We start from the raw sequence: 57,074 nt of genomic DNA, 5'->3' as shown, positions 1-57,074 counted from the left end.
ATAGCCTGCCGACGCTATCCGGCCTCGTCATCATCGTCGTGACGCTCTTTCTGTTTCAAGGCGTGCTGGAGCTCCTGCGCTCGATGCTGCTCGTGCGCGTCGGCATGTCGCTTGACGAGCGCCTGAACAGAAAGGTCTTCAGCTCGCTCTTGTTCCTGCCGACCAAAAAGCGGACATCGGATGATGGCCTGCAATCGGTCCGCGACCTCGAGCAGATCCGCTCCTTTCTGTCCGGCAGCGGCTCGACGGCTCTTTTCGATCTGCCCTGGGTGCCTTTCTATCTGTTCCTCTGTTTCTTGTTTCATGTCTGGATCGGCTTCACGGCACTATGCGGCGCCTTGTTGCTGGTCGGCATTACCGTGCTCGCCGAAATGCTGTCGCGGCGACCGGCTCTGGAGGCGGCCAGGTCTTCGGCCGTGCGTCTCGGCTTCGCCCAGGCGGCGCGGCGCAACTGGGAGGCCGCCGTCGCCATGGGGTTTGCCGGCCGTCTCACCGAAAGGTGGGCAGCGATGAACGATGATTATCTCCGGCATCAGATGCGGGCGAGCACCATCGTCGGCGCATTGACCATAGCCGCCAGGATAGCGCGCATGATGCTTCAATCCGGCGTTCTGGCCGTCGGGGCAATTCTCGTCATTCGTCAGGAGGCGACCGGAGGCATCATCATCGCCAGTTCTATCCTGGTGACGCGGGCGCTGGCGCCTGTCGAGCTGGCGATCGGACAGTGGAAAGGCTTCATCGCCGCGCGTCAGGGCTGGTCGCGACTTGCCGCACTCCTTGATGCCGCTCCGCCGCAGCGGCAGCCCTTCGCCCTGCCGCCGCCGTCGCGGGAACTCGGTGTCGAGAACATCAGCGTTACTCCGCCCGGCAGCCGCGATCTCATTCTGCGCAATGTCTCGTTCAAGATACCGGCCGGCACGGTGCTCGGCGTCGTCGGCCCGAGCGCATCGGGCAAATCGTCTCTGGCACGGGCGATTGCCGGCCTGTGGCCGGTCGCCGTCGGCACCGTGAGGCTCGATCGCGCCGCGCTGTCGCAATGGGATAGCGACGAACTCGGGCGGCATATCGGCTATCTGCCGCAGGACGTGGATCTTTTCGACGGCTCGATCGCCGAGAATATCTCACGCTTCGCGGTGGGCATGCGCACGGAGCCGGTCATCGCCGCGGCGAGGGCAGCGGGCGTCTACGACATGATCGTCAAGTTTCCGGACGGCTTCGACACCAGGATAGGAGAAGGCGGATCGCGCCTTTCGGCCGGCCAGAGGCAGCGTATCGCCTTGGCAAGGGCGCTGTACGATGATCCGTTCATGGTCGTTCTGGACGAGCCGAATTCGAACCTTGACGCGGAAGGCGAGGCGGCGCTGACGGTCGCTCTCGAAGGCGTGCGGGACCGCGGCGGCATTGCGATCGTCGTCGCCCACAGGCCGAGCGCTCTGGCGGCAGCCGATACGGTGATGATCGTTGCCGGCGGCCGAATTCAGGCGTTCGGCCCGAAGAAAGACATTCTCGGGCCGTCGCCCAAGCAACTTGGAACGGCGCATTTCGCAGCCGCCGGCGGGGAGACGCGCGGATGATCCAGAGGACCCGGCCATCGACCGAACGTGCGATCCGCCGCCTGTCCCTGCTGGTGGTGGCAGCCATTCTGCTGTTGTTCGGCGTCATGGGCGGTCTTGCGGCGGCCACCAGGATTTCCGGGGCGGTGATTGCCTCGGGCAGCCTCGTGGTGGACAGCTACGTGAAACCGGTGAAGCATCTGAAAGGCGGCATCGCCCGCGCCATCCTTGTGAAGAACGGCGATCACGTTGCCGCCGGCCAGGTGCTGGTCCGGCTCGACGACACGCAGGTCAGGGCCAATCTTTCCATCATCCGCAAGCGGCTCAACGAACTTTCGGCCCGTACGGCGCGCCTGTCGTCGGAGCGTGACGGCAGGACGGACATCGCCTTTCCGGACGATCTGCTTTCGTCCGCCGGAAATGCCGATGTCGCCGCCATTCTGGCCGGCGAACGGCAACTCTTTCGCGATCGGCAGGCATCGCGCGAAGGACAGAAGTCGCAATTGCACGAGCGTATTTTACAGTTGAGGCAGGAGATCGACGGGCTCGTGGCGCAGGAGCAGGGCAAGAGGCGTGAGATCGCGCTGATCGGCAAGGAACTCGGCAGCCTTGAAGGCCTGCTTAGCCAAGGCATCATTTCGGCGACGAAAGTCTACTCCCTGCAACGCGAAAGCGCTTCGCTGAACGGCGATCTCGGCAACCTGGTCTCGTCCATCGCCCAGACCAGGGGCAAGATTGCGGAAACCGAATTGCAGGTCTTGCAGGTCGATGCCGATCGCAGCTCCGAGGTCTCGGATCAGTTGCGCCAGGCGGAAAGCGATAGCGGCCAGTTTTCCGAGCGTTTGATCGCGGCCGAGGACGATCTGAAGCGCATCGACATCAAGGCGCCGCAGGCGGGCATCGTCGATCAGTTGAGCATTCACGCCGAAGGTGCTGTCATCTCGCCGGCCGAACCGATCCTGCAAATCGTTCCGGACAAGGACGCGCTCGTGGCGGAGTTGAAACTGGCGCCGCAGGATATCGACCAGATCGCCGTCGGGCAGGCTGTGTCGTTGCGCTTTCCTGCCTTCGATCAGCGGATCACACCCGAACTGAACGGGCATGTCGACACCGTCTCGGCCGATCTGGCGACGGACCAGCGTTCCGGCCAGAGCTATTATGTGGTGCGGGCAAAGGTGGAAAAGCAGGAATGGCAGAGGCTCGGGCAGCTGACGCCGCTGCCCGGCATGCCGGTGGAAGCCTTCCTGCAGACGGGCGAGAGAAGCGTCCTGGCCTACCTGACAAAGCCCATGACCGATCAGATCAGGCGCGCATTCAAGGAGGATTAGGATCATTTCGCCAGCACTCGCGAAGAGTCCTCGGCGGCATGCGGCAGCCATGACCAAGGCAGGCCGCTTCGCGGACTGCCTTGGTCATGGCGCATTCCTTGGCCTGTTCAGATATGCCAGTCCGTCGTATGGGCGGATTGGGCCGAAGCGGCGAGCTGGGCGGCATGCTCGTCCAGGGAGTAAGCCTTGATATAGTCGATCTTCATCTCCGACCCGTTCGCAAGGCCATCCGCCGGCTCGCCTGCCTGCCCGCCGACGGCAAGATCGACCAGCATGTACATCGGCCCATGCATGTCGGACGGCGTATCGGCATGGGCGACGGCGACGTCGTCGAAATACCAGACGATCTGATCCTTGTCCCAGAGCACGCCGTAATTGTGAAAGCCGTCGGTGCTCGGCACCTCGACGGGAATGGAGTTCATCGTGTGCTGACCGGTGGCATTCGAATGCACCGTGACATTGACGGTATTGGGATTTTGCCCCCGCATCTCCACCACGTCGAGTTCCGGCGGCCAGGAGCCATCCTCCGGCAGCAGCCAGAAAGCCGGCCAGACGCCCTGGTCATGCGGCATTTCCGCCCGCATTTCGAAATAGCCGTAAGTCTGCGAGAAACTGGAATGGGTGGTCAGGATGCCTGACGTGTAGTCGTGGTTTTCGACGATCGATTTCAAGGCGTCCGGGGTTTGTTTGGCCGTAATGGTCAATACGCCGTCGGAGATGGAGAACGGGTTTGCGGATGCCGTCGGCGCATAGGATGGATTGACGTACCATTGCAGCTCGTCGTTCAGGCTGCTGCCTTTCTCCGGTGCCCAGGAATATTTCGCATCCCATGTGCCCTGGGTGCCCTCGTGCAGGGAAAGCGCATTGAAATCGTCGGAAAAGGTCTGCGTCAGAGACGATCTGTCGAGTCCCAGCTGGAACTGGTCTTCGTGCAGGTCGGAGACTGTCTTGTTGGCGAAGACCAGGCTTTCGCCATTGCCGAGATCGAGCCGGACATCGGCTCCCTCCTGCGTGGAATGGCTGACGACCTGATCGAAAGACGTCAGGCCATATTGATTGAGCCGGATCTTGTCGTCGTCGCCGAAGTCGGTGATGAGGTCGCTGCCGTTGCCCTTGGTGACGATGAAGGTATCGGCCCCGCCGCCGCCGGTCAGCACATCGTTGCCGGCGCCGCCGTCGATGGTCTGGCTGCCGCTGCCGCCCGTGATGATGTTGTCGCCATCGTTGCCGTAGGCATGACGGTTGTCGCCGGTAACGGTCAGGTTTTCGAAATTGGCCGGCAGCGTGTAGTCCATCCAGGTGTTGATGGTATCGATGCCGCCATTCGGCGCTTCGTAGGCGTGGTTGATGCTGGAGTAGAGATAATAGATATCGTCGCCGGCGCCGCCCGTCATCGTCACGTTCACGGAGGCGTCGCCCCACATGGAGTCGTTGCCGGCCGTGCCGTAGAGCACAGGCCCCGAGCCGGTGGCGGAGAAGAATCCTGTCGACGTGCCGCTATAGTAAAGTGGTTGTCCAAGGGCATTCAAAACTGAACTGGTCATGAGAAACCTCTTCCTTCGTGCCGGACGACCTCCTCCGTCGCGCTAATATGTCTCCTCGCTCATATGCGTCAGATAGCGTGCTTTGTTTTTCTGCCCAGTCCTTGCGGCAAGTTTTTTCGCTGTAGTGCTCAAGGCGGGCGCCGCCGGCACGGCATGGGGCTGGAGACGCGGCTGCCGGCCGCGTCTCCCGGCTCGGAGTTTAAAGGGAAGCCTTCACCTTTGCGGCAACGTCCGGGCTCACCCAGGTCGTCCAGATGTCCTCATGGGTCTTCAGGAAAAACCTGGCGGCGTCGTCATTGGTGCCCTGGTTGTCGGTCTGCCAGGCAAGCACGCTGTTCACCACGTCGTTCGACCACTTCCGCTTCTTCAGATAATCCATCGCCACTCCGGCCTTTTCGGCGAATTTCTTGGTGACGACGGTAAAGACTTCCGAAACGGGATAGGAATTGACCTTGGGGTTGGCGCAATCGAGGACGGACGTACAGGCATCCCACTCGGCCTTGTCGTGCGGCACGCCGAAGGAAAGACGCACCATCGGGTACTTACCGAGGATTGCCGTCGGCGACCAGTAGTAGCCGAGCCAGCCGGTCTTTTTCTCGAAGGCGTTGGCGATCGTGCCGTCAAGGGCGGCGGCGGAGCCCGTCTCGACGATTTCGAACCCCTTCTTCTCGCCATCGAGAGCCTTGAAGAGATTGCCGAGCGATGCCTGGCATTGCCAGCCGGGCGGGCAATTGTAGATGACGCCCTTTTTCGGATCGTCCGGCGAGGGAAACAGCTCCGGGTGTTCCAACGCCTGCTGGACGGTCTTGATCTCGGGATGGGCGTCCGCGAGGAATTTCGGAATCCACCAGCCGTCCTGGCCGCCCTCGGAGAGGATGCCGGCCGCGATGACCAACCGTCCTTCGGAAACAGCCTGGTCCAGCGGCGTGCGCACCGCATTGATCCAGAGCTCGGGAGCGACGTCGGGCTGGCCTTTTTCGTTCATGGAGGTGAAGGTCGGCAAGGTGTCGCCCGTAACGAGTTCGACCGAGCAGCCATAGCCTTCCTGGAGGATGATCTTGTCGACGTTTGCCGCGACGCCGGCCGATGCCCAGTTCATTTCGGCGATCGAGACCGAGCCGCAATCGGCGTGAGCGCCGCCGGCGACGGTGTAGAGTGCTGCCGCGAAGAGGGCGGCAGCAATGTGCTTCTTCATTTAAGACCTCCAGGTCCTGGATGTTGCTGTTCCGGAAGGGTGTCGCGGGATAAACCCATCGCCTGTTCTCCTTCGTTCTTGCGATCCCCAGTTACGCGAGGGTTGTGCCGGGTCATTCCGATCGGCTATCGCCGCCGGGATGCGGGGGCGATTAATGCCATAGTCGCCCCACCGTCCTATGCCGGTCGAAGCAAGGATTTGGGTTTTCCCACAGGAAATGGCCCGCAGCGGTTGGGCCACATGCGTCTCAAGCCTGAGAGACGAGGGGCGTGGCGGCGAATGAATCCGCCATCGCTGACCCGTGGGGGCTAAAGCGATTGATTGTGACTAACTTTGCCAGAATCGGCTACGCTGCGCGCGATATGAATGGCGCGTGAGCAGGAAGAGATTTCGCCGCCTGTGAGGATTCATCCGTTCGAAGCTCATCTCGTCGTCTACCGGATCGAAGAGAGCGGAGCCATTTTCGTGGTCCGCATACGCCACGGCCATGAAAACTGAGCTTGCGACCCCGTTTAGACCGCGCCGATCGAACGAATGAGGGTAGCGTGGACAGCGCGGCCCGGAGCGCATGGATTTGCGCTCCGCTTTGAACGGCGGGTGCCGATGCGGGTCGGGGGCCGTGCTCCGTCAATCATCCATGATCGCCACGGCTCTGGTCCATCCCGCGGATGCCTTTTCGATCTTTACGGGAAAGCAGGAGACCGTGAATCCGGTCGAGGGCAACGCTTCGAGATTGTGGAGCTTCTCGATATGGCAATAGCCGCGATGACGCCCCGCCTTATGCCCTTCCCAGATCAGCGATGCATCCTTGGTCGCGGCATATTTCCTTGCCGTATGCACAAAGGGCGCATCCCAGCTCCACCCGTCGGTGCCGGTCACTTTTACGCCGCGCTCCAGAAGATACATCGTGGCCTCGTATCCCATGCCGCATCCGCTCGCGACATAATTGTCCTGGCCGAAGCGGGCGCCGGCGGCCGTGTTGACGACGACGATGTCGAGCGGGCGCAGTACATGGCCAATGCGATCGAGCTCGGCTTCGACATCCTTTGCCGTGACGAGATAGCCATCCTCGAAGTGTCGGAAATCGAGTTTGACGCCGGCTTGAAAGCACCATTCCAGCGGAATTTCGTCGATCCTCAGCGAAGGGACGCCATGGTCCATGGTCGAGTGATAATGATAGGGGGCATCGAGATGCGTGCCATTATGCGTCGATAGCGTTATGCGCTCGACGGCCCAGCCCTCGCCATCCGGGAGGTCCTCGGCCTGCAATCCCGGAAAGAACGGCAGCAGCTGAGGAACGCTCTGTTTGTGATCGATATATTCGATATGGGGAATCTGGATCGGCGGATCGGCCGGAATGTCATTGGCAATCGGCACCGAGAGATCGATTATGCGTCGTGTCATGGGTTGTTTCCTCCTCCTCGCCGGCTATCAGTCCTGCCGGACGACCTTGTTCTTCAGAACGCCGATTTTTTCGAATTCGAGCTCGATCGTGTCGCCGTCCGACAGGTAGCGGCCATGCTCCAGTCCGCAGCCGTTGCCGATCGTTCCCGATCCGACGAACTCGCCGGCGAAGACGGTTTCGTCCTGCGACATATGCGCAAGGATTTCCTCAAAGCTGAACAGCATGCCTTCCGTCGTGCCGCTGGACCAAAGCTCGCCGTTGACCCGTGCTTCGGCCTTGAGCGAATAGGGGTCGCCGATCTCGTCGGGCGTGACGATCCACGGGCCCATGACGTTGGCGCCGTCGAAACTCTTGCCTTTCGCAGGCCCGAGCCAACCGGGCATTTCCCTGGCCTGCTGATCGCGGGCGGAAAAATCGTTGAAAATCGTAAAGCCAAAAATATGTTCGTGCGCTTTTTCGGCCTTGATGTTGGCGGCCGTATTCATGGTGACGATGCCGAATTCAAGCTCGTAGTCCATCACCCGGCTGTAGCGGGGCCAGACCACCGTCGAGCCGGGTCCGCGCACGATCATGCGATTGGTGATGTAGTAGATCGGCAGCTCGCGGTAGACCGCGGGAAGCTCGGCAAGCGGTTCGGCATCGATCGCGGCAAGCAAAGCGGGATCGCCGGAAGCCATCAGGCGGCGCATGCCGACCGGGGACTGGCGAATATGAAGCGGGAAGCTCATGCCGTCCCGCATCTGTCGTGGCAGGGGAAGGGGCGCTTCCAGACCGACCGCTTCAAGAGGCACGGACAGATCCTCCTCCTTCGACCGGTCCGCAAATAGCCGGGCTGCCCGTTCGAGGCCTAGCTGTCCCGCATCGATCAGGGACAGCATCGAGGAAAACGTGCCGATGTCGGCTCCTGCCCGAAGGCTTGCGGCCGTCAGGTCGAACAACAGGCGGTCGTCGTCATGGACAAGTGCGATGTGCTCTTCGCCGCTTCCGTTTCTAAAGGTCGCTAACTTCATGAGATGGCCCCATTGAAAATATATATATTTTGTGTCTATATCGATAAACGAAATTTTTCTATATGAAAAGATGAATCTTGGGAGGAATGAGATGAGGACTTTGATCACGCTCGCCGGTGCGGGCTTGCTGTTGTCGGCTGCGCTCTCGACTGCGGCGATGGCGGCCGATACGGCGATTTCCGTCGGCTGCACGGCGACCACCGACTGCGCCAATGCCGCCATCGCCGTCGAAGACGGTATCTTCAAGAAGAACGGAATAGACGTTCAGTTGACTCTGATCGGCCTGAATTCGAATATTCCGGCCGCGTTGCTGTCGAATTCGGTTCAAATCGGCGGGCCGACCCCATCGGTCTTCCTGCAGGCCGTCGACGGCGGGCTTGATCTGGTCGCGGTCGATGGCGCCTCGTCGACGGCAAAGTCCACCTCGGATTCGGTCGGCGTCGTGGTTCCCGCCGGCAGTTCCATCAAGACGGCCAAGGACTTCATCGGCAAAAAAGTCGGTGCGCCCGGCATTGGCGCTTTCCTGCAGGTGCTCTTCGTCAAATGGCTGATGGATAACGGTGTCGACCCCAAGCAGGTCAACTTCGTGGAGGTTACGTTCCCGACGATGAACGACGTGCTGAAATCCGGCGCCGTCGATGCCGTGGTTTCCGCCGATCCCATCATGTCGCGCATCACGTCCAGCGGCACGGGGACGGTCGTTGCGCATTTCCTCGATTCCCTGCCGGAAAAGCGCCCGCAGATCCTTTATGCCGCTTCGCGGGACTGGGCCGAAGCGCATCCCGATGCGGTGACGGCCTTCCGTAAATCCATCGAAGAGGCATCCACCATCGTCAACAGCCAGCCGGACAAGGCAAAGGCGGCAATTTCCCGCTTCACCAAGATCTCGCTCGATGTCCTGTCGTCGATGAAAGTCTCGATTGCCGATCCCAAGCTGACCAGCGAAGAACTTGAATGGTGGGTCGATGTGATGGACAAGCAGAACATGCTGCAATCCAAACCAGACGTAGACAAGTTGATCTTGAAATGACCGAAACGAAAGCACGCGAGACGAAGACGCAGGATCAGGAGGAGAGCCTGGGGACAGACACGCTCAGCGAGCGTGCCGCGGGGCTGGTCGAGCAGGATATTCTGTCCGGTCTCTGGAAGCCGGAGACTCGGCTCGGTATCCATGCCTTGTCGGCCCATTATGGCATCGGCGCGACTCCGTTGCGCGAGGGGCTTACCCGGCTTGCCGCCAAGGGGCTCATCTCGATCGTCGGCCAGCGCGGCTTTCGGGTCGCCAGCGTCTCGCGTGCCGATCTTGAGGATATTACCAACGTGCGCAAGCTGGTCGAGGCGGAAGCGCTGCGACTATCCATGCGCTTGGGCGACGATGCATGGGAGGCCGGCATATTGGCGGCCTTGCATCGCCTCCGTCGCAACGTGCAGACCAATCCCGAGCAGATGCGGGACGGCAATCCGGAATTCGATATCCTTCACAAGGCTTTTCACAAGGCATTGATTGCGGCTTGCGGGTCCGAGCGCATGCTGGCGCTCCACGACAGCCTTTACCTGCAGGCCTATCGCTATCGCCGGGCAATGATGCGCACGATGCGGGAGCCCGCCTGGTTCATCCATCAGCATCAGGAGCTTGCCGAGCTTGCGATCGCCCGCGACGGGGAAACAGCCGTTTCCCGTCTCTGCCAGCATCTCCATCACACGCTCGACATCGTCTATGATTCCGCCGAGCCAAGGACAATAGAATGACCCCATCTTTGGCAACGCGTCGCCCTGCCATCGCCTTCGAAAACGTTTCGCTTGCCTATGGAAACCGCGCGGTGATCTCGGAGCTGAGCTTTTCGGTCGCAAGCGGCGAGATTGCATGCGTCATCGGCCCGTCCGGCTGCGGCAAGACGACGGCGCTCAGAATGGCCGCCGGACTGGTTCGGCCGGCCAGTGGAAATGTCGCGGTTCTGGGTAAAAGCCTTGCCGGCCCGCGGCGCGATGTCGCCATTGTCTTTCAGGACTATGGCAAGGCGCTTCTTCCCTGGCGAACGGCCCGCGGCAATGTTTCCCTGGCGCTGGAGGCCATCGGTATTCCTGCCCGGGAGCGCGGCGACATGATCGATCCGCTGCTTGCCAAGGTCGGGCTTGCCAGCCATGCCGACAAATATCCTACCGAAATGTCGGGCGGCATGCAGCAGCGTCTGCAGATCGCCCGCTGTCTTGCACAAAAGCCCGACGTGATTTTGATGGACGAACCGTTCGGCGCGCTTGATGCGATGACCAGGCAGGGCCTTCAGGACGAAATGCTGTCGATCGTCGCCGAAACCGGCACCACCGTCTTCTTCGTTACCCACGACATCGAGGAGGCGATCTATCTTGGCGACAAGGTCATCGGACTACTGCCCAATCCGGGTCGGATCGGGCAGGTTTTCGATATCGGACTGCCACGCCCGCGGAATCAGTTGACCACGCGGGAAATGCCGGAATTCCTGGCCTTGCGCCGTGCTTTGTTCGACTTCATCGAGAAGGCTGAGCAATGACGAAGACGGTCAAAGCGCTTGTGGTGCCTTTTTTCCTGCTGCTTCTCGCAGAGCTTGCCGCACATCTTTCGCCCACGACCAGCGATGCGCTGTCTCCCCCGAGCGCCGTCGTTCTGGCGCTTGTCCGCGCTTTTGGAGACGGTTCGCTTCTGGTGGCAACCGGAGACACGCTGATCGCAGCGCTGGGTGGCCTGTTCATCGGGGCTGCGATCGGTCTGCTGCTCGGGATATTCCTCGGCCTCGTGCCCCTGCTTGGCAAGGCCACCTATCTGAGCATCGAAGTGCTGCGGCCCATCCCATCGGTTGCGCTACTGCCGATCGCGATGCTGGTCTTCGGCTTCGGCTACCGGATGGAAATCGCGATCGTCGCCTTTTCGTGCCTCTGGCCAATGCTGATTTTGACGCGCGCGGCGTTCTTCGGCGTGGAGCCGCGTTTGCTGGAGGTTTCCAGAGCCCTGGGGCTGAACGTGCTGGCCCGCGTCTGGAAGATCATTCTTCCGGCATCGCTGCCGCGGATTATCGTCGCCTTCCGGCTTGCCGCCGGCATCGCGCTCGTCGTTGCCGTGACGGTCGAGATTGCCGTCAATCCGCTCGGCCTCGGCTATGGCATCCTCGTTGCGCAACAGGCGCTTCGCCCGGATCTCATGCTGGCCTATCTGCTATGGGTCGGCATCGTCGGCTACGCGTTCAACGGATGCCTTTCCTATCTGCAGCGCCATCTTGGCCGGGCCGCCTTGCCGGGGACGACGCTGCGATGATGGCCCGGCTTTTTTCTCTTGTCTGCGGTCTTTTGCTTGCTGCGGCTCTCGTCGGTCTTTGGCAATGGGTCGCCGATCACCGCCTTGTTTCCCCTGTGTTCCTGCCGGGTCCCGATCGCGCCTGGGCGGCGCTGATCAAGGGATTTTCGACGGGAGACCTTATGGGGAAGCTGCTGGCAACCATCGAGCGGATGTTCTGGGGCTGGCTTGTCGCGTCGCTGGTCGGCATCGTGCTCGGCGCGGCGATCGGCATTTCCGCGAGCTTGCGCTACTTTCTGGGGCCGACGCTGGAATTTCTGCGCCCATTGCCCGCCTCGGCAATCATTCCGGTTGCGATCGCATTGCTCGGCCTCAGCGACGGCATGGTTCTTTCGGTCATCGTGTTTGGCGCCCTTTGGCCCGTGCTGTTGTCGACCATCCATGGTTTTGCCAGTGTCGAGCCGACCCTTTACGAAGTCGGCCGGGCGCTCGGCCTGTCGCGCGGTGCTACTATCGTCAAGATCGCCCTGCCTTCGGCAAGTCCCGACATTCTGGGCGGTATGCGGCTGGGCCTGACCGTCGCCCTCATCGTTGCCATCGTTTGCGAGATGCTCGCCGGCCGCGACGGCCTTGGTAACTGGATCCTTTTGGCGGCGCGCGCATTTCGAGCGCCGGACCTCTACGCGGGTGTCATCCTGCTCGCGGCCCTGGGATGCCTCACCTCCTTCGCCTTGGCGGGCGTGGAGGCGCGATTGCTGCGCTGGCATCGTCGGCGGAGGTAACTGCCGAGCCCCGACTTGCTGCCGCCGGCCCGGCCTTCGCTGCTCATCGGAAGAGGTGCAGCGGTGTCCAGACGACGGATATTGGCGGAGCCCCCGCCAAGCGCGGTCGCCTGCCGTTCACAATCCCTCTTCCCGCGCATAGGTCGCGAGCACATCGGGAAGATCGTTCTCGGAGCTGCCTTTCAGCAAGGCGCGCGTGGTAATGGCATCGATATGATGCCGCATGAGGGCGCATGCCTTTTCCCGTTCATTGCTGTCGAGGGCCGCGATCAGCTCGCGATGCTCCGACACAGCACAATCGGGCGAATGTGGGCGTCCATAAAGGGAGAGGATGAGCGACGAGCGCGAAACCAGTTCGGTGACATAGCGGAGAAGCACGTCGTTTTCCGTCAGTTTCGCCAGGAGAACGTGAAATTCCCCGGCGAGCTGGATGGACGACGACGCATTGCTGGCGCGGGCCATATCTTCCGCCTCGACATGAGCCTCTAGCTGACGGATCTGCTGCTGCGTCAGCTTGCCGATCAGCGTGTCGACGACCAGGGTTTCGAGCGCTTGGCGAACCGCGAAAATATGGTGCGCCTCTTCGAGGCTGGGCTGCGCGACACAGGCGCCTTTGTGCGGGCGCAGCTCGATCAGACCCTCGCCGCTCAGCCGCGCCAATGCCTGCCTGACGATCGTCCGGCTCACGCCCAGCCGTTCGCCGATCGAGTCCTCCGGCAATTTCGCGCCAGCGGCCAAAGCCTGATCGAGAATGGCACGCTTCAACGCGCGATAGACGGCATCGGATTTGGATATCGCCGATTTCTTGTTCCGAAGTGTCGGTACCATTGGTTGTCCAGAATTATGACTTGAGCGCGGGGCGGCATAGAGACAGCTCGGCCCCGGAGATCGGGAACGGTATCATCGCGCCGCCAAGCGCGTAAAGGCGTAGAACAGCGGGACTGCTTCTGCTCGTCCTGATGTGAGTCCGGTGTTTTCATGACGTGGGACGCCGAGCCTGCGCAACGCGAAAGTCCGACGATGCGGCCGGGCGAGGCGGCCTCTGCGGGCCTTTGGTTCTCCTTGCGGCGCAGGAATGGGTCGCGTCATCCTTGAGCGACCGAAGGCGTTGCCGCCGGTCCGGGAGCTATCCGATATGCTGCGGTCCGCCGCAGAGCATGCCGTCGCGCGCGACCACCTGTCCGCGCCGGATGACGGTCCGCTTCTGCGGGGTTAGCGCAACGGCCTCGGCCAAAGTTCGGGCGGGAACAAGCACAAGATCTCCCCGGCAGCCTTCTAAGAGGCCGTAATGCGTCAGACCGATGCCTTCAGCGCCGCCAAAGGTGCAAATGCCGGCCGTTTCCTTGAGATCTGCGTCATTGGTCATGCCGTTGCGCTGCGCGAGATATTTGGCACGTTCCAGCATGTCGCCGTTGCCCCAAGGTTCCCAGGTGCCCTGAATGCCGTCGGAGCCGGATGCCATGACGACACCGGACTGGAGCAGGACGCGCAGCGGCAGCGCCGGCGCGGAGGGGCTGCCGACCGTCATTACCGCAATCCGCTCGGCTGCGAGCGCGTCGATAAGCGAACGCTGCCGCTGGGGATCGAGCATGCCGAGGCAATAGGCATGGCTCACCATGACCTTTCCTTGCAGCGAAAGCGCGCGCGTCCGCTCCAGGATCAGCTCCAGGCAAAATGCGCCCAAATCTCCCGGCTCGTGCAGATGAATGTCGATTGGCTTTTGATAGCGGTCGGCAAGGGAAAAGATCGCATCGAGATGCCGCACGGGGTCGCGGTCGATGCTTGCGGGGTCGATCCCTCCGACAATATCCGCGCCAGCCTTGATCGCTTCCTCCATCAGGGCCAATGTGCCTTCGCGAACCAGCATGCCGCTCTGGGGAAAGGCGACGATCTGCACGTCGACCAGGTCCTTGACCTTGTCGCGCGTTTCGACGACGCCTTCGATGTTGGCGATGCCGATTTCCGTATCGACGTCGACATGGCTTCGAACATGCATCACCCCGAACGCCAGCGTCTGCATGATCTGTCGCATGGACTGGCGCCGCGCATCGATCCCCAGTTCCCGCTTCGCCCGCCGGTCGGCCAGAATCCGTTCGTTGCGTGTGGGGCCGACACGATTCTCGAACCAGTCCATGCCGACCAATGTCTTGTCGAGATGCGTGTGCGCCTCGACAAGTCCGGGAAGGGCGATCTGGCCGCCTCCGTCGATTTCGACCGCGGCCTTCTGCCGGCCGCGTTCGGCAAACCAGCCGTCACGAATGTAGAGATCGGACAATTGCCCGCCGAAGGGTCTAACATTGCGGATCAAAATATCTGCCGTCATGGACGTCTCCCTTGTTCTGCTTGCGATTGCTGCCGGTGTCGTCATCGGGCGAGCTCGGCCCGCTTCACCATCGTTCCGAAGGCTCTTTCGGCACGATCGAGGATTGCGTCCTCGTCGTGGTGGACGAGCTTGCGGGCGCGCATCAGAACGCGGCCGCCCACGATCGTCGTATCCACGTCGGCGCCGTTTGCAAACCGCGCGAGCCTCTGCAATGGATTTGCCGGCGGCCAGAGATGCGGCTGGCGCATATTGACCAGGATGATGTCGGCGCGCTTGCCCGGTTCGAGCGATCCGATTTCGCTTTCCATCGACAATGCGCGTGCGCCCTCGATCGTGGCCATTTCCAGCAATTGCTCCGGCGGCATGACGCGGTCGTCCCTGAAATGCCGCGCATGATACCGATGCGCTTGAAACATGTTCCTGAACATGTCGAACGGCCGGTCGGGCGCGGCCGCGTCCGTCCCCAGCGATACGGTAATCCCCTGCTCGGCAAGCTCCGGCGCCGGGCAGCGGCCGGATACCGACATCAAGGCGCTCGGATTGTGCGCCACTTTTGCACCGGTGCGCTTGAGGGCCGCCATATCGTCGTTCGTGAGATCGATGCAATGCGCGAGAAGCGAACGATCGTCGAAGAGGTCGAACGCGGCATTGGCGGCAATCGAGCCGTCGCGGTGCCCATCCTGGATGAGCAGCAGTTTCCCTTCCCGTGCGAGACTTCTCAACTGGCAGAGTAGATTGTATACAGTCTCACTCTGCAACTCAGCCATGTCGAACACCGGAAGCGACAAGGCGATGCGGATACGGTCGTCACGGTTTGTCCACTCTTCGGCGAGCTCTTTGCATGCGGCAAGCTGCTCGCCGGGCAAGACTTCGCGCTCGATGAACGTGTCCTGGTCGTATGTGCGGTAGACATGCCGTCCCGGCCGGTTCGGACCTACCGCCAGAACCTCGCGCACGCCCATGTCGAGCACCGCGGCAAGATGAGCCCGGGCGGCTGCCGGCGTCTCCGTGCGCATGATATCCGGGCCGCCGCCAAACAGCAGGGCCGCCGTGGTCGTGCCGCACTTGATCCGCTCCAGGGCCGATAATGCCGCCTCGGCAGCCCAGAATTCGGTATCCGTCGCCTGCGCATAGATACGTCCGGTGATGTCCATCCATTGGTCCGAACCGTCCCCCAGTCCTTTCGTCAGCGTGTGGCCCGCATGGGCGTGCGTGTCGATGAGACCCGGCATGACGGCCATGTCAGATGCGTCGATGCGTTCGACGTCCGCGGGCACGTCCAATGCCATGTCCGACACGGTGGAAATGCGCCCGTTCTCGATGAGGACATGGCCCTTTTCCAGAATGCGGCGGTCCGCATCCATGGTGATGACGACACCGTTTTCAATCAATAACGCCTTCGCCATGGCAGCTCCTCCTCGGGCAATTTGCAGGCATATTGTACACAATCTCGCAAATTCGAAACTGAATGCTTGCTATTGTGCACATCATATGTACACTAATTCGCGGGAACAATTGTATTCAATAAAACCGAAAATATGTATACAAAAAACGGGAGACCGATGTGAAAAACTACCTGAAAGCCCTTTTGGCCGGGCTTGTGATCCTCGTTCCGCTGGCAACCCCGTCGCTTGCGAAGACGCTTCGCTGGTCTTCGGCAGGCGACGTCATCTCTTATGATCCAAACGCGCAGGTCGACAGCTTCACGCAGAGCGTGCAGAATATGGTCTATGATGGGCTGGTGCGCCGCAACAAGGATCTCGCGATCGAGCCGGCGCTCGCGACCTCTTGGGAAGTGATCGAACCGACGCGGTGGCGCTTCCATCTCCGCCAGGGCGTGAAGTTCCACGAGGGACAGCCATTCAACGCCGACGATGTCGTCGCCACCATCCAGCGGCAGATCGATCCAGGCGCGCGCAATCGCGAAAACCTCTCGGCCGTCATCGGCGTCGAGAAGGTGGACGAATACACCGTCGATCTGATCCTGCGTGGCCCTTATCCGCTTCTGCTGAACGATCTCACGGCAATCTACATGATGAGCAAGCCGTGGATGGCGGAGCACGATGCGCTCAAGCCCGGCAACGCGTCTACCGGCGTGACGACCTATGCCAGCAATCATGCCAACGGCACCGGCGCATTCAAGCTGGTGAGCTACGAGCCGGATTCCCGCTCGGTCTTCGCCGTCAACGAGAACTGGTGGGACAAGCCGCAGCATAACCTCACCGGCGTCGAGTTTCGCCCGATCGCATCCGATGCCACGCGCGTCGCAGCGCTGCTCTCCGGCGAGCTTGACATGATCGCGCCGGTTCCGCTGCAGGATATCGACCGGATCAGCAACACGCCAGGGCTGAAGGTTGTCGAGAATCCGTCGCTGCGGGAGATCTTTCTCGGCTTGAACTTTCGGCCGGAACTCCATGCCGCCCCCGGCAAGCCCAATCCTCTGCTCAACGTGAAGGTCCGTCAGGCTCTCTGGCATGCGATTGATCTCAATTCGATCCAGAAGCGCCTGATGCGCGGGAAGTCGCGTGTATCCGGCATGCTCGTCGCTCCGGAGGTGACCGGCTACGACAAGTCGATCGATGTGCCCTTGGCCTATGATGTCAAGGAAGCGAAGTCGCTGCTGGCGGACGCCGGATATCCGAACGGCTTCAAGGTCGGTCTGGCATGCCCCAACGACCGCTATATCGCCGACGAGCAGATTTGCCTGGCGATTGCCTCCATGTGGGCCAAGGCGGGCGTACAGACGGACGTCAGCGTCGAAAGCAAGACGACCTATTTCCCGCGCATGGATAAAGGCGATCTCGACATCTACATGCTCGGCTGGGCGTCGCTGCCGCCCATGGATGGCTACAGCGTCCTGCAGGCGCTCCTGGCGACCAATGACGGAAACTTCGGTGGCAGCAATCCCAACGGTCTCTCCGATCCGAAGATCGATGCGCTGGCGCGTTCCGCCTCGGTCGAACTCGACGAGGGCAAGCGTGTCGCCATGCTGAAGGACGCCTTCAAGATCGCTCACGACGAGGCACTCTATCTGCCGCTGCATCAGCAGCCGGTTGCCTGGGCGATGAGCGACAAGGTGGATATGCCGCAGTTTCCCGACGAGTATGTGCGTCCCTGGTTCGCGCAGATGAAATAAGGCAACTCCTGCTACGATCTTGAGAAATGGTGGGGTCTCGAGATTGGCTGCCTGCACCGGGCGACAGCCCCGGTGCAGGCAGATAGGGGCGAAGCGGAATGCCGCTCGTCATGCCGGTTCGGTCCGTTCCGCATTCCGATGAGGGAATGGAATACGCAAAGCAGCACAGGCTCCGCCTTTCATCGGCCGGGCGTGCTCCCTGCAAGGTATTTTCGGATGATCAGAATTCTATCGGTGAGGCTGCTTCAGGCCATCCTGGTAATGGTCGCGGTCACGGCCATCGCCTTCGTCATGTTCCGTTTTGTCGGCGATCCTGTCGCCGCAATGGTCCGGGAGGGCGCAACGCAGTCGGAGAAGGATGCGCTTCGCGCCGCCCTCGGACTGGACAAACCGCTCGTCGTCCAATTCCTGGAATTTGTCGGCCGGGTGCTTCAAGGCAACTTCGGCACGAGCTTTCGCTATCAGCAGCCGGTTGCCGTTCTTCTGCTGAGCAGGCTTCCCGCGACGATGGAACTCGTGTTCGTTGCGACGGTCATGTCGCTTGCCGTCGGCATTCCGCTCGGCGTCGTTTGCGCGCTAAAGCCGAACGGCTTCTTCTCGCGGTTGACCCAATCCGCGACCCTGGTCGGCATCTCCATGCCTACCTTTGTCACCGGATTGCTGCTGATCCTGATCTTCGCCGTCAATCTGCGGTGGCTGCCGTCCTCCGGGCGAGGCGAGGTCGTGGATCTCGGCTTCTGGCAGACCGGCTTCCTGACCATATCGGGCCTGAAGTCGCTGATCCTGCCGTCAATCACGCTGGCTCTGTTCCAGCTGACGCTGATCATGCGCCTGGTTCGTTCGGAAATGATCGATGTGCTGTCCTCCGACTATATTCGTTTTGCTTTTGCGCGAGGGCTTCCCCGGTCGTATATCTATGGGCGTCTCGCACTTCGCAACGCATTGATGCCTGTGGTCACGGTCACGGGTCTGCAGATCGGCCAGCTGATCGCCTTCGCGATCGTCACGGAGACGGTGTTCCAGTGGCCCGGCATGGGCCTGCTCTTCACGAACGCGGTCGGATATCCGGACATACCCGTCCTCTCGGCCTACCTTCTCTTCGTCGGCTTCCTGTTCGTTCTGATCAACATGATCGTCGATATTCTCTACACCTTCATCGATCCCCGCTTGAGGACAAGGTAATGGCCACGCAAGCTCGTATATTGAAGAGGCTTCCCCCGGTTTCGGTGATGATTGCCGGCCTTGTTCTGGCGATCATGCTGGTGCTTGTGATCTTCGCGCCGATGATCGCTTTTCGGATTGCGGATATCCGTCCTCATCGGTGTCGGGGCAGTGGTGTTCGCAGCGGCCGTCGGCGTCGCCCTCGGCCTGATTGCAGGCTTCTTCGGGGGTATCGTCGACAGCATCGTCATGCGTATCGCCGATATTCTCGTCAGCTTCCCGACCATCCTCGTCGCGCTGCTGATCAGCGGCATTGCCCGCGCGCAGCTCGATGCCGATACCATTCTTGTGTGGGCCCCCGTTCATCCTGATCTTCGCGATAGCGGTCAACGAATGGGTGCAGTACGCCCGCACGGTGCGCGCCTCCAGCATGGTCGAGATATCGCGGGACTATGTCCGGGCGGCAAAGGTGATCGGGCTGCCGCCATCGCGCATCATGCTGCGTCACATCCTGCCCAACGTCATAAGTTCGGTCATGGTCATTGCGACCATCAATCTGGCCGGCGCCATCCTGACCGAGGCGACACTGTCGTTCCTCGGCGCGGGCATGCCGCCAACCTATCCGTCGCTCGGCACGCTTATTCGGATCGGCAACCAGTTTCTGTTTTCCGGCCTTTGGTGGATCGCGGTCATGCCGGCCAGCGTGCTCGTCATCCTTGTTCTGGCGGTCAACATAATCGGTGACTACCTGCGCGATCGATTCAATCCCAAGCTGATGGCACACTGATGAAAAAGACAACGCCACCCATCCTGGAAATCAGGAACCTTCGGGTTGAATATCCACTCGCCAACGGGGAGATCCTGGCCGCCGTCGACAACGTCGACCTCACGATTGCGCCCGGCGAGATCCATGCCCTGGTCGGCGAGTCCGGCGCAGGCAAGACGACGGTCGGAAACGCGCTGATGGGTCTTCTGCAGACTCCCGGCCGGATCGCATCGGGCACGATCGAGATCGCCGGCAAGTCGGTCGACGTGCGCACCGGCCGCACCCGGGGCATTGTCCCGGGCCGCGATGTCGGGGCGATCTTTCAGGACCCGATGACGAGCCTCAATCCGCTTTTCACAGTGGAAAACCAGCTGTGCGAAGGCATGCTCACGCACCTGAAAATCAGTCGGCGCGAAGCGCGCGCAAAGGCTCTCGAACTCATGAAGGCTGTCGGTATTCCCGAGCCGGAACGCCGGCTCGGCAGCTATCCGCACCAGCTGTCGGGCGGACAGCGCCAGCGTGTCGTCATCGCGACGGCGCTGGCATGCGAACCGCAACTGATCGTAGCGGACGAGCCGACGACCGCGCTCGACGTCTCCGTGCAGGCGCAGATCCTCAGACTGATCCGCGATCTTGCCGACGCCCGTCAGGTGGGCATTCTTCTGGTCACGCACAACATGGGCGTCGTCGCCGAGATTGCCGACCGCGTCACGATCATGCAGAACGGACGCGTGGTGGAAAGCGGACCCGCGCGCGACGTGCTTACCTCGCCAAAGGCGCCGTATGCCCGTACGCTGATATCGGCCGTTCCGCCGATCGACACGCGGCTGGAGCGTCTGCCGGTTCCGAGCGAGGCGACCGAAACCACGCTCAGCGCCCGCGAGGCCGTTCGCACGAAGAGTGCCGGTCGCGGCGGAGCCGGGCAAAACGATGTCGTTCTCGATGTTCGCGACCTCTGCGTCGATTATGGCAGCCGCTCGTTCATACCGGGCAGCAAGCTCTCGGTGTTTCGAGCGGTGAAGAATGTCTCGTTCGACGTTCGGCGCGGCGAAATCTTCGGCCTCGTCGGCGAATCCGGCTGCGGCAAGACCACTGTCGCGAACACGATTGCCGGTCTTGTCAAACAGACGACGGGAAAGATCGGGTTCCAGGGCAGCGATCTGGCCGCGCGGCGCGACAGGCAGATATCCCAATCCCTGCAGATGGTGTTTCAGGACCCGTATTCCGCACTCAATCCGCGGCTGCGCATCAACTCGGCGATAGCCGAGCCGATCCTGTTCTATAAACTCGCCTCGACGATGGCCGAGGCGAGGGCCGATGCAAGGACATTGCTCGAGGCCGTCGGTTTGCCTGCCGATGCCGGCGCCCGGTTTCCGCATGCCTTTTCCGGAGGCCAGCGGCAGCGTGTGGCGATCGCGCGGGCGCTGGGGCCGCTGCCATCCATGCTCGTCTGCGACGAGCCGACCTCTGCGCTCGACGTCTCGGTTCAGGCGCAGATCCTCAATCTCCTCAAGGATTTGCGCGATCTGGCCGGCCTTTCGATGCTGTTCATCAGCCATGATCTCGCCGTGATACGCCAGATGTGCGACCGCGTCGCCGTCATGAAGGCAGGGGAGATTGTCGAGCTGGCCGATACCGAAACCTTGTTCTCGGCGCCACAGCATGATTATACGCGCGAACTTTTGCGCCTGGCTCCCTCGCTCGATCGTATTCTCTCCAGAGAGAATGCCGGCGCCAACTTGTGAGAATTTGAAGCAATGGCAGACATCCTGATTAGAAACGGCACCGTGATTGCCATCGACGACGAGCGGCGGATCATTCCCGATGGCGCGGTTGCCGTCGAGGGCGACCGGATCGTCGCCGTCGGCCCCACCGAGGAGGTGGCAAGGAACCATCCGTCCCGCGAAACCATCGATGCCAGCGGCATGGTCATCATGCCCGGTTTGGTCGACAGCCATGCCCACGCCGGCCATGGCCTCATCAAGACGATGGGAGGTGGCCGAGGCGATCTCTGGTATCGCGCCTGCCAGGGCGCCTACACTGTCGGTTCGACGCCGGAGTTCTGGTATGCCGAGGCGCAGCTTGCGGCGCTGGAACGCCTCCGCTTCGGCGTAACGACAGGGGTTTCCCTGCTGGGTGGCGGCGATTCCATCATGCGTACGGACGAGGCCGCCTATGGCGACGCCCATATGGAAGGCGTCCTCGGCATCGGTACGCGATCGGTTGTTGCCGTTGGCACGACGCGCCCTCCGCATCCTTTGACCTATGCGCGGTGGGAAGGCTCCGTGCGGTCGGACTATGCCGTCTCTTTCGAACAGCAGCTCGCGACGTGCCGGAGCCTCGTCGATCGCTGGCATCGCAGCCACGAGGATCGTCTCCATGTCGCCCTGCTGACGCCGACGCTGCATCGGGAACAGCTCGATTCACCCGGCGCGGAGGAAGCGATTGCGCAATCGCGCACGGTCAAGCGCCTGGCCGACGAGCGAGGCCTGCTCTTCACCCAGGACGGCCATACGAAAGGCAGCGTCCGCATCGCAAGGGACATCGGCATTCTCGGTCCGCGCACGCTGCTTTCGCATGCCACCGGTCTCGATCAGGATGAAATCGCGATCTGTGCGGAAACGGCGACACGTATCGTTCACAATCCAAGCGCCATTGCCGCCATTCTCGCGCGCTGCCCGGTGCCGGAGCTTCTGGATGCGGGCGTCGTCGTTGCGATCGGCTCCGATGCGACCGCCCCCGACCGGTCCGCGGATATGTTCCGGCATATGCAGCAGTGCATGCACTATCATCGCACCCATTTCCACGATCCGAGCTGGCTGCCGCCGGGCAAGGCTCTGGAAATGTGCACGATCGACGCCGCGCGCGCCATTGGGCTCGATCACGAAATCGGATCGCTGGAACCAGGCAAGAAGGCGGATATCATCCTCGTCGATCTGCGGCGTCCGCATCTCTATCCGGCCAACATGCCGGAATTCAGGATTACCTATTTTGCAAACGGCAACGACGTTCATACCGTCATGGTGGGCGGCCGCGTGCTGCTGCGCGATCGCAATCCCGTCAACATCGATCAGGATGCGGTTCTTGACGCCGCGCAACGCGAGACCGAACTGATGATCGATCGGCTGGGATTGCGGGATCTGCTGCGGACGCCCGAGATGTTCTGGCGTCACAGCCGCGACACCAACCTCATCGAGTAGGCGCTCCCCAGAATCCTCAAGGACATCCTCAAGGACGCCGCGATCGCCATTCCGGCGGCGTCCTGTCGGCGTGCCGGGCTTGTGCCGGATGGTGCCTCAAACGCCTGCGCGCAAACGCCGTCCCTCACACCAATCCCTTGATTCCACCGCACGCGGCGCCGTCTCCAGCATCTTTTAAAGTCTCGTTTCGGGCGCACGGCCGTACTTTAGGCATCCGCGAAATTCGCTTGGACAAATGGCAGCCATTCCAAAAATCGATATTGACGCCGCTCGGCTCAAGTACGACAAACGAAGTTGCATTTCGACCCCGCCCATTGGACGTCGTGCCGAAAACAAACTGATTAGGCTCAAGAAATAAGGCCGAGCAGTTCCTGGCTCGGCCAGTTCAGCGGATGATAATGACAAGAGAACAGGATGATCAGGCCGGATCGACGGCAGGCGGCGCCGTTTCCGGATATCTGAAGACCACGCGCCGCCAATTGCTGGCGGGCTCGACCTTGCTGCTGGCCGATCTGGCCTTCCATATGCCCGCGCTGGCTGAAACGGCGCCGGCAGCGATTGCAGCGGACCCGGCTTTTCTCGCCTTGTCGCGCAAGATAACGGGCAAAGACCAGCTCTCGCCGGTTACGGCAGAGAGGATACACGTCGCGCTTTCGGCAGACGACCCGGCTCTTTCGGACAAGCTCGGTAAGCTGGCCGGGCTTTCGACCTCGGCCGCGTCGCCGGCCGCCCTCAAGCAGGCGGCGTCCGCCGTTGGCCTCGATGGTCTGATGATGGCGATCGTGTCCGCATGGTATACGGGCACGGTCGACACCAAGGCCGGTCCCGTCGTCGTCGCCTACAAGGACGCCTTGATGTATCAGCCGGTCGCCGATGGTTTGACCGTGCCGACATATTGCAGCCGGGGTCCCCTCTGGTGGAGCGATCTTCCTCCGCAAGTCACCCGCGTTCCGCAAAACAATCCGAAAGTACTGTGATCATGACATCACCCGTTTTCTCGAATGGCGATGCGACAGCGGATGTCGCCATCGTCGGATCTGGCGTTGTCGGCGCTCTGATCGCGGAGCAGCTGGCGGCCGAAGGCCATGCCGTTCTCGTGCTGGATGCCGGCTTGCGGATCGAGCGCGCGCAGGCGGTGGAAAACTGGCGTAACATGCCCTTCAAGAACCGTGCCGGCTCCGACTTTCAAGGATTGTATCCGCAATCGAAGTGGGCGCCGGCACCGCTTTATTGGCCGGAGAACAACTATGTCGAGCTGTCCGGGCCCGACGGCAAGGGGTTCAAGCAGGGTTATCTCAAGACCGTCGGCGGCACCACCTGGCACTGGGCGGCGTCGTGCTGGCGGCATCTGCCCGTCGATCTGAAAATGCGCTCGACCTATGGCGTCGGCCGCGACTGGCCGATTTCCTACGATGCGCTCGAACCCTATTACTGTCGCGCCGAGGAAGCGATGGGGGTTGCCGGTCCCAATGATCCGGCGCTCCAGTCGCCTTCCGAGCGCAGCAAGCCTTATCCGATGGACATGGTTCCGTGGAGCTATGGCGACAAGCGTTTTGCCGAAATCGTCAATGCGCACGGCTACCGCTCCGTTCCGATACCGCAGGGGCGCAGCACAAGGCCGTGGAAGGGGCGCCCGACCTGTTGCGGCAACAACAATTGCCAGCCCATCTGTCCCATCGGCGCGATGTATAACGGCATCCACACCGTCATGGCGGCGGAAGCCCTCGGCGCCGTCGTGCTTGCCGAAGCGACTGTTTACAAGATCGACACCGACGAGAACAACCGCATTACGGCCGTTCATTGGTACGACAACGAGCACCGCTCGCACAAGGTCACGGCGAAGGCATTCGTCGTTGCCTGCAATTCGATGGAATCGCCTCGCCTGCTTCTGGCGGCGGCGGACGATCGCAATCCGGCCGGCATCGCGAACTCGTCCGATCAGGTCGGCCGGAACATGATGGACCATTCCGGATTCCACTGTTTCTTCCAGGCCGACGAACCGCTCTGGATCGGCCGCGGACCGGCGCAAAGCAGCTGTCTCGTCGGGCCGCGAGACGGAGCCTTCCGGTCCGAATACTCGGCCAACAAGATGATCCTCAACAATATCACGCAGGTCACGACGGCAGCATCGGTCGCGCTTTCCAAAGGGTTCGTCGGCGAGGAACTCGATGCGGAAATCCGCAAGCGGACGATCCACGGCGTCGACCTTTCGATCAGCCTGGAGCCGTTGCCCGATCCGAAGAACCGGATCACGCTCAGCAAGACCAGACGCGATCCGCACGGCATACCCTGTCCCGATGTCTACTACGATGTCGGCGACTACGTGCGTAAGGGCTTTGACGCCGCAGGCCGGCAATTGCAGGAAATCGGCCGGCTGTTCAATGCATCGGACTTCCAGATCACCACATCCCTCAATGCCAACAATCACATCATGGGCGGATGCATCATGGGCAGCGATCCGAAGGATTCCGTCGTCAACGGCGACTGTCGCGCCCACGATCACGCCAATCTGTGGATTCCCGGCGGAGCGGCGATACCATCGGCAAGCGTGGTCAACAGCACGCTCACCATGGCCGCGCTTGGGATCAAGGCGGCCGACGACATTTCGCGCGCGCTGAGGGCTTGAATCATGAAGATTCCGTCTCTCGTCGTTTCGATCGCCGCGATTTTCGGAGCCGTTGCCGTCAATGCGCAGGCGCAGACCCTTTCCGACAGCGCGCTCGTGGAAAAGGGCCATGCCATCGCAACGGCAGCCGATTGCATGGCCTGCCACACTGTGCCGCGCACGGGGAAACCCTTCGCCGGCGGTTATCCGATCGTCTCTCCCTTGGGGACGATTTACTCGACGAACATCACCCCTTCGAAGACGTCCGGCGTCGGCGACTATAGCGAAGCCGAATTCTCGCGCGCGGTTCGCCAGGGCATCCGCAAGGACGGCGCCCATCTTTATCCGGCCATGCCGTATGATTCATACGCGGGCATCACCGATGAGGACATGCACGCGCTCTATGCCTATTTCATGCATGGCGTCGAGCCGGTGGACGATGCGCCGAAGGCGCATACGGCGCTGCCGTTTCCGTTCAACCTGCGCTTTTCCATGGCGTTCTGGAACCTGCTCTACGCACGGACGAAGCCCTTTGCTCCGGCGGCCGGCGTCAGCGACGATATCAACCGCGGCGCCTATCTGGTCAATGTTCTCGGCCATTGCGCTTCCTGCCATACGCCACGAAACATGCTGATGGGCGCAGTGCAGGGGGAGGCGCTTGCGGGAGGATTCGTCGGGCCCTGGTACGCGCCCAACATCACCGCCGATCCCGTCAGCGGCATCGGCGCCTGGACGCAGGACGAGCTGGTCGCCTATCTGCGTACGGGGCACGCCAAGGGGAAGAACCAGGCGGCCGGCGGCATGGCCGAAGCCGTGCAGAACAGCCTGCAATATCTGCCCGCGAGCGACCTTGTCGCGATCGCAGCCTATCTGAGAAGCACCGCTCCCATTCGCGACGCGAGCGAAGGCCATGCCGCCTACGAGTTCGGCTCTCCGCACAGCGACGAGGATGGGATTCGCGGCGCCTATCCGCCGACATCGCATGACAGCCTGAAAAGCGGCAGGGAGCTCTACAGCGGCTATTGCGCCAGCTGCCATCAGCCGAACGGGGCTGGCAGCGACGATCAGGCCTACCCATCCCTGTTCCACAACACGGCAACGGGTTCGATCCGGCCTGCCAACCTCGTGGCTGCAATCCTCTACGGCGTCGACCGGGAGGTCGACGGCAAGGAAGTGCTGATGCCGGGCTTCGGCAAGCAGTCTTACGTGACGCCTCTGACCGACCGGCAGATCGCCGATCTTTCCAACTACGTGTTGCAGAATTTTGGAAATCCCCAGGCGAAGGTCACGCCGGACGATGTCGCGATGGCGCGGGCCGGCGGACCGAAGCCTCTGCTCGCAATCGTCCAGCCATACATCCTGCCGGCATCGGCCGGGATTGCCATTGTCATCATCCTGATCGCCGCCGGCTGGCTCATTGGCAGACGCAGGCGGCAGGTGGTAGCCGCTTGAAGAGGGTCCAGTCGGTGGGCGGCCGCTTTGCTTCTATGCAATTCCGAAGAGGAAGAGCGCTTCGCACTTTTGCTGGAATGGCTCTAACCATGCGCGCGGCGCAATTCCGTGGGGGATTGTCCGAATAGCCTGCGGAAGAGCCTCGCGAAATGTGATGCGCTGTCGAAGCCGACCTCCAGTGCAATTTCGATGAGGGGCGCCTGCGTCTGCAGAACCAGCTGTTTGGCGCGTTCCATGCGGATGCGGGTGTAGATCGCGCCGGGAGACGCTTTCATCTCTTCCATGAACAGGCGCTCAAGCTGTCGTCGGGACAGGCCGACGGAGGCGGCCAGATCTTCCGTCGGCACCACGTCTTCGATGTGGCTCTCCATGGTGATGAGTACGGCCTTCAGGCGCGGGTCCTGGCATTGGATGGCAAGCGGCTTGCGCGGCTGTATGTCCAGCCCGGATCGCGCCCGCTCGATTTGCAGCACTTCCAGCGCGTTTCGCTCGGCATCGATGCTGATGTGGCGCCTGACGAGAAAGGCTGCCATGTCGGCCGCGCTGCTTCCTCCGGCGCACGATCCGCGGTTCCGATCGAGATTGAACAGACGGTCGGAGCGAACGGGATTGTCGGGAAACTGCTCCCGGTAGGCCTGATAGTGAAGCCAGCTGACGCAGGTCTGATGCGTTTTCATCAGGCCGAGGCGCGCCAGAATGAACGTGCCTGTGCACACGCCGATCAGCGGGATTTTTTGGCCCGCCGCCTTCTTGAGATAGTCGGAAGTCTGATCGTCGATCGTGATGTCGGAATTCAGAAGGCCGCCCACCACCACGATATAGTGGAACTCCCGCGGGTCGATAAAATCCGATGTCGGCGCGACCTGCACGCCACAACTGGAGGTAATGAGATGCCTGGTGCTGCCCAACACATGCCAATCGGCCAGCACACGGCCGGACTTGTCGGTTTCGTCGCTCGCCAGTCTCAACGTATCGACAAACAACGCGAACGCGGAAAGCGTAAAGGATCGCGCGAGGATAAATCCGACTTTCAGAGCACCGTGTTTCGATTCATCTTTGACGGATTTCATGCGCTTGCCCCCGCTGATGAAGCCCTTTTACTTCATCCGGAAGCCATAAGCCAAGGGTTCGCGGTCGTCGACAAGGATCATCTTGTGCCGATGTTCCGTGTCCACCCATCGATGCCGGGCGCAATGCTCCAAAGCGCCCAAGGCCGTTTCGGACTCTAGACGGCCTTCGAATATCGCGCCGAGCACGCTCTCCCCGCGAGAAGGTTTCGCCAACCTTCAGCCGACCCTTGCCATGCAGTTGCGCCAGGCGCGCGATGGCATGGGTTCGCGGCAAGAACGGCGCTCGATCGCGATGCCGGGTGGGCATCGTCTAGCGCGGCGGCATGTCTTTCGTGAGGTCGTTGAAGGACGGCGCCCGACGTTTTGCCGACATGAGCAAATCGAGCTCGATGGACGATGGGCCGAACCGAATGAACAGATCCTCGGCCGTGCTGCAATCGAGCCCGTATTTTTCCTTGAAGTCCGCCAGGGTATAGGCGGGTCCCCTTACCGGTCGCCGCCGCTCGAAAGGCCGTTGCTTGTCCATGTGTCGACTATCCTCGCTTTCGACCAAGCAAACTGACGGCGTTGCAGAAGGTTCCCTGGCGGTCGGAATATAGCTGCGGAAGGACATGCGCGGCACCTCTGGAACAAACAAGCGGGCAGCGCGATTCTCTCGCACCGTGACCGCTTGAAACGAGCCTGGTCCGATTTCTGCTGGGAGGCAGCCATGAGCAACGAGCAGGTGGGTGGCAGGAGTGCGGTCGTCGAGCCTTCGAAGCCGCGCATACTGGAAATCCTGGGGCCGGGTCTGGTCACGGGCGCTTCGGATGACGACCCCAGCGGCATCGCGACCTATTCGCAGGCCGGGGCTCAATTCGGTTATGTGGCAAGCTGGACCTTGATCCTGACCTATCCGCTGATGGTGGCCGTGCAGATGATCAGCGCCCGCATCGGCAGAACTACCGGTCGCGGTCTGGCAGGCAGCATGGCGCAATGCTATCCGAGGTGGGTCGGCGCGATCATCACGGTTCCGCTGATGATTGCCAATATCATCAATCTGGGGGCCGATCTCGGGGCGATGGGAGATGCGGCTCATTTGCTGGTGAACGGCAATGCGCTCATCTATGTCGGCGCCTTCGGCGGCATATGCATCCTTTTGCAGGTTTTCCTCAAATACAAGCGCTATGTCGCGGTTCTGAAGTGGCTGAGCCTGGCATTGCTTTCCTACATTGCGGCGCTGTTCGTCGTGCATATCGATTGGTCGGCCTTCACGCGCGGCCTCCTGTTGCCGACCTTCAAGACGGATCCGAACTACTGGTCGATGATCGTCGCCATCTTCGGAACGACGATCAGCCCCTATCTGTTTTTCTGGCAGGCTTCCCAGGAAGCGGAGGATCTGAAGGAAAACCCCCGGGAGGAGGCTCTCGTCGAACATCCGCATGAAGCCGGCAGGGCAAATACCCGCATCACCCTGGATACATTGATCGGCATGGCCGCATCCAACATTGTCGCGCTCGCCATCATTACGACAACGGCGGCAACGCTCAACAAGGCCGGAACTACCAACATCCAAAGTTCCGTCGATGCCGCGAAGGCCATCGAGCCGCTTGCCGGGCACTTTGCCGAGATCATCTTTGCCATGGGCATCATAGGAACAGGGCTGTTGGCCGTTCCCGTCCTTGCCGGTTCGGCAGCATACGCCGTCGGCGAGGTGGCCCGCTGGAAAGTGGGGCTGTCCCATGAACCAAGCGAGGCAAAGGCTTTCTATGCGACGGTCGGAGTGGCGACGGTGGTGGGCATGTTGCTGAATTTCACCCCTGTCTCGCCCATGAAGGCCCTGTTCTGGAGTGCCGTGATAAACGGGGTGGTTGCCGTTCCCGTCATGGTGATCCTGATGCTCATCGCCTCCAATCGAAAAGTCATGAAGCAGTTCGTCATCGGCAGGGGTTTGAGCATCCTGGGATGGGCGTCGTGCCTTGCCATGTTTGCCGCTGTTGTCGGCATGGCGGTAACGGCGTTTTTTTAAAGCAGCTTCAAGAAAGGCGCGGGGCTGTTTTTCATTCGCAATCGCGTCAAACCAAAGCCTCGAATGTCCGCTCGGCTCTCTGACCCGGTACGGCCGGGTCAACTTTGCGGTCGACGCGGGGAGCCGCCGCGAGAAACAGCGACTTTCGCAGGACGTAAGGGGCGGGCTCCTATGGAATAGCCAGGCTCGGCGACCATCGTCACGGTGCCGTGGGGAACGCTTGGATCTTCCGTCTCGAATATTGCCTCGTGAAAGTTCGGATCGAACGCCTTGCCGGCGGGATCGAGTTTGGCAACGCCGTGCTTTTCCAGCGAGCGCAGCAGCTCCTTCTCGGTGAGTTCGACGCCTTCTATCAATGTCCTGATCGGCCCTTCCCTTCGGCGGATGTCTTGCGGAATACTGCCGATTGCGCGCTCCAGATTGTCCGCCACCCTTGTCATATCTCGCGCGAATTGAGTAACGGCATATTGGCGCGCATCGGAGACATCGCGTTCGGCGCGTTTGCGTACATTCTCGATCTCCGCCAATGCCCGAAGAAGGCGGTCCTGCAAACTCTTGTTTTCCGCTTCGAGCTTCGCAAGCTTCTCGCTTGCGGCCGCGTCGTGTCGAGGGTCGTTGTGTTCGTTGTTTTCCCGGTCGGCAGATCTGGCAGGCGCATGCGGATCCTTGGTCGTCTGCTCTTGTTCTTCATGGGCTTTGTCTCTGTTCCTGGTCATCTCCGTGTCCTCTCGCGATGCTTCGTTGAAAGCGGGTCAAAACATCCACCTGCGGGATATGGGAATGGTGGATGACCGTCATGATACGAGTCCCGGCCGGCAAGCAAAGCCGATGAAGCTTCCGCCCCGGAGCATCGGCTCGATCGCCAGGAGAAGGCCGGGAAGCCACGCGCTGTCGAGCGGTCATTCTACCAGGAAAATCAGCGTCGCCAAAGTTTTCGCCATTCCGGAGGCGATAATCTAGCTCTAATCTCTCCACAGCCGAGGATTGACGGCGCCTGCGGCACGCGAGGTTCCGGACGGCTGATGGGACAATTTGTCTCCTTTCGTCGACATATTGTCTTTCTCGACACTTGATCTGGCAGTGAAGTATCATTGTTTCCAATGGTTTTATCATCTGGCACGGCGGTTGCTGTTGTAATGGCGATGCATGGAACGGGCGTTTCCGAGACAGGGTAAGTATGCCCGATCTGATCGCCGTCGCCCCGACCGAGGGCAAGGCGGAGGCCGCATGACGGAATGGCTGCGACGTTCGCGGAACACGAATAGGCTGGATGGCTTTATATCGGTTGGGAAGAGGAGATATGAAATGGCTATTACCCGCAAAGAGGAAGAGAGGGCGCTTAGCGCCGAGGAACGTGAAGTCGTCATCCAGACCCGCCATCCAGACGTACAGGAATTGTCCGACGATGCGTTGAGCAAGCTTCTGCGGCGGCTCAGGGACATGCGTGATCGCGCCAAATCGCAGGCGAACCAGCAGCGCCGGGAAATGCGAGGGAAGGCGCAGCCGAAAGGCGCGGTCCCCAAGAGCTCCGACGCCGGTTCGCGGTTGAAGGCCTCCGTTCTGGCCTTGAGCCTGAAGCGGCTGAACGCCGAGATCCAGCGACGTGCTTCGATGTCGAGAAAGCACTCGCTCGTCGAAAACGCACAGCACGCACTCCAGCTTAAGCTTCACGCCCAGAAAAATGACATTCCGTATAATACGCGCCACGCAAACCAGGGTATGCGGGACATACCGGACAAGAAAGTCACTTCGCTGATACGGCCGGCCGAGCGGGGGCGATTGAGGAAGGCAGGGGCGGCAGCCCAGGCCAGACGGGACGCCGCCGATTGAGCGCCGCGTCGCAGGCAAGTTTCGCAACCGGTATCGCCAACGGAAAGGTCGTGCCTCGGCAACCGTGCCAGTTGGGTTACTCCGGAGGAATATCCGCCAATCTCTTTGGATGCGATCGGCGCCGGTGGGATAGTGTCTGCCGCTGTGCATCGGCTCGGGCTTGCTGCACGCGCGCCGCTGCCGACTGATATAGAGCGAAGGACATCGACTTCGAAGCAGTAGGGCAATTCCCCAAGGAACGCGAAGCGATATTCCGTCCGGAATTGCGTTAAATGTTAAATAGAGAAAGGGAGCGGCTCGGAGATTTCATGAAAATCGAGCCGCGCCCGCCTTGATTGTCATTCCCGCCTGCGCCGTGAGTGCGGCGCGATCACCAAAGGATTGAACGGGTAAAATATGCCAGCAGACGCAACAAAACCGATCCCGCAGCCAGTCGTTGCGCGCCTCACGCGCGCGGCGATTTTTCTGGTTCTGACCATCAATCCCGGCCGCGAAAACGAAACGGCTGTTCGGTCGATATGCGCCGATCTCGGCGGGCTGCTTCGCGCGGTGGGGTTCCGTGATCTGGAAGGCGGGCTGTCCTGTGTCATGGGGTTTGGATCCGATGCATGGGACCGCCTGTTTGAAGGCCAAAGGCCGAAGGATCTGCACCCTTTCAAGGAGATTCATGGCGTGCACCATGCCGTCTCCACACCGGGCGACGTCCTTTTTCACATCCGCGCGACCCGCATGGATCTCTGTTTCGAGCTGGCGATGGAGATCATGTCGCGGCTTGGCGATGCGGTGGCGACCGCGGATCAGGTCCAGGGGTTCAATTACTTCGACGACCGCGATCTGATCGGCTTCGTCGACGGAACGGAAAATCCTGTCGATCAGGCTGCGATCGACGCGGCAATCATCGCGGACGAAGACCCGACCTTTGCCGGCGGCAGCTATGTGATCGTCCAGAAATACCTGCACGACCTGAAAAAATGGAACGCGATACCCGTCGAAGTGCAGGAAGGCATCATCGGCCGCAAGAAATTCTCCAATGTCGAGCTCGACGATAGCGTCAAACCCAGCTTCGCGCACAATGCACTGACGACCATCGTCGAAAATGGCGAGGAGCTCGATATCGTCAGGGACAACATGCCCTTCGGCGATGTCGGGAAGGGCGAATTCGGAACCTATTTCATCGGCTATGCTCGATCTCCGGCCCGCACGGAACAAATGCTCGTCAATATGTTCGTCGGCCAGCCGCCGGGGAACTATGATCGCCTGCTGGACGTCAGCCAGGCGATTACGGGCAGCCTTTTCTTCGTTCCATCGGCGACGTTTCTTGACAGTGTCGAACCCGATGCCGCCCCGTCACCAGCCACCGAGGCTGAATCTGCCTCCGCAAATCAATCGGACGACACGGACTCTGCTCCCCGCAATGAAAACAAGGACGGTTCCCTCGGGATCGGTTCCTTAAAGAAAGAGGTTTGACATGGACAATCTTCACAGGCACCTCGCTCCTATCTCGGCCAAGGCCTGGGAGCAAATCGAGGAGGAGGCGAAGAGGACACTCAAGCGTCACCTTGCGGCGCGTCGTGTGGTAGACGTCGACGGTCCGAAGGGTTCAGAATTTTCAGCGGTCGGCACCGGGCACCTCAAGCAGATCGGCAGCCCAGGCAACGGCGTCCAGGCTTCCCTGCGAGATGTCAAGGCGGTTGTCGAGCTTCGTGTTCCTTTCGAGCTTTCGCGCTCCGCTATAGACGACGTGGAGCGCGGATCGGAGGATTCCGACTGGTCGCCGGTCAAGGAGGCTGCCCGCAAGCTTGCCTTCAGCGAAGACAGGGCCGTTTTCGAGGGTTTTGCGGCGGCGGGTATCCAGGGAATTCGCGAGGGCAGCAGCAACGCCGCCTTGAGCCTTCCCGCCAGCCTCAAGAATTATCCGGACGTCGTGGCGAAGGCGGTCAGCCAGTTGCGCCTTGCCGGCGTTCAGGGCCCCTATGCGCTGGTTCTCGGCGAGGAAACGTACACTGCCGCGAGCGGCGGCAGCGATGAAGGCTATCCGGTGTTCCACCATATCGAAAAGATCGTCGATGGCGGGATCATCTGGGCGCCTGCGATCAAGGGAGGCTTCGTTCTGACGACCAGAGGCGGAGACTTCGAGCTCGATATCGGTCAGGACATCTCCATCGGCTACCTCAGCCATTCGGCGACGACAGTCGAGCTCTACTTCCAGGAAAGCTTTACCTTCCGGATGCTGACTGCCGAAGCGGCGATCGCTTTGTTGCCGCAGGCTGAGGCGGAAAAGAGCGTATAGCAAAAGGCAAACACAGATGCGGCCATGAACAGCGGCTTGCCTGATGTCATCCTCGACGGAGGCAGGCCGTGCGGCGTGGACTGCGCCTGGCCGAGCGGTCGCAATCGCCGGACGATTGCCGACGGCGCTGACGATTTTACCGGCCGCGAAAGCTGGCTTTGGACTTGCACCACGCGGCCGAAGAGAGGGATTTGACCGTAAAAGAGCCGGGCTCAAGGTGCCTGAACCCTGTCGAAGGAAGGCGCGCTCCCTTTCACGGCGGGCCTCCACGAATTTCTCGCAAGTCATGCGCCACCTTGCAACGCAGCGGGTGGCGCCCTATTTATCTGCTATCACTCACATAATCACACACGGTCATGGCCGCACGCCTTGAATGGCGTCGGCTGATTTGCGCGTAGACGTGCTGCCGTGTCACCGCGCCGTTCTTGGGCGCCAAGGATATCGATTGAACAAGAAGAACATTGCTACCGCCCATGCGGCGGTAAAGCCGCGCGATGGCGGCAACGCCGTCAAGCGGCCGAACAGGACCTGGAAACCTTATCCCTGCCTTCTGACCCGGCGGGAGATCCAGACCATCGTTGCCGCGCAACTCGGCTGAATATCAACACCGGAACAAGGAGAACAGCATGCAGGTCATCGTCAAGGACAACAATATCGAGCAGGCTATCCGCGTATTGAAGAAGAAGATGCAGCGTGAGGGCCTTTTTCGCGAGATAAGGGAACGCCGCGCCTACGAAAAGCCTTCCGAGCGCCGGGTTCGCGAGCGGGCGCAGGCGATTGCCCGGCAGCGCAAGGCTGCCCGCAAGAAGATGCAGCGCGAAGGGCTTCTGCCCGCCGCCAGACGTCGGGCGCCGGCTCGCTGACAAGCACGATCAGGGCCGGTGCAAGGCCGGCCCGCCAGCATATTTTGAAAGGCGCATGATGGAAGAATTATATGATATAACGGTCTCGGACGAGCGTCTTGAGGATTGCCGCGACGTCGTCGAGCCCGACCTGCAGGATCTGATCCGTGCCACGATAGCTTCCGGCTTCTCTGCCGAAGAGGTCCTGATCGCGATCAGCGAACTGGTGGCGGAGGATTTCGCGGCAGTTGTCAAAACGCCCAGTGTACATTGAGTGGCATGTGCATCGAGTGGCGGGCGGGAAAACGGCGGATGGCAACAGGCTCTTGTCTTCATGGAATATGTATGGGGCGCGACGATAGGCCGGCATGAGGGCGAAAGGCATGCGCAGGATCGTCGGCATCTCGTCTCCGAGAACATGACGGCGTCACAGGTTTCGGTTCTCGGCAAAATGGGCGCCTGTCCAGCGCATGTTCCGCCCGCAGATGTCAGCGGCAACCGCCTCCGCTTCTTTCCCTCAATCCCAACATTCCAACGAAGGTGTTGACGCGTTCCGAGGCTTGTCATTTAAGAAGGAGGTCGGGAATGCGTTCCATGCCGCCCGGTGACGCCGGCTGATATCTCTGTTGGCTCCTGTGCAGTAATAACGCCGTTTTTTCTCAATAATCGTGCGACATGCTTCCGTCAGGCAAATAGCGGGGTTCGATATGGACGAGGCACTGGAGCAGCTTCGACATTTGTCAGCGATCACTTCGACGCTTATTGCGGTCTATGATGCCGACGACCGGCTGCAATATGCCAACAATGCCTTTCGGGCGGCGTATTTCGTCGATGTCGATGAGACGTTGTCGTGGCCGGATCTGATGCGACGCAATTTCGAACGCGGGCGCGGTACGGTCATTCGCGCGGCCAATTTCAATGAATGGCTCAAATCGACCCAGTCGCGCCGCGGCAAGATCGGCTACCGCGCCTTCGAGACGGACTTGATGGACGGACGCTGGCTTTGGATGACCGAGACGGTGCAGAAGAACGGCTGGATGCTATGCATCGCCAGCGACATCACGACATTGCGCGCCGAGGAGCGGAGCGTCCGCCAGGATCGCGATCTGGCAATCAAGGCGTCCCAAACCGACGAGTTGACCGGCGTCTCCAACCGCCGCTTCATCATGGCGCGGATCGAAGACATGCTGATCGCGGCCAAGGATGGCAATGTCGGATGTCTTGCCGTGTTCGATATCGACAACTTCAAATATATCAACGACAGGCTCGGTCATCACGCAGGCGATCTTGTCCTGTGCGATTTCGCCGCGCGCATTCATCAAAATGTGCGACGTAGCGACTGCTTCGGCCGGGTCGGCGGCGAGGAATTTGTGCTGGTAATGCCGGGGACGAGCCTTGAGGATGCGGTCGGAATTGTCGAACGCATGCTGGCGGTCATCCGCTTTTCCCGGCCATTGGCCGATTCCCCCGACTTCCGCTACACATGCTCGGCTGGCATTGCGGCCTGTACGCAGGCGGATCATGTCTCCGATCTTTATCAGAGAGCCGATCAAGCCCTCTATTCCGCCAAGCTGAGCGGCCGCGACAGGGCGCGCGTGGCGTAGAGCGATGACCTCAGTCTCGAACATCCGCCACGCATATGCTTCCGTGGCGGACGTTCGATTGCTGCGGTCTTTCCTGCTCCCTGACGGCTAATGCGCTCTCGCGAGGCTGCCGACCGTCTCATTTGCCGAACCGGGCGCATTGACCATCGCAGTCGCGAGCCGGCGGAAATTGACGATCCCCACGGGTTGGCCTGCGGGAGAGACGACCGTCGCGTTGCCGTCGGCGGCGGCGGCAAGCATGCGAACGGCATCCTCGATCGTGGACCCGGCCGCGATCGTCGTCTGAGACGATATGGCGCCTGCGTGCCATGGCTCCATGATGGCCTCTACCTGGACCACACGCCCTCTGTTCACCTCCTTGACGAAATTGGCGATATAGTCGTCGGCCGGTCGCAGGACGATGTCCTGGCTGCTTCCCTGCTGGATGACCTCGCCGTCGCGCAGAATTGCAATCTGGTCTCCCAGGCGCAGCGCCTCGTCGAGATCGTGGGTGATGAACACGATCGTCTTTTTGATTTCCCGCTGGATATCGAGAAGAACGGACTGCATGTCCGTTCGGATCAGAGGATCGAGCGCGGAATAGGCCTCGTCCATAAGCAGGACGGGCGCATCGTTCGACAGGGCGCGCGCCAGCCCGACACGCTGCTGCATGCCGCCCGAAAGCTGGTTGGGGTAGCGCTGCTCAAACCCCTTCAGCCCCACGCGCTCCAACCATTTCATCGCCGTGTCCACCGCCTTGGCGCGCTGCACGCCTTGGACCTCGAGGCCGAAGACGGTGTTGTCGAGCACGCTGCGATGAGGAAGAAGCGCGAATTTCTGGAACACCATCGCCGTCTGATGCCTGCGGAATTTCCGCAGTTCGATGTTGTTCATCTTCACGACATCGACACCGTCAACGAGAACCTCTCCGGCGGTCGGGTCTATCAGGCGGTTTATGTGGCGGATGAGCGTCGATTTGCCGGAGCCCGAAAGCCCCATGACGACCTGAATGCAGCCGGACGGGATTTCGATGTTGATATCCCTCAATCCGAGCACATGTCCGTGAACCTGATTGAGCTCGACCTTGGTCATGCCCTTGCGGACGGCTTCGACATAGGCGGCCGGATTGGGGCCGAAAATCTTGTAGAGATTGCGGATCTTGATGCCGCCGAGCGGTTGGTCAGCCATGGACGATCTCCCGGTGCTTCTGGAGCCTCTTGCCGTAGGCCTGGCTGACCCGGTCGAAGATGATGGCAATGCCGACAATGGCGAGGCCATTGAAGATTCCCAGCGTGAAATATTGGTTCGCGATGGCTTTCAGAACAGGCTGGCCCAGCCCCTGAACGCCGATCATTGAGGCAACGACGACCATCGCCAGCGCCATCATGATCGTTTGGTTGATGCCGGCCATGATCGTGGGCAATGCAAGAGGCAATTGCACCTTGAAAAGCTTCTGCGCATGCGATGTTCCGAAGGCATCCGCAGCCTCCAGCACATCGCGATCCACCAGGCGAATCCCGAGATCGGTCAGCCGGATCATCGGAGGTATCGCATAGATGACGACGGCGATGAGGCCGGGCACCTTTCCGATCCCCAGCAGCATGACGACGGGAATGAGATAGACGAAGCTCGGCATGGTTTGCATGACGTCGAGAATCGGATTGACGATCCGTTGGATCCGGTCCGAACGAGACATGATGATGCCGATCGGAAGGCCGATGGCGATCGACAGCACGGTGCAGACGAAGATCATGGAGACCGTGCGCATCGTGTCTTCCCACATATCGAAATAGCCGATCAGAAGAAGGGTCACGAGACAGCCCAGGACGATCTTGAAGCTGCGGCTTGCCAACCAGGCAATGAGCATGATCAGCAGGATGATGATAGGCCAGGGCGTCTGCGTGGTGAACCGCTCGGCAGCAATCAGGAAGTGCTGCAGAGGCGTAAAGAAGTTCTCGATCTGGTCCCCATAGGCACGGGTGAAGGCGCGAAATCCGTCGTCGATGGCCTTTTTCAGGTTTCGAAGCGCATCGTCATCCATGTGAGGAAATTTGTAAAACCAATCCATTCGGTTCCCCTTCTCTTGAAAGAAGCCGTGTCAGTTTTTTTATATTTTTCGGCAGGCGATCTGCGGTGCGCTTGGCGCACCGCAGAAGAGCAACGTCAAAGAGCCGCTTCGATCTTCTTGGCGGCGTCCGCAGTAACCCACTTCGTCCAGATGTCTTTGTTTTCCTTCAGGAAGTGCTTGGCGCCATCTTCACCGCTCGCCTGGTTGTCCGTCATCCAGGCCATCAGCTTGTTGACGGTCTCATTGCTCCAGGAGCGCTTCTTGAGGTAGTCCATGACCTCGGGGTCGACCTTTTCGGAAAAGGTTTTGGCGACAAGCGTGACGACATGGTCGGTCGGCCAGGCATTCGGCTTGGGATCGGGGCAGTCCGCTACGGTGTTGCAGCGCTTCCATTCTGCCGCATCGTTGGGCACGCCGGCCTCAAGCTTCACCATGGCATATTTGCCGAGCAAGGCCGTCGGCGCCCAATAGTAGCTTACGAAGCCTTCCTTTCGTTCATAGGCTTTGGCAATGGCGCCATCGAGGCCGGCCGCAGAGCCGGTATCGACCAACGTGAAGCCTGCCTTTTCGGCATTGTATGCCTTGAAAAGCTGGGATGTGACGACCGTGCCGCCCCAGCCCTGCGGGCCGTTGAAAATAGCGCCTTTCTTCGGGTCTTCCGGGGCGGGTGCGAGCTCAGGATGCTTCAGCATGTCGGGAATGGTCTTGATGTCCGGATGCGCGTCGGCGAGGTATTTCGGGATCCACCATCCCTGAACGCCGCCGTCGGGAAGCGACGTGCCGGCAACGACGAGGCGGCCTTCCTCCGTACCCTTCTTGACGACGTCCGGCAGCAGGTCGACCCACGCCTCCGGCGCGATGTCGGGCTGCCCCTTCTCCGCCATGGACGTTATTGTCGGAACCGTGTCACCGACGGTGATATCCGCGTCGCATCCATAGCCTTCGTTCAGGATAATCTTGTCGAGGTTCGAGAGGACTTCCGCGCTTTGCCAGTTCATGCTGGCGATGGTGACGCTGCCGCATTCGGCGGCGCTCGCAAAGGAGGCTCCGCCTACCAGTCCGAACAACATGCAGGTCGATGCCAATAGCTTTTTCATTATCGTTCCCTCTGTCTAGCGGCTTGTCTGAGGAGGGCGGGGTGCCGCGAAGCCCGCCCGCACGGCTGTCAGGAAGTCTCTCCCATGCTCACCGATTTTGTAAATGCTGCAGAAAGGCCTTTGCGCACAGCGGTATCGAATCCGGATGAGCGCATCTCCTCGATCGCGGCCGCCGTCGTGCCGCGATAATCAAGAAAGGTGCGAACGATTTCCCCGGGACACTCGCCGCTGCGCTCCAGTAGGCGGCCGGTGCCCGTCAGCACCGTGGAGACGGCGCGCCGGGCAATATCGGGGGCAAGTCCATGATCGATTGCGTGCTCCATCATCGCGGCGGCCAGCAAGGCGGGAAAGGCCGGTCCGGAACCGGTCAACCCCGTCAGATAGTCGATATCGCTCTCGCTTTCGACTTCGTCCTCGACCCCGCAGGCGCCGAAGATGGCCCGCACGATCTGGCGATCCTCTTTAAGAGCCGTCTCAGAAGCGATCCAGGGCGTATAGGACCGCGAAACGTCAGCCGCCGCGTTCGGAAGCGCCCGAACGACGCGCCCGGTCTTGTGACGGGCACTCAGCGCGGCGACGCGAATTCCCGCCATGACGGAAATGATCAGCTTGCCGGATGCGTCTATCGGCACCGCCGGCCAGTCCTGTGGCCGAACCGAGAGAATAATCACGTCGGAACGATCGGCAAGCTCCTGATTGTCCGTCGTCCAGAACGAAGCCGGAAAGCGTCCGCTCGGTTCTCGACGATAGGAAAGCGACAGATTCTCGGGGGCGATGATATGAGCGTCGAGGATCGAGGCGGCGATTGCTCCGCCGAGCCACCCGGCTCCGCCGACCATGCCGATCCTCAGCGAACAGCTCATCCATGCCTCCTGCTAATCCGGTTTGTATCCATGCCTTGCGAAAAAGCGGTCAAGCTCGCGCTGCTGCGGAGCCTGGCCGGTATAGATTGCGATATATTCCGGGATGCGTTTCATGCGCAGGGCGATGTTTTCCCTCGACTGCATCGAGATGTATCCGATCTGCACCAGATAGGTGGTGCGCGCCCGGACATCCGCGGTGATTTCCGGATGACCGAAGCGCACGAACATTCGGGTCAGGGCCTCCACGCGCATCCTGTCGGCATCCTGCACTTCGTTGAGGATCTCTTCCGATTGAAGAGCCCAGCTTCGAATTGCGAACTCGAACTTGCTGTCGAACAGTTTTTCATCGAGCCAGCAGTCGAAAACGTTCAGCATCGCCTCCGCCAGGGTTTCGGCATATGCCTCCGATTGCCTGACGATGCCGCCGGTATTCTTGTCACGCCAGCGCGCAACCAGCGCCGCCAGCAATTCCTCCCGGTCCTTGAAGAACCAGTAGAAGCTGGTGCGAGAGAGATTGAGCTTCTTTGCCAGCGGTAGAATCTTAACCGAATCCACGCCGGATTCCAGGAGCGCTTCATAGGCCGCTCCCAGCCATCCCTCCTGGGATCCGCGCCAGCCGCTGTCATTCAGTGCTTGGTCCATAGACTATCTCCTAGCAAATCCCACGGGCTCGCACAACAAAAATGTACATCAGTGTCCAAGCAGGCGACTGCATTGTTTTCTATATTGACACATGTGTACATTATGCCTAGCGTCCCCATCCGCATACCTAATCCGGAGCCCGGCATATGTCGAACGATCCTCTCCTTCAGCCTTTTCAACTCAAGCACCTGACGCTGCGAAATCGCATCATCGTCACCTCTCACGAGCCGGCTTACCCTGACGAGGGCATGCCCAAGGAGCGCTACCGCGCATATACGGTTGAGCGGGCGAAGGGCGGCGTCGCGCTGACGATGACCGCAGGTTCGGCCGCGGTTTCGAAGGACAGTCCGCCGGTCTTCAACAATCTGCTGGCCTATAAGGACGAGATCGTTCCCTGGATCCGCGAGATGACGGACGCCGTCCACGAGCAGGGGGCGGCAATCATGATACAGCTGACCCATCTCGGCCGCCGCACCCGTTGGGACAAGGGCGATTGGCTCCCGGTCGTCGCCCCGTCGCATCACCGCGAAGCGGCGCACCGCGCATTTCCGAAAAAGCTCGAGGATTGGGATATCGAGCGCATCATCAAGGATTTCGCCGACGCCGCCGAGCGCATGAAGGCGGGCGGCATGGATGGCGTGGAACTGGAAGCCTATGGCCATCTCATCGATCAGTTCGCGTCGCCGCTCACCAACGAACTGGACGGCCCCTACGGCGGCTCCCTCGAAAACCGCATGCGCTTCTGTCTGGACGTTTTCACGGCGATCCGAAAACGCGTGGGCGAAGACTTCATCCTGGGCGTTCGCTATACTGCGGACGAGTGTCTTCCCGGTGGCACGGACAAGGCCGAGGGTATGGAAATTTCGAAGCGGTTGCGCGACAGCGGGCTCATCGACTACCTGAACGTCATCCGTGGCCACATCGACACCGATCCGGGCCTGACCGACGTCATCCCGATCCAGGGCATGGCGAGCGCCCCCCATCTCGATTTCGCGGGCGAAGTCCGGGCGGCGACCAAATTCCCGACCTTCCATGCCGCCAAGATCCAGGACGTCGCCACCGCCCGTCATGCGATCGCGGCAGGAAAGGTCGACATGATCGGCATGACCCGCGCCCACATGACCGATCCGCATATCGTTCGAAAGATCATGGAGAAGCGTGAGGAAGACATTCGGCCATGTGTCGGCGCAAATTACTGTCTCGACCGCATCTACCAGGGCGGCATGGCGTTTTGCGTCCACAATGCCGCCACCGGCCGCGAGCAGACCATGCCTCATGTGGTTTCAAAGGCCGGCACCCGCAGAAAGATCGTCATCGTGGGGGCCGGGCCGGCTGGCCTGGAAGCGGCCCGCGTCGCTGCCGAGCGCGGCCATGAGGTTGTCGTCTTCGAGGCGGCGAACGATCCGGGCGGCCAGATCCGCTTGACGGCGCAGAGCGAGCGTCGGCGAGAGATGATCGGCATCGTCGACTGGCGCATGAGCCAATGCGAGAAGCATGGCGTATCGTTTCATTTCAACACATGGGCCGATGCCGATACGATCGTCGCCGAAAATCCGGACGTCGTCGTCATCGCCACCGGCGGCTTGCCGCATACCGAGGTGCTGTCGAAGGGCAACGAACTGGTCGTTTCCTCCTGGGACATTATCTCCGGCGACGTGAAGCCCGGGACGAACGTCCTTATCTTTGACGATGCGGGCGACCACGCGGGGTTGCAGGCCGCCGAGTTTATCGCCAGGACCGGGGCGAAAGTCGAGATCATGACGCCTGATCGGGCATTCGCGCCGGAAGTCATGGCAATGAACCTCGTTCCCTACATGCGCTCGCTGCAGAAGCTCGACGTCACCTTCACCGTCACCTTTCGGCTGGAATCGGTCGAAAGGAACGGCAATCAGATCATTGCCCATGTCGGCAGCGACTATGGCGGCGTTTCGAAGCAGAGGGTCGTGGACCAGATCGTCGTCAACCACGGGACCGTCCCGCTCGACGAACTGTATTTCGAGCTCAAGCCGCTCTCGAGAAATCTCGGAGAGACCTCGTACGACCAGCTTCTGGCGGGAGAGGCGCAATCGGTCACGCGCAATGCCGAGGGTAAATTCCAGCTGTTCCGCATTGGAGACGCCGTCGCAGCCCGCAATACGCATGCGGCGATCTATGACGGCCTCCGGCTCGCGAAGGACCTCTGAGACGTGGAGGCCAAATTCTCGCAATCAAGGTGATGAGGGAACTGCAAATGGCAGAACGCGGCGATCGGTTACAGCTTTTTGTCGAGGCAGCATCCGCGGCGTTCGATCATTACGCGACCGATCCGCAGGCACACCGGTCGGTCATGCAGATATTTTCGTTGCTTGAGGTTTCCGGAAAACCTCGGCAAGGGGAGGGGAGCCGGCTGCCCGTCTGCTCGCATCTGCCGGCAGTTCTTGCGGTCGATCCCGGCTCCGATCAACTGAGAAGAATGATGGCCCGGTTTCAGGTCATCGAACCGCTGCTGGCATGGCGGCGCCGGGTGGATTCATCCGGCACGTCAAGCGAGAACTTCCAAGAGGGTCATGCCAACGCGATGATCATCGGCCCGGGTGGGCTGGAGGAACGGTCCGACCTTTGGATCGGCGTCACCCTCATGGCACCGGGAGTACGCTATCCCGACCACGATCATGCGCCGGAGGAGGTCTATCTGGTGCTGTCGGAGGGCGAATTCCAGCACGGGGATTCCGAATGGTTCAGCCCCGGGGTCGGTGGATCTTTCTATAATCCGCCCGGTATCAGGCATGCCATGCGATCCTTGGGCACGCCGCTTTTTGCATTCTGGGCGCTTCTGCCGGAGTAGCATCGGGAGCGGTTCCGCCTTTCATGGCATTGCAGAACCGCTCCATCTCCATGTTTTTCCGCAATTCCCGGCGGGAGACGCTGCACAGTTCTGCCGGAATCCCGTAAAAGCGAAAGAATGGAACGTTTTCGCGATTAGAAGAAAAGCGAAAAAGCTGGAGAGAAACGCAGCAAGCGCTTGCGTCGTCTCCATCCGGTGATAATGCCGGATTGTAGGGGATTCAGCGATCCACGACCAGATCGCTGAGGGGCTTTGAGCAGCAGGGCAGGAAGAGGCCTGCGTCGATTTCCCTTTGCCGTATCCCGCCGTTGTGATTCATCTCGACCGAGCCGGAGAGCAGCTTTGATTTGCACGTTCCGCAGACGCCGTTCGAGCAGGAAGAAGGCAACCGCACGCCGGATTTTTTGGCCGACGACAAGACCGTCTGCTCGCTCGATACCTCGATCTTGCGGGCCTGCTTCGAGAATTCGACCTGAAAGACCTTGTTTCCAGGTATCTCCACCGGCGCAATCGCGGCCTCGTCGACGACCGCGGCATCGAAACTTTCCTCGAGGTAGTTGGCGGGATGAACGCCGAGAGCGGACGTTATCGAGCGCGCCGCTGCCATGAACGGTGCCGGGCCACAGCACATCACAGTTCTATCGGCGATATCCGGCACCGCCAGCTTGATAAATTCCGGCGAGATGCGTCCGGTCAGTCCGGGCCAGGACGGCTCTCCATCGACCCCTTCCGGCAGGAAGTGCAGCCGCAGCCCCTTCATCCGCGAGGCCAGCCATGAAAGTTCCTGACGGAAGATGAGGTCGAGCGGCGTGCGGGCCGCGTGGACGAAGATGACATCCGCGGGCTCGCAGCGATCGGCCAGATCACGCACGATCGACATGACCGGCGTTATGCCGGATCCGCCGGAAAGAAGAAGAAGCTTTCGAGCGGTATCGCGTGGACGGATGAAATGTCCGAGCGGGCCTTGTGCTTTCAATTTCGTTCCGGTGGCAAGGTTGTCGTGGAGCCAGTTCGATGCCCTGCCGTTGGCGACCCGCTTGACCGTGACCGTGAAGGTGTTGGGTCGATGCGGCGACGACGAAATACTGTAGCAGCGCGCCTCGACATCGTTGCCGACAGGGATATCGAACAGAAAATACTGCCCGCTTTCGAAGCTGAAGCGCTTGCCTTCGGGGGATGCGAACGTAAAGCTGCGCACATCATGCGTTTCCTGGTGGATGTCGATGCATACCAGGGTATCGTCATGCTCTTTGTCCCAGCCGCTCAAACCCTGCGCATTGCCTTGCATCTGCATGAGGTCAGTAGCCATTGGCGCGCATCCGATCGATGTACCAGGTCGCAAATTTGTCGAGATTGGTTTCCGAAAAGCGCGAATAGGGACCCGGCCGATAGGCGGGATCGAGCGCTCCCGCGTGCGAGCGGGCGACAAGGCCGGCATCCTGGTCCGTGGTCGCGATCCAGACATCCGTCAGCTTGTCGAGATCGTAATCGACGCCTTCGACCGCGTCCTTGTGGACGAGCCATTTGGTTCTGACCAGGGTCTTGCCGGCGGAAAGCGGTATCACGGTCGCGACCACCGCATGATCGCCCATGAAGTGGTTCCAGCTGTTGTGCCCCCACAGATGCATGTCGCCCAGGTCCTTGCGCGTCATCTGTCCGAGCAGCCTTGCCGAGGCGGCCGTTGCATCGTGCGTCTGGGATTCGCCGGCACCGGCGATGATCAGCCGCTGCGTTCGGAAATTGGTCGCGCAGTCCGCGAGCCGCTCGACGGCTGCGGACGGATATCCGTCCGCCTCCCAGGCCGCCGTTCGCTGCTCATAGAGCCGGAAGTGCTCTTCGGCCTGTGCACGATCGTCGGGGCTCAACGTTTCGGGATCGAAGCCGAAATCGAGATCGACGAACGACACGCAGAGCTCCGGATGGTTCGCGGAGCAGTGATAGCATTCACGATTGTTCTCTATCGTGAGCTTCCAGTTGCCGTCTTCGATGACGTCGGTCTGATAGGCGACTTTAGCATTTCTTATATCGTAGGGCGCCAGCCGCTCCGCCATGGCCTCTTCCAGCACGGCGATATCCTCGGGAGGATTGTCGGAAAGACAGATGTAGATGAGACCGCCGATCGATTTGAACGCGACGGGTTTGAGGCTGTGACAGTTCTTGTCGAACTCCTTGCCCATATGCGGCGCATAGCTCAGCTCGCCGGTCAATTCGTAGGTCCAGGTGTGATAGGGACAGACGAGCTTGGAGATGATCGTCTTGCCCGCGTCGAGGAGCCGCGAACCGCGATGACGACAGACATTGTGCAGAACACGGATCTCGTTGTCGTCGTCACGCAGGAGGATCAGGCTCGTATTGCCGATGTCGATGACCGTGGCGTCGCCCGGCTCCGGCACGTCGCAGTCGAGCCCGACGCAAATCCAGTGCCTGTGAAAGAATACGTCCATATCCGCGTCGAAAACGTCTTCGCGCGTATAGAGGCCTGCCGGCAGGGAATATCCATCCGCGCGGGCGTCGAGAAGGGCCGAAATTGAGGAAGGAAGCCTGTTTAGCATGAGCACCTCTTATGCTTTAGTATCCGCAGCGTGCGCTTGCTCAGCAGTGCTTTCAACGGCATTAATTCTCAAATTGACATAACGAAAACTTATGCGAAGGAGTGGCATATGCAGTTTCGGAGGCGTCTGCCGTCATTGACCGGGCTGCTGATGCTGGAGGCCGTTCTCCGGCGCAAGAGTTTTACGGCGGCGGCCGTAGAGTTGGGCGTAACCCAGGCGGCAGTCAGCCGGCAGATCGCCTTGCTGGAGGATGAACTCGGACAGCCGATGTTCCTGCGCAAGCACCGGGCGATCGAGCCGACCGCGGCCTGCCTGACGCTGGGCTCGTCATTGTCACAAAGCTTCGCCAATATCGCGGACACGATAGAGGCGATCAAGGCATCGTCCCAGGCCGTAGTCACCATTGGGGCGACCGTCGCCTTCTCCTCGTTCTGGCTGCTTCCGCGACTGGCCGACTTTCGCGATCGCAATCCCGGCATTCAGATCAGGGTCATTTCGCAGGACGCAAAGATCGACCTCGACAGCGGCGAGGTCGATATCGGCATCCGCTACGGGTCGCCGCCATTCAGCGATGGAACGGTCATAGCCTCACGCGGCGACGTTATCATGCCGGTCTGCTCACCGGACTATTTCAGGAGACGCGAAGCCGGCCCGCTGTCTGCCAGGGATGATTTTATCGAGACCGATGCGGTCGACCGATCCTGGCTTTCCTGGACGCAGTGGCTTGCAAAATCAGGCGCGACATTCGAGGCAAGGCCCTCGCTTCGCTTCAACCACTATACCGAAACGATCTTCGCGGCGCGAGCAGGCCAGGGCGTCGCGCTCGGCTGGAAAGCCCTCGTTCAAACATTTCTGGACGATGGAACGCTTGTCGCCTGCGACGATTTCCAGCTGATGGAGGAAGGTCGCTACAACGTCCTGCTGCCGCTGAAGGCAAGACGAACGATGGCCAGCGATCTGGCCGCGGCCTGGTTAACGGCCATGCTGCATGGCTGACCTTGTGCGGCGGAACAATCGTTCAAACATGCACCGCAAGGGTGCGCCGCCATGCAAGCTTATTCGCAGGCTGCCTTCAGACGAGGGAGCCTGGCCACAGCGCCGTTCGCTTTGCGACGACTCACGGTTCGCCGCGATCCGTCCGTCTCGACGATCAGGTGCAGGGTGGTTGCCCAACCAGGCGGATGTTTCGGGCCATCTCCATAACGGCCTTCGATCGATAGGCGGCCGGCGAAATGGGACGGCCTGTCGCCATGGCCAATGCTATTTTTCTCTGGAGAAAGTCGATGGCGTCGTCGATATCCTCGGTGCGAATCTCGCGGTCTCGGGCAAGTGCCTCAGCGGTAGACTTCATGTCTGCCTCCTTCTTCATGCTGAGTCCTGAGGTACGGACGTTCGCCGGGAATGTGAAGCAGGCCCGAATTTCTAACGTTAAGCAGCCCTCAATATCAACAGCGGCATGTCGCGATTTAGGACGGGCGCATGCCTTCAAAAGTGGGACACATGGACAGCCGGAGACCTCTTTTGAGACAGGCCTCTGCGCTTGTTGATGTTGCAGCTTCAGGGCTCATTAAGGTCTTACGACAAGTTTAGGTTGAAATCAAGCGGTCGGGCCGGCTATGGCTTCGGCTGGATCGAGATTGCTTCCGTGACTGCCAGCTCGGCCATGGCAAGAGCAGCCTCACGGGTTTGGGCGGCGGCAATAAACCGGCCGTTGTGGCAGAATGTTGCGCCCTCCACGCCGCAGGCCGCTTCCAGGTCGCCATTGGTCAGTCCGGCCCATGTGGCCGGCAGATCCGCGCGCAGCTCGAATCCTTCGTCCGAGCGGCGGATGCCGGTCAGGCACCAATCCTTCTCCCGAGGGTGAACGACAAAAAGCAGGTGATCGGCGCCCGCGTCCACGATGGCGGATCGAAACGGCATTCCCATCGGCAGTTCGAGGATGCGTCCCTGATCGGCTTCCCGAATCGCCCGATGCACATAGGCTTCCGCCCGCAATTTCGCGGCGCGGCCGGCAATATTCGCCTCGACGAACATACGGGCAATGGCCAGTGCCGTGTCGAAGCCGCGATCTTCGGCAGTCGGACTCTCGTCGTCGAAGACAGGTTTCAAGGTCTCCAGCAAGGCCGGCAGCGTAAGCCCTGCAAGCTGCCCCGCGACCGAGGGGCTGAGGACACCGTTGTCCATCAGGTCGACCGGCAGCACGAAGCCCGTGTCGAAAGACAGATGCACCGTCTCGATATGCTCCTCGGGAAGGCCTGAAGCGGCAAGGTACGCCCGGCCGTAGTGCTTCCAGATCAGCCCGAAGGAACTGTATGGCTGGCCGTTCTCTCTGAGCGGCGCTCCGCGCTGATGATGGTCGAAGATGCGGGCGGCAGGGTCATAGGCGCCGCCGACATCGTAGACGATGCGGTCCAAGCCGGGCGTAATCCATTCCCTTGCCCTGCTGCGAACCAGCCGGGCATTCGGAAACAGGCGGGACAGGATGACGCTGGACAATAATTCGTCAGCATGAAACCCGCCGGAATGCGTAACGAGAAAATCTGGATTCATGCCGATGGGACCCTTGCGGAAAGACTCGATGTTCGCGCCAGATAGCCTTTGCCGCCCGCAATCTCAACCCGCGCTTCGATCTTCCGGCGAGATCGCAAGGTCCAGGCCGCCCCTATTGCAGGGTGCGCGGTTGAAACTGATCCTGTGTAAAGCCGTCCATCGGTTCGAGCAGGCCGGCGCTATCCAGTCCGGTCGCCACGACCGAAAGGCGGAACCTGCCGCTGAGATTGCGGTCGAAGATCGCGCCGACGACGATTTCGGCATCGTCCTGCACTTCGTCGCGAATGCGGCTGGCTGCCTCGTCCACTTCGAAGAGCGTCATATCCGAGCCGCCGGAGATCGAGACCAGAACACCCCTGGCTCCCTTCATCGAGATGTCGTCCAGCAGCGGATTTGCGATGGCCGCTTCCGCCGCCCTCATCGCCCGGTTTTCGCCTTCGGCCTCACCCGTGCCCATCATGGCCCGGCCCATGCCGCGCATGACCGATTTCACATCGGCGAAATCAAGGTTGATCAAGCCTTCCTTGACGATAAGATCGGTAATGCAGCCGACGCCGGAATAGAGCACGCGATCGGCCGTCATGAAGGCATCGGCGAAAGTGGTCTTGGCATCGGCGATGCGAAACAGGTTCTGATTGGGAATGACGATGACCGTATCGGCTGCCCGTCGGAGCGCCTCGATGCCGGCATCCGCCGTCCGCATGCGGCGATTGCCTTCGAACGTGAACGGCTTCGTGACGACACCGACGGTCAGGATGCCGGCGGCGCGGGCGGCCTCGGCGATTACCGGCGCGGCGCCGGTTCCCGTTCCGCCGCCCATGCCGGCGGTGACGAAGCACATATGCGACCCGCGAAGATGATCCATGATCTCATCGATCGATTCCTCGGCGGCAGCTCGCCCGATTTCCGGCAGCGAACCCGCGCCGAGACCTTCTGTTACGTGTGCCCCGAGTTGAATGCGGCGCGATGCCTTCGATGTCGCGAGGACCTGGGCGTCGGTGTTTGCTGCGATGAATTCGACACCGGCCAGGTTTTCAGTGATCATGTTGTTGATCGCGTTGCCGCCACCGCCGCCGACGCCAACCACAGTAATCTGCGGCCTCAATCCTGAAATGCCGCTCTTGGCGTCCGTCATGATTCCTTTTCCTTTCCCACATCCTGGTCGCATTGCTGTCGCGTCGAATCGCGAATCGCGCATCAGGCTAAAAGCGCAACAAGGCATAGACAGGGCGAAGGAGTTTGCACAGGGGCTGGTCTCCCCGATCGCAGCGCAGGCCAGTGACGTCCGATAAGGACAGGCGTCTGACGAGAGTGGCCGCGAGTTTGCCGCGGCTGTCTTCAATTCCGTCCGGTCCGCCCGGGCATCCGGATCGCGAGAGGCTTCATCAGTTCCGCGGTCACGAGATAGAGGACGATGATGAGCGCGATCGCCGCAAGCATCGGCGCAGGCGGGGCGATGAACCCGAACCAGCTTGCGATCGGAGAAAAGGGAATGAGCAGCGCAAACGCAAGTGCGATCAGCGACGACGCCGTCAACGGCGCGCGGGGAAAATCACGCCAGGGCCTGCCATTGGTGCGAATGATGAAAATGACGAGGATTTGCGTGACCATCGACTCGATGAACCAGGCCGTGCGGAACTCGCCGGTGGAAGCGTGGAAGACGAAGAGCAGCACGCCGAAGGTAATCAGGTCGAAGAAGGAGGAAAGGGGGCCCATGACGCCGGCAAAGCGCAGGAGATCCTTCATATCCCAGACTTGCGGCCGTGCGGTGGCTTCCGGCTGCACGCCGTCAAAGGGGATGCCGAGCTCGGAAAAATCATAGAGCAGGTTGTTGAGGAGGATTTGCGTCGGCAGCATCGGCAGGAAGGGGAAGGCGACCGAGGCGATCGCCATCGACAGCATGTTGCCGAAATTCGAGCTTGCGCCCATGCGGACGTATTTGAGGATGTTCGCGAAAGTGCGCCGGCCTTCCTCGACGCCGTCGGCGACGACCTCCAGATCGGAAGCAAGCAGGATCATGTCGGCGGCGGCCTGCGCCACGCCGCTGGCGCCTTCGACCGACAGGCCGATATCGGCGGTTTTGAGACCGGGGGCGTCGTTGATGCCGTCGCCGAGAAAGCCGATGACTGCTCCCTTGCTCTGCAGCGCCTTAACGATGCGGGCCTTCTGATCGGGCGCCAGGCGACCGAACGCGTCGACCTCGCGAACCTGGACGGCCAGTGCCTCGTCGCTTAGCTCGGCGATGTCGCTTCCGGCCAACACCCGGTCAGCGTTGACGCCGACGAGGCCGGCGAGCCTTTTGACGATGACGGGATCATCGCCCGACAGAATTTTCAGGCGAATGCCGTTGGCGCGCAGCCGCGTGACGGCGCCGGCCGCCGTCGGCTTCGGCGGATCGGCAAACCCGCACAATCCGATGAAGGTGAGTTCGGCCTCGTCATCGCCGGAGAGGTCCGACTTTCCTTCGGGCATGCTCCGGCTGGCGACGGCGATCGAGCGCATTCCATCGGCGGCAAGGGTGCGGATCGTTCCGGCAATCGTTTCCCGCGCGCTGTCGGCAAGCTCGACCTCCGCGCCGCCTATATGCTGGCGGGTGCAGAGCGCGAGGATCGCCTCCGGCGCTCCCTTGACGATCAACAGGGTTTCCTGCGCCCCCGTTGCGAGAACGGAGCCGGATCGCCGCGCATAATCGAAGGCGCGCCGGGCGCCGAGAGTCCAGTCTTTCGACGCATCCGGATGCGCCTGCAACAGGGCGGCGTCGAGGGTGCCGCGGTCGCCGCCGAGATCGGCGGCGATGGCTGCGAGCAGCGCCGCGCGGGGATCGTCCTGACCGGCCGCATCCAGGCTTCGCGCAAGCGAGATTTCCGCCGAAGTCAGCGTGCCGGTCTTGTCGGTGCAAAGGATCGTCATCGCACCGAGATCGTGAATGGCGGCAAGCCTCTTGACGATCACCTTGCGCTTGGCCATGCGGAGCGCCCCTCGCGAAAGCGTTACCGTCGTGATCATCGGCAGCAGCTCGGGCGTCAGCCCGACGGCGAGCGCGACGGAGAACAGGAGCGAGTCGAGGACCGGCCGGCCGAGCGAGACCCTGAATGCCAGCACCACGACCACCAAAGCGAGTGTCAAACGGGCGATCATCAGGCCGAACGCGTGCAGGTCGCGCTGGAAGGGCGACAGGGCAGGCGCCTGCGTGAGCGCGGAGGCCGCCGTTCCGAAGATGGTGGCGCGACCGGTCGCAACGACGAGCGCCGTTGCTTCGCCCGTCTGGATCACGGCACCCCGGAAGAGCGCGTTGGAAGCGTCGGCGGCGTTGGGCGCCAGCACCACGCCGGGGTGCTTCTCGACCGGGTAGGGTTCTCCTGTCAGCGCCGCCTCGCCGGAGCTGCAGGCGTCGCTCTCAAGGATAAGGGCATCGGCCGGCACGATGTCTCCGGCCCGCACGCGGATAATATCTCCAGGCACGACATCGGCGACCTCGACCTGGCGAAAGGCGCCGTCACGCTTCACCTCCGCCTTCAGGGCAACCGATTGACGCAGCACCTCCGCCGCCTTGATCGCATGTCCTTCCTGAACCGTGTCCAGGCCGATCGAAAGAACGAGAATGGCGACAATGATCGAACCGCCGATCGTGTCGCCGGTGGCAATCGAGACGATGCCTGCCACCAGCAGGATCAAGGACAGCGGTTCGAACAGCCGCCGCAGGATGGCGCGCCATAAGCTTTCAATCGGCGAGGAGACGTCGCCGTTCGGACCGTAGGTTTCGCGTCGCCGCGCCGCTTCTTCCGAAGAAAGGCCGGCAAGCGTGCATGTCAGCGCCGAGGCGACTGCCTGCGGTGTCTTGTTCCAGAAAGGGCTGGGTGCGACTTTCTGCGATGCCGGTGTCTCCATCGTGCGAAGCCTTCCGCTAAGGTTGAGGGATCAGGCGATCGCCGGCCAACCGGCGGTCGCCGACGCGTCGCGATCTTCGCACGATACTTGGAAGTCGCGAACTTCGTAAATAAAAGCGGCGTCTGTGCTTTGAAGTATAGGGTTGGTGGTTTGCGCTGCAGTTCACATTCCTGCAATGCGAAAAGTCAATGAAGGCGCTCGAAGGGTGACGTAATAAGAGCGTTATCGTCATCGGCGGTGTGCCCCAGGCCGCCTCGCAAGGGTGGCGGCCTGAGTGCTTTATTAAGGAGACTGCCGACGGCGAGCCGCCGCGGCCGCTTGCCGACGGCTTGGCTAATGCAATGAGACGCTTGCGGCCTGGCGCTCGTCCTTGTCGTGAAGCGCGAAGCGGTCGACCATGTCGGCGCTGGCCTTGTTGAAACCGAGAACATCGATGTCGACGCCCGCCCGCCGGAACTTGATGACCACTTTGTCGAGAGCGCCGACGGCGGTGATATCCCAGAGGTGCGCTCCGCTCACGTCGATGATCACCTTCTTGCCGGCATTGGCGAAATCGAAGGCGGCGATGAAGCTTTCGGCAGATGCGAAGAAGATCTGGCCTTCGACGGTATAGGTCACAATCCCGGTCATCGCATCGTCGTGTTTGGCGACGCTGAAGAGCCTGGCGACCTTGCCGGCAAAGAAGATGCCCGACAGCAGGACGCCGACCACGACGCCCTTCGAAAGATCCTGGGTCGCGAGAACGGTCGCCACGGTTGCGAGCATGACGATCGAGGACGTGCCGGGATGGCGCTTGAGATCGAGGATCGATTTCCAGGAGAACGTGCCGATCGAAACCATGATCATGACAGCGACAAGAGCCGCTACCGGCACAATTCGCAGGATGTCGTCGAGCACCAGAAGCAGCACCAGCAGAAAAGCGCCGGCAATAAAGGTGGAAAGGCGCCCGCGGCCGCCGGAGGTGACATTGATTACCGACTGGCCGATCATGGCGCAGCCGCCCATGCCGCCGAACAGCGCGGAAACGATGTTGCCTGCGCCTTGCCCCATGCATTCGCGGCTCTTGTTGCTGGCGGTGTCCGTCAGATCGTCGACGATCTGTGCCGTCAGCAGCGATTCCAGCAGGCCGACCGCCGCAAGGGCGATCGAATAGGGGAAGATGATGCGCAGGGTATCGAGGGTCCAGGGCACCTGTGGAAATGCGAAGGGCGGCAGCGCTGTCGGCATCTCGCCGAGGTCGGCCACTGTCTTGACATGAATGCCGAAACCGAGCGTCACAAGGGTAACGACCACGATTGCGACCAAAGGCGAGGGAACGGCTTTGGTGATGCGGGGAAACAGATAGATGACCGCCAGCGCAATTGCGATCAGCAGATAGGTGGCTTGCTGCACATGGATGAGTTCGGGCAGCTGCGCGATGAAGATCAGGATCGCCAGCGAATTGACGAATCCGGTCATGACCGAGCGTGAGACGAAACGCATCAGTCGTCCAAGCTTCAGAAGGCCGGCGCAGATCTGCAGCAGGCCCATCAGGATCGTGGCGGCGAAGAGGTATTGTATGCCATGGTCACGGACCAGCGGTCCCATGAGCACGGCGGTGGAGGCGGTAGCCGCCGATATCATCGCCGGCCGGCCTCCGGTAATCGCCGTGACGCAGGCTATCGCGACCGACGCAAAGAGGCCGACCTTGGGGTCGACGCCCGCAATCACCGAGAAGCCGACGGCTTCGGGAATCAGGGCGAGCGCGACGACGATGCCGGAAAGAACATCGCCACGGATGTTGGAGAACCACTCCTGGCGGTAGTTTGAGAGAGATCGCATGGGAAATTTTCACAGTTGCATGCAACGGGCCAGACGGAGCCGGTCCTGAAAAAAGTTGCGTTGCTGTGTTGTCTGGCGGATTGGCGGCCAGAAGAGCCACCCGGAGTTTCACCGGGTCCTTGTGGATGCCTTTCCGTAACTTACAAATTGCGAGGTTGCAATGCCGCAGGCCCGCGTTGCGCTGCAACCGCGCCCTTCCGGTTATTTGCGCACCGCCGTTTCTTGACGGTGGGCCGCGGCAAACCTCTAATAGTCCGAAATCTTCTTCATGTATCGGCGGTCTTCGAGCATGACCTTGCCCCGCTGTTCAGCCAGCCGGTAGGCGAACTTCCAGAGCGCATCGAAAAAGATCAGGGGCACGAGATAACCGCGGAAGGCTTCGTCGATGCCGGCGAGATCGAGCTCCCTGGCGTCCACCACCAGAACCTGGTTCTTGTCTCCGAACCGATAGAGAAAGTCCCTGGCGCGCTCTTCCAGCCTGCGGGTTTCGTCAAGGCCGATCATGCAAACGAAGCTGGCCTCGCTGTCCACGACCTCAAACGGACCGTGGAAGAATTCGTCGGCATGGATCGCCTGCGAGTTGATCCACAGCATCTCCATGAAGACGCAGATGGCGAAGGAGTAGGCCGCACCGTAGTTGGCCCCGCTCGCTACGGTGTATATGACCGGCTTGTCACGAAAACGTTCGGCGAACTGGGCAAAGCGTGAGGCATATTGCACATGTGCCTTGTCGATCGCCGGCTGCAGGTTGCCAAGGCTCGATAGCAGCTTCGTCGTGACTTCGCGGTTGCCGATGAGCCCGGCGAGGATCATGTAGAGCACGCCGTAATTGCTGTCTGCCGCGTCGATCGGGATGCCGGTCGTGTAGGACGCCTGGTATGCGACGACATGATCGACGGCCTTGGCGAGCGGCGAGCCGGCATCGAGCGTCATGCCGATCGTCGCGGCTCCCCTGGCGCGGGCATGAGCCGCCGCGCGCACCGTCTCCTTCGTCGTGCCTGTCTGCGAGCAGAGAATGACGAGCGTGTCCGGGCCGAGCTTGCGCGGATCGCGGGCGACGAACTCGTCGCCATTGTAGATGTCGCTCGTCAGCACGTCGGAATGGCGATCGATGAAATATTTGCCGGCATGCATGATCGACAGCGAGCCGCCGCAGGCGACGAGAAATACATGGCTGACGGGGCGGTCCGCGATCGCGTCCAGCGCTGCGCGGATATCGGGATTGATCTCGGTCTTCATTGGCTCGTTCTGTGCGATGATTGACAGGATTTCCTCAGTGTGCGAACGTTCTCACATATTGTCAACCGGAAAGATTTCCAATGGTCAAGATTGTCGCCATGGGCGATAACGTTGTCGATTGCTACCTGTCACAGGGGCTTATGTTCCCTGGTGGCTGTTGCCTTAACGTCTCGGTTTTCCTCAGGAGATTCGGCGCTTCCTCGGCCTATGTCGGCGCAATCGGCCGCGATGCGGCGGCCCGCGCCATCGACGCGGCACTGGCGTCGGAGGGCGTCGACGTTTCGCATCTGCGCCATCTCGATGGCCCGACGGCCTATTGCGTCATCGGCCACCGCGCTGCCGACCGCGTCTTCGTGACCTTCGACCTCGGCATATCGATGTTTGCGCCTTCCGAGACGGACTTCGCCTTCGTGTCCGGCTTCGATGCCGTGCATATCGGCCAGTCGAGCGGGCTCGACGCGCATTTGCCACGCATCGCCAGGGATCAGCGTCTGTCCTACGATTTCTCCGACAAATATACCGGCGGGAAGATCGCGGCGATCGCGCCCTTATGCTTTCTCGCCTCCGTTTCGGCCAGGGAGGACACGCGCGAGCATGCGCTGGCGCTCGCCCGTCAGGTCATCGAAGCCGGTGCCGCCTGGTGCCTTGTGACGCGCGGCGGCCGGGGCGCGATGCTGGCAAGCCGCAACGCCATCTACGAGACGGCGGCGGCGAGGGCAGACCTGGTCGATACGCTCGGAGCAGGCGACACCTTCATTGCCCGGACGCTGTTCGGTCTCGTCAGCGGCGAGGCGCCGGCGGACTTCATGGCGGCGGCGGCAAGCGAAGCGGCCCGCACCTGCGGCTATTTCGGCGCTATCGGCCACGGCACGCCGATCGAGCTCGGCGTCGATATCGATGCGATCCGCGCCGCCAATCCGGGCCTATAGCGGTCCGGGCGCGGCTATCGAACCGCGTTCGGCAAAGGCGGGCTGCACGGCAAGGTGCCGGCGCTCGCCGTCCTCGCCTTCGATGCGCGCTAGGATCAGCCGCGCGGCCGTTTCGCCGATCTCGGTGAGCGGCTGCACGACTGCGGTGATGCCGGGCTTCAGGAAGCTCATCCAGTCGAGATCGTCAAAGCAGATCAGCGACAGATCGGTGGGAACGTGCAGGTTGAGCGTGGTGATGACCTCCATCGCCGCC

The 57,074-nt window shown here is 61.1% G+C and carries 50 protein-coding genes, 2 pseudogenes and 1 other annotated feature (2 of these 53 cut by a window edge); of the genes and pseudogenes, 28 read left to right on the top strand and 24 right to left on the bottom strand.

The features are described from left to right. Window positions 1–1,574, top strand: the 3' portion of a protein-coding gene (locus ACJJVH_RS24885; protein WP_412065428.1) for a type I secretion system permease/ATPase. 166 nt of this gene lie to the left of the window's left edge; only the last 1,574 of its 1,740 coding nucleotides appear in the window; its start codon lies beyond the left edge, outside the window; the stop codon is at window positions 1,572–1,574. Continuing rightward, window positions 1,571–2,881 (top strand): HlyD family type I secretion periplasmic adaptor subunit, encoded by a 1,311-nt coding sequence (locus ACJJVH_RS24880; protein WP_412065427.1) that lies wholly within the window; start codon window positions 1,571–1,573, stop codon window positions 2,879–2,881. The genes ACJJVH_RS24885 and ACJJVH_RS24880 overlap by 4 nt, the downstream gene beginning before the upstream one ends. Before the next feature lie 107 nt (window positions 2,882–2,988). Here ACJJVH_RS24880 and ACJJVH_RS24875 read toward each other — a convergent pair whose 3' ends face one another. Beyond that, window positions 2,989–4,425, bottom strand: a complete 1,437-nt coding sequence (locus tag ACJJVH_RS24875) for a family 16 glycosylhydrolase (protein WP_113357710.1) — start codon at window positions 4,423–4,425, stop codon at window positions 2,989–2,991. Between the two features lie 199 nt (window positions 4,426–4,624). Continuing rightward, on the bottom strand, window positions 4,625–5,620 hold the full coding sequence (locus tag ACJJVH_RS24870; protein WP_112798435.1) for an ABC transporter substrate-binding protein: 996 nt from the start codon (window positions 5,618–5,620) through the stop codon (window positions 4,625–4,627). Between the two features lie 366 nt (window positions 5,621–5,986). On the opposite strand from ACJJVH_RS24870, the pseudogene ACJJVH_RS24865 reads away from it, so the two are divergent. Further along, a pseudogene (locus tag ACJJVH_RS24865) lies at window positions 5,987–6,118 on the top strand (type II toxin-antitoxin system RelE/ParE family toxin); the annotation flags it as partial. 129 nt (window positions 6,119–6,247) lie between these two features. Here the strand turns inward: ACJJVH_RS24865 and ACJJVH_RS24860 are convergent. Further along, a complete protein-coding gene (locus ACJJVH_RS24860; protein ID WP_113357707.1) occupies window positions 6,248–7,024 on the bottom strand; it encodes a cyclase family protein in 777 nt (258 codons plus the stop codon). Window positions 7,025–7,051: 27 nt separating this feature from the next. Next, window positions 7,052–8,035: a fumarylacetoacetate hydrolase family protein gene (locus ACJJVH_RS24855; RefSeq protein WP_412065426.1), complete on the bottom strand. Its 984-nt coding sequence runs from the start codon at window positions 8,033–8,035 to the stop codon at window positions 7,052–7,054. A gap of 91 nt (window positions 8,036–8,126) precedes the next feature. On the opposite strand from ACJJVH_RS24855, the gene ACJJVH_RS24850 reads away from it, so the two are divergent. From ACJJVH_RS24850 to ACJJVH_RS24830, 5 genes are read left to right on the top strand one after another with little or no spacing between them, the layout of a single operon-like run. Next, window positions 8,127–9,065, top strand: coding sequence for an ABC transporter substrate-binding protein (locus ACJJVH_RS24850; protein ID WP_112798430.1), 939 nt, complete (start codon window positions 8,127–8,129; stop codon window positions 9,063–9,065). After that, window positions 9,062–9,784: an FCD domain-containing protein gene (locus ACJJVH_RS24845; RefSeq protein ID WP_113384018.1), complete on the top strand. Its 723-nt coding sequence runs from the start codon at window positions 9,062–9,064 to the stop codon at window positions 9,782–9,784. Before ACJJVH_RS24850 ends, ACJJVH_RS24845 begins: the two co-directional genes overlap by 4 nt. Then, window positions 9,781–10,563, top strand: a complete 783-nt coding sequence (locus ACJJVH_RS24840; RefSeq protein ID WP_113404331.1) for an ABC transporter ATP-binding protein — start codon at window positions 9,781–9,783, stop codon at window positions 10,561–10,563. Before ACJJVH_RS24845 ends, ACJJVH_RS24840 begins: the two co-directional genes overlap by 4 nt. Continuing rightward, window positions 10,560–11,321: an ABC transporter permease gene (locus ACJJVH_RS24835; RefSeq protein WP_412065425.1), complete on the top strand. Its 762-nt coding sequence runs from the start codon at window positions 10,560–10,562 to the stop codon at window positions 11,319–11,321. Before ACJJVH_RS24840 ends, ACJJVH_RS24835 begins: the two co-directional genes overlap by 4 nt. Then, window positions 11,318–12,082, top strand: a complete 765-nt coding sequence (locus tag ACJJVH_RS24830) for an ABC transporter permease (RefSeq protein WP_412065424.1) — start codon at window positions 11,318–11,320, stop codon at window positions 12,080–12,082. The genes ACJJVH_RS24835 and ACJJVH_RS24830 overlap by 4 nt, the downstream gene beginning before the upstream one ends. A 117-nt stretch (window positions 12,083–12,199) precedes the next feature. Here ACJJVH_RS24830 and ACJJVH_RS24825 read toward each other — a convergent pair whose 3' ends face one another. From ACJJVH_RS24825 to ACJJVH_RS24815, 3 genes are all read right to left on the bottom strand, one after another. Next, a complete protein-coding gene (locus ACJJVH_RS24825) occupies window positions 12,200–12,910 on the bottom strand; it encodes a GntR family transcriptional regulator (protein ID WP_412065423.1) in 711 nt (236 codons plus the stop codon). 298 nt (window positions 12,911–13,208) lie between these two features. After that, window positions 13,209–14,405: an amidohydrolase family protein gene (locus ACJJVH_RS24820; RefSeq protein ID WP_112798418.1), complete on the bottom strand. Its 1,197-nt coding sequence runs from the start codon at window positions 14,403–14,405 to the stop codon at window positions 13,209–13,211. Window positions 14,406–14,446: 41 nt separating this feature from the next. Further along, a complete protein-coding gene (locus tag ACJJVH_RS24815) occupies window positions 14,447–15,811 on the bottom strand; it encodes an amidohydrolase family protein (protein WP_412065422.1) in 1,365 nt (454 codons plus the stop codon). A gap of 158 nt (window positions 15,812–15,969) precedes the next feature. On the opposite strand from ACJJVH_RS24815, the gene ACJJVH_RS24810 reads away from it, so the two are divergent. From ACJJVH_RS24810 to ACJJVH_RS24775, 8 genes and pseudogenes are all read left to right on the top strand, one after another. Beyond that, window positions 15,970–17,541, top strand: a complete 1,572-nt coding sequence (locus ACJJVH_RS24810) for an ABC transporter substrate-binding protein (protein ID WP_113370717.1) — start codon at window positions 15,970–15,972, stop codon at window positions 17,539–17,541. Window positions 17,542–17,757: 216 nt separating this feature from the next. Further along, on the top strand, window positions 17,758–18,723 hold the full coding sequence (locus tag ACJJVH_RS24805; RefSeq protein WP_113357697.1) for an ABC transporter permease: 966 nt from the start codon (window positions 17,758–17,760) through the stop codon (window positions 18,721–18,723). After that, window positions 18,723–19,489 (top strand): annotated as a pseudogene (locus ACJJVH_RS24800) (ABC transporter permease). The gene ACJJVH_RS24805 and the pseudogene ACJJVH_RS24800 overlap by 1 nt, the downstream one beginning before the upstream one ends. Then, window positions 19,489–21,213 carry a dipeptide ABC transporter ATP-binding protein gene (locus ACJJVH_RS24795; RefSeq protein ID WP_412065421.1) on the top strand — a complete coding sequence of 575 codons (1,725 nt, stop codon included), beginning with the start codon at window positions 19,489–19,491 and terminating at the stop codon, window positions 21,211–21,213. The pseudogene ACJJVH_RS24800 and the gene ACJJVH_RS24795 overlap by 1 nt, the downstream one beginning before the upstream one ends. Window positions 21,214–21,225: 12 nt before the next feature. Next, window positions 21,226–22,668, top strand: coding sequence for an amidohydrolase family protein (locus tag ACJJVH_RS24790; RefSeq protein ID WP_412065420.1), 1,443 nt, complete (start codon window positions 21,226–21,228; stop codon window positions 22,666–22,668). 398 nt (window positions 22,669–23,066) lie between these two features. Next, the gene (locus ACJJVH_RS24785; RefSeq protein WP_162703975.1) at window positions 23,067–23,645 is read left to right on the top strand and encodes a sugar dehydrogenase complex small subunit; all 579 of its coding nucleotides are present in this window, start codon (window positions 23,067–23,069) and stop codon (window positions 23,643–23,645) included. Between the two features lie 2 nt (window positions 23,646–23,647). After that, window positions 23,648–25,294, top strand: coding sequence for a GMC family oxidoreductase (locus tag ACJJVH_RS24780; protein WP_412065419.1), 1,647 nt, complete (start codon window positions 23,648–23,650; stop codon window positions 25,292–25,294). A gap of 3 nt (window positions 25,295–25,297) precedes the next feature. Next, entirely contained in the window at window positions 25,298–26,725 is a 1,428-nt protein-coding gene (locus ACJJVH_RS24775; RefSeq protein ID WP_412065418.1) for a c-type cytochrome, read from the top strand. Between the two features lie 83 nt (window positions 26,726–26,808). On the opposite strand, the gene ACJJVH_RS24770 is transcribed toward ACJJVH_RS24775, so the two are convergent. Continuing rightward, the gene (locus tag ACJJVH_RS24770) at window positions 26,809–27,795 is read right to left on the bottom strand and encodes a GlxA family transcriptional regulator (RefSeq protein ID WP_112798400.1); all 987 of its coding nucleotides are present in this window, start codon (window positions 27,793–27,795) and stop codon (window positions 26,809–26,811) included. A 310-nt stretch (window positions 27,796–28,105) separates the two neighbouring features. Further along, a complete protein-coding gene (locus ACJJVH_RS24765; protein ID WP_113357692.1) occupies window positions 28,106–28,321 on the bottom strand; it encodes a hypothetical protein in 216 nt (71 codons plus the stop codon). A 183-nt stretch (window positions 28,322–28,504) separates the two neighbouring features. Between ACJJVH_RS24765 and ACJJVH_RS24760 the strand changes: the two genes are divergently transcribed. Next, window positions 28,505–29,803: an NRAMP family divalent metal transporter gene (locus tag ACJJVH_RS24760; protein WP_412065417.1), complete on the top strand. Its 1,299-nt coding sequence runs from the start codon at window positions 28,505–28,507 to the stop codon at window positions 29,801–29,803. 98 nt (window positions 29,804–29,901) lie between these two features. Here the strand turns inward: ACJJVH_RS24760 and grpE are convergent, their stop codons facing one another. After that, the gene (gene grpE / locus ACJJVH_RS24755; protein ID WP_412065416.1) at window positions 29,902–30,519 is read right to left on the bottom strand and encodes a nucleotide exchange factor GrpE; all 618 of its coding nucleotides are present in this window, start codon (window positions 30,517–30,519) and stop codon (window positions 29,902–29,904) included. Between the two features lie 589 nt (window positions 30,520–31,108). On the opposite strand from grpE, the gene ACJJVH_RS24750 reads away from it, so the two are divergent. The 7 genes from ACJJVH_RS24750 to ACJJVH_RS24720 all read left to right on the top strand — a co-directional run bounded on the left by ACJJVH_RS24750 (window position 31,109) and on the right by ACJJVH_RS24720 (window position 36,369). Beyond that, window positions 31,109–31,633 (top strand): hypothetical protein, encoded by a 525-nt coding sequence (locus tag ACJJVH_RS24750; RefSeq protein ID WP_112798392.1) that lies wholly within the window; start codon window positions 31,109–31,111, stop codon window positions 31,631–31,633. A 396-nt stretch (window positions 31,634–32,029) separates the two neighbouring features. Further along, on the top strand, window positions 32,030–33,100 hold the full coding sequence (locus ACJJVH_RS24745; protein WP_412065415.1) for a Dyp-type peroxidase: 1,071 nt from the start codon (window positions 32,030–32,032) through the stop codon (window positions 33,098–33,100). A 1-nt stretch (window position 33,101) separates the two neighbouring features. After that, window positions 33,102–33,923: a family 1 encapsulin nanocompartment shell protein gene (locus ACJJVH_RS24740; RefSeq protein WP_113357687.1), complete on the top strand. Its 822-nt coding sequence runs from the start codon at window positions 33,102–33,104 to the stop codon at window positions 33,921–33,923. Between the two features lie 445 nt (window positions 33,924–34,368). Continuing rightward, on the top strand, window positions 34,369–34,521 hold the full coding sequence (locus tag ACJJVH_RS24735; RefSeq protein ID WP_412065414.1) for a hypothetical protein: 153 nt from the start codon (window positions 34,369–34,371) through the stop codon (window positions 34,519–34,521). 28 nt (window positions 34,522–34,549) lie between these two features. Continuing rightward, window positions 34,550–34,786, top strand: coding sequence for a 30S ribosomal protein S21 (gene rpsU / locus ACJJVH_RS24730; RefSeq protein ID WP_112798388.1), 237 nt, complete (start codon window positions 34,550–34,552; stop codon window positions 34,784–34,786). Between the two features lie 58 nt (window positions 34,787–34,844). Then, on the top strand, window positions 34,845–35,039 hold the full coding sequence (locus ACJJVH_RS24725; protein WP_112800091.1) for a hypothetical protein: 195 nt from the start codon (window positions 34,845–34,847) through the stop codon (window positions 35,037–35,039). A gap of 433 nt (window positions 35,040–35,472) precedes the next feature. After that, window positions 35,473–36,369: a GGDEF domain-containing protein gene (locus tag ACJJVH_RS24720; RefSeq protein WP_113370732.1), complete on the top strand. Its 897-nt coding sequence runs from the start codon at window positions 35,473–35,475 to the stop codon at window positions 36,367–36,369. Window positions 36,370–36,456: 87 nt separating this feature from the next. On the opposite strand, the gene ACJJVH_RS24715 is transcribed toward ACJJVH_RS24720, so the two are convergent. The 5 genes from ACJJVH_RS24715 to ACJJVH_RS24695 form a co-directional block, all read right to left on the bottom strand. Further along, window positions 36,457–37,536: a quaternary amine ABC transporter ATP-binding protein gene (locus ACJJVH_RS24715; protein WP_113502553.1), complete on the bottom strand. Its 1,080-nt coding sequence runs from the start codon at window positions 37,534–37,536 to the stop codon at window positions 36,457–36,459. Next, window positions 37,529–38,416 (bottom strand): ABC transporter permease, encoded by an 888-nt coding sequence (locus ACJJVH_RS24710; protein ID WP_112798382.1) that lies wholly within the window; start codon window positions 38,414–38,416, stop codon window positions 37,529–37,531. Before ACJJVH_RS24710 ends, ACJJVH_RS24715 begins: the two co-directional genes overlap by 8 nt. A gap of 95 nt (window positions 38,417–38,511) precedes the next feature. After that, window positions 38,512–39,513: an ABC transporter substrate-binding protein gene (locus ACJJVH_RS24705; RefSeq protein WP_112798380.1), complete on the bottom strand. Its 1,002-nt coding sequence runs from the start codon at window positions 39,511–39,513 to the stop codon at window positions 38,512–38,514. Between the two features lie 68 nt (window positions 39,514–39,581). Next, complete coding sequence (locus ACJJVH_RS24700) at window positions 39,582–40,376, bottom strand: pyrroline-5-carboxylate reductase family protein (protein ID WP_412065413.1); 795 nt, start codon at window positions 40,374–40,376, stop codon at window positions 39,582–39,584. Window positions 40,377–40,388: 12 nt separating this feature from the next. Next, on the bottom strand, window positions 40,389–41,018 hold the full coding sequence (locus ACJJVH_RS24695; protein WP_112798378.1) for a TetR/AcrR family transcriptional regulator: 630 nt from the start codon (window positions 41,016–41,018) through the stop codon (window positions 40,389–40,391). A 146-nt stretch (window positions 41,019–41,164) separates the two neighbouring features. Between ACJJVH_RS24695 and ACJJVH_RS24690 the strand changes: the two genes are divergently transcribed. After that, the gene (locus ACJJVH_RS24690) at window positions 41,165–43,201 is read left to right on the top strand and encodes an NADH:flavin oxidoreductase (RefSeq protein WP_113434976.1); all 2,037 of its coding nucleotides are present in this window, start codon (window positions 41,165–41,167) and stop codon (window positions 43,199–43,201) included. 47 nt (window positions 43,202–43,248) lie between these two features. Then, window positions 43,249–43,842: a dimethylsulfonioproprionate lyase family protein gene (locus ACJJVH_RS24685; protein ID WP_412065412.1), complete on the top strand. Its 594-nt coding sequence runs from the start codon at window positions 43,249–43,251 to the stop codon at window positions 43,840–43,842. Window positions 43,843–44,062: 220 nt separating this feature from the next. Here ACJJVH_RS24685 and ACJJVH_RS24680 read toward each other — a convergent pair whose 3' ends face one another. Together ACJJVH_RS24680 and ACJJVH_RS24675 are read right to left on the bottom strand one after the other, a co-directional pair. After that, window positions 44,063–45,151: a hybrid-cluster NAD(P)-dependent oxidoreductase gene (locus ACJJVH_RS24680; protein ID WP_113400038.1), complete on the bottom strand. Its 1,089-nt coding sequence runs from the start codon at window positions 45,149–45,151 to the stop codon at window positions 44,063–44,065. Continuing rightward, the gene (locus ACJJVH_RS24675; RefSeq protein WP_112798371.1) at window positions 45,141–46,394 is read right to left on the bottom strand and encodes an aromatic ring-hydroxylating dioxygenase subunit alpha; all 1,254 of its coding nucleotides are present in this window, start codon (window positions 46,392–46,394) and stop codon (window positions 45,141–45,143) included. Before ACJJVH_RS24675 ends, ACJJVH_RS24680 begins: the two co-directional genes overlap by 11 nt. 108 nt (window positions 46,395–46,502) lie before the next feature. On the opposite strand from ACJJVH_RS24675, the gene ACJJVH_RS24670 reads away from it, so the two are divergent. Then, a complete protein-coding gene (locus ACJJVH_RS24670) occupies window positions 46,503–47,390 on the top strand; it encodes a LysR substrate-binding domain-containing protein (RefSeq protein ID WP_412065411.1) in 888 nt (295 codons plus the stop codon). 154 nt (window positions 47,391–47,544) lie between these two features. On the opposite strand, the gene ACJJVH_RS24665 is transcribed toward ACJJVH_RS24670, so the two are convergent. From ACJJVH_RS24665 to ACJJVH_RS24640, 6 genes are all read right to left on the bottom strand, one after another. Next, a complete protein-coding gene (locus ACJJVH_RS24665) occupies window positions 47,545–47,745 on the bottom strand; it encodes a hypothetical protein (RefSeq protein WP_162703974.1) in 201 nt (66 codons plus the stop codon). 263 nt (window positions 47,746–48,008) lie between these two features. After that, the gene (locus ACJJVH_RS24660; RefSeq protein ID WP_412065410.1) at window positions 48,009–48,944 is read right to left on the bottom strand and encodes an MYG1 family protein; all 936 of its coding nucleotides are present in this window, start codon (window positions 48,942–48,944) and stop codon (window positions 48,009–48,011) included. A gap of 112 nt (window positions 48,945–49,056) precedes the next feature. Beyond that, window positions 49,057–50,079, bottom strand: coding sequence for a cell division protein FtsZ (gene ftsZ, locus ACJJVH_RS24655; RefSeq protein WP_113357677.1), 1,023 nt, complete (start codon window positions 50,077–50,079; stop codon window positions 49,057–49,059). 203 nt (window positions 50,080–50,282) lie between these two features. Continuing rightward, complete coding sequence (gene mgtA / locus ACJJVH_RS24650; protein ID WP_412065409.1) at window positions 50,283–52,832, bottom strand: magnesium-translocating P-type ATPase; 2,550 nt, start codon at window positions 52,830–52,832, stop codon at window positions 50,283–50,285. Between the two features lie 333 nt (window positions 52,833–53,165). Next, the gene (locus ACJJVH_RS24645) at window positions 53,166–54,653 is read right to left on the bottom strand and encodes a SulP family inorganic anion transporter (protein WP_113370744.1); all 1,488 of its coding nucleotides are present in this window, start codon (window positions 54,651–54,653) and stop codon (window positions 53,166–53,168) included. Between the two features lie 66 nt (window positions 54,654–54,719). After that, window positions 54,720–54,775: a sequence feature (sul1 is cis-regulatory element that is thought to sense ions involved in sulfur or methionine metabolism; They are found in Alphaproteobacteria), on the bottom strand. A gap of 124 nt (window positions 54,776–54,899) precedes the next feature. Next, a complete protein-coding gene (locus tag ACJJVH_RS24640; protein ID WP_113357675.1) occupies window positions 54,900–55,892 on the bottom strand; it encodes an SIS domain-containing protein in 993 nt (330 codons plus the stop codon). A gap of 80 nt (window positions 55,893–55,972) precedes the next feature. Between ACJJVH_RS24640 and ACJJVH_RS24635 the strand changes: the two genes are divergently transcribed. Further along, window positions 55,973–56,821, top strand: a complete 849-nt coding sequence (locus ACJJVH_RS24635; RefSeq protein WP_113392031.1) for a PfkB family carbohydrate kinase — start codon at window positions 55,973–55,975, stop codon at window positions 56,819–56,821. Here ACJJVH_RS24635 and ACJJVH_RS24630 read toward each other — a convergent pair. Then, window positions 56,816–57,074, bottom strand: partial view of a LacI family DNA-binding transcriptional regulator gene (locus ACJJVH_RS24630; RefSeq protein ID WP_412066218.1) — the 3' end only. The gene runs 854 nt beyond the window's last position; only the last 259 of its 1,113 coding nucleotides appear in the window; its start codon lies beyond the right edge, outside the window — the gene reads right to left on this strand; the stop codon is at window positions 56,816–56,818. The two genes, ACJJVH_RS24635 and ACJJVH_RS24630, sit on opposite strands and share 6 nt — an antisense overlap.

This window comes from Rhizobium sp. SYY.PMSO (assembly GCF_046840415.1).
Taxonomy (GTDB): domain Bacteria; phylum Pseudomonadota; class Alphaproteobacteria; order Rhizobiales; family Rhizobiaceae; genus Rhizobium.
This window is presented reverse-complemented; position numbering and strand designations above follow the sequence as displayed.

Coding starts and splice junctions, on each gene's coding strand:
- ACJJVH_RS24880 (WP_412065427.1), top strand. CDS start 1,571: ATGATCCAGAGGACCCGGCCATCGACCGAACGTGCGATCCGCCGCCTG.
- ACJJVH_RS24875 (WP_113357710.1), bottom strand. CDS start 4,425: ATGACCAGTTCAGTTTTGAATGCCCTTGGACAACCACTTTACTATAGC.
- ACJJVH_RS24870 (WP_112798435.1), bottom strand. CDS start 5,620: ATGAAGAAGCACATTGCTGCCGCCCTCTTCGCGGCAGCACTCTACACC.
- ACJJVH_RS24860 (WP_113357707.1), bottom strand. CDS start 7,024: ATGACACGACGCATAATCGATCTCTCGGTGCCGATTGCCAATGACATT.
- ACJJVH_RS24855 (WP_412065426.1), bottom strand. CDS start 8,035: ATGAAGTTAGCGACCTTTAGAAACGGAAGCGGCGAAGAGCACATCGCA.
- ACJJVH_RS24850 (WP_112798430.1), top strand. CDS start 8,127: ATGAGGACTTTGATCACGCTCGCCGGTGCGGGCTTGCTGTTGTCGGCT.
- ACJJVH_RS24845 (WP_113384018.1), top strand. CDS start 9,062: ATGACCGAAACGAAAGCACGCGAGACGAAGACGCAGGATCAGGAGGAG.
- ACJJVH_RS24840 (WP_113404331.1), top strand. CDS start 9,781: ATGACCCCATCTTTGGCAACGCGTCGCCCTGCCATCGCCTTCGAAAAC.
- ACJJVH_RS24835 (WP_412065425.1), top strand. CDS start 10,560: ATGACGAAGACGGTCAAAGCGCTTGTGGTGCCTTTTTTCCTGCTGCTT.
- ACJJVH_RS24830 (WP_412065424.1), top strand. CDS start 11,318: ATGATGGCCCGGCTTTTTTCTCTTGTCTGCGGTCTTTTGCTTGCTGCG.
- ACJJVH_RS24825 (WP_412065423.1), bottom strand. CDS start 12,910: ATGGTACCGACACTTCGGAACAAGAAATCGGCGATATCCAAATCCGAT.
- ACJJVH_RS24820 (WP_112798418.1), bottom strand. CDS start 14,405: ATGACGGCAGATATTTTGATCCGCAATGTTAGACCCTTCGGCGGGCAA.
- ACJJVH_RS24815 (WP_412065422.1), bottom strand. CDS start 15,811: ATGGCGAAGGCGTTATTGATTGAAAACGGTGTCGTCATCACCATGGAT.
- ACJJVH_RS24805 (WP_113357697.1), top strand. CDS start 17,758: ATGATCAGAATTCTATCGGTGAGGCTGCTTCAGGCCATCCTGGTAATG.
- ACJJVH_RS24795 (WP_412065421.1), top strand. CDS start 19,489: ATGAAAAAGACAACGCCACCCATCCTGGAAATCAGGAACCTTCGGGTT.
- ACJJVH_RS24790 (WP_412065420.1), top strand. CDS start 21,226: ATGGCAGACATCCTGATTAGAAACGGCACCGTGATTGCCATCGACGAC.
- ACJJVH_RS24785 (WP_162703975.1), top strand. CDS start 23,067: ATGACAAGAGAACAGGATGATCAGGCCGGATCGACGGCAGGCGGCGCC.
- ACJJVH_RS24780 (WP_412065419.1), top strand. CDS start 23,648: ATGACATCACCCGTTTTCTCGAATGGCGATGCGACAGCGGATGTCGCC.
- ACJJVH_RS24775 (WP_412065418.1), top strand. CDS start 25,298: ATGAAGATTCCGTCTCTCGTCGTTTCGATCGCCGCGATTTTCGGAGCC.
- ACJJVH_RS24770 (WP_112798400.1), bottom strand. CDS start 27,795: ATGAAATCCGTCAAAGATGAATCGAAACACGGTGCTCTGAAAGTCGGA.
- ACJJVH_RS24765 (WP_113357692.1), bottom strand. CDS start 28,321: ATGGACAAGCAACGGCCTTTCGAGCGGCGGCGACCGGTAAGGGGACCC.
- ACJJVH_RS24760 (WP_412065417.1), top strand. CDS start 28,505: ATGAGCAACGAGCAGGTGGGTGGCAGGAGTGCGGTCGTCGAGCCTTCG.
- grpE (WP_412065416.1), bottom strand. CDS start 30,519: ATGACCAGGAACAGAGACAAAGCCCATGAAGAACAAGAGCAGACGACC.
- ACJJVH_RS24750 (WP_112798392.1), top strand. CDS start 31,109: ATGGCTATTACCCGCAAAGAGGAAGAGAGGGCGCTTAGCGCCGAGGAA.
- ACJJVH_RS24745 (WP_412065415.1), top strand. CDS start 32,030: ATGCCAGCAGACGCAACAAAACCGATCCCGCAGCCAGTCGTTGCGCGC.
- ACJJVH_RS24740 (WP_113357687.1), top strand. CDS start 33,102: ATGGACAATCTTCACAGGCACCTCGCTCCTATCTCGGCCAAGGCCTGG.
- rpsU (WP_112798388.1), top strand. CDS start 34,550: ATGCAGGTCATCGTCAAGGACAACAATATCGAGCAGGCTATCCGCGTA.
- ACJJVH_RS24725 (WP_112800091.1), top strand. CDS start 34,845: ATGGAAGAATTATATGATATAACGGTCTCGGACGAGCGTCTTGAGGAT.
- ACJJVH_RS24720 (WP_113370732.1), top strand. CDS start 35,473: ATGGACGAGGCACTGGAGCAGCTTCGACATTTGTCAGCGATCACTTCG.
- ACJJVH_RS24715 (WP_113502553.1), bottom strand. CDS start 37,536: ATGGCTGACCAACCGCTCGGCGGCATCAAGATCCGCAATCTCTACAAG.
- ACJJVH_RS24710 (WP_112798382.1), bottom strand. CDS start 38,416: ATGGATTGGTTTTACAAATTTCCTCACATGGATGACGATGCGCTTCGA.
- ACJJVH_RS24705 (WP_112798380.1), bottom strand. CDS start 39,513: ATGAAAAAGCTATTGGCATCGACCTGCATGTTGTTCGGACTGGTAGGC.
- ACJJVH_RS24700 (WP_412065413.1), bottom strand. CDS start 40,376: ATGAGCTGTTCGCTGAGGATCGGCATGGTCGGCGGAGCCGGGTGGCTC.
- ACJJVH_RS24695 (WP_112798378.1), bottom strand. CDS start 41,018: ATGGACCAAGCACTGAATGACAGCGGCTGGCGCGGATCCCAGGAGGGA.
- ACJJVH_RS24690 (WP_113434976.1), top strand. CDS start 41,165: ATGTCGAACGATCCTCTCCTTCAGCCTTTTCAACTCAAGCACCTGACG.
- ACJJVH_RS24685 (WP_412065412.1), top strand. CDS start 43,249: ATGGCAGAACGCGGCGATCGGTTACAGCTTTTTGTCGAGGCAGCATCC.
- ACJJVH_RS24680 (WP_113400038.1), bottom strand. CDS start 45,151: ATGGCTACTGACCTCATGCAGATGCAAGGCAATGCGCAGGGTTTGAGC.
- ACJJVH_RS24675 (WP_112798371.1), bottom strand. CDS start 46,394: ATGCTAAACAGGCTTCCTTCCTCAATTTCGGCCCTTCTCGACGCCCGC.
- ACJJVH_RS24670 (WP_412065411.1), top strand. CDS start 46,503: ATGCAGTTTCGGAGGCGTCTGCCGTCATTGACCGGGCTGCTGATGCTG.
- ACJJVH_RS24665 (WP_162703974.1), bottom strand. CDS start 47,745: ATGAAGTCTACCGCTGAGGCACTTGCCCGAGACCGCGAGATTCGCACC.
- ACJJVH_RS24660 (WP_412065410.1), bottom strand. CDS start 48,944: ATGAATCCAGATTTTCTCGTTACGCATTCCGGCGGGTTTCATGCTGAC.
- ftsZ (WP_113357677.1), bottom strand. CDS start 50,079: ATGACGGACGCCAAGAGCGGCATTTCAGGATTGAGGCCGCAGATTACT.
- mgtA (WP_412065409.1), bottom strand. CDS start 52,832: ATGGAGACACCGGCATCGCAGAAAGTCGCACCCAGCCCTTTCTGGAAC.
- ACJJVH_RS24645 (WP_113370744.1), bottom strand. CDS start 54,653: ATGCGATCTCTCTCAAACTACCGCCAGGAGTGGTTCTCCAACATCCGT.
- ACJJVH_RS24640 (WP_113357675.1), bottom strand. CDS start 55,892: ATGAAGACCGAGATCAATCCCGATATCCGCGCAGCGCTGGACGCGATC.
- ACJJVH_RS24635 (WP_113392031.1), top strand. CDS start 55,973: ATGGTCAAGATTGTCGCCATGGGCGATAACGTTGTCGATTGCTACCTG.